Here is a 57,671-nt window from a genome sequence, read left to right on the forward strand (position 1 = left end):
CTCCAGTAGCCGACAAGGGCTAATGCGGCGGTCGAACCCAAAGGTATTGCAGGATGAATGCTGTCCTGGAAGCGGCCCCAGATGCGTTTCGCCCAAGAAGGCCGCGAAACCATCTTTTGCCAGGGTTTGGCGTGGAGTTCACGCTCGAACCGCTGCCAATAGGCGTCGTCAGGTCGTTCCTGTTGCTTGAGGCGCAGAAGCTCCTCAAGACTGATGTTTTCCGTTTCTTGCGAATCGGTCTTTTGCATAATTAAAAAGGTTCGGCTACAGCAGGTCCTATTCCAAATAGTCTTTTAAAGTCTCACGAAGTTGTTGCTTAGCGTAATGTAATCGTGAACGGACGGTGCCTTCAGAAGTTTTGGTGATTTCGGCAATTTCCTGATGGCTAAGTCCTTCGATTTCATAAAGCACAACTACGGTCCTGTGTTTAACAGACAACTTTTGCAGCGCATCGTTCAATTTTTCCTGAAGTTCGCGCATATAAGTTGGCTTGTCGGTCTTCGCCCGGGAGGCCAAGGACTCCAGTTTGACGTTCGACGAGCCCTCTTCATCCATCTGCTCAAAGCTAAAGAAACGCCGTTTGCGGTTTCGTTTGAGGTGAGTGATGGTGGTGTTAACTGCGATGCGGTAAAGCCAGGTGAAAAAAGAAGAATTGCCCTTAAATTTGCTAATCGAGCGAAAAGCTCGGATAAACGCTTCTTGCGTCAGGTCGTTGGCGTCGTCTCGATTGGAGGTCAAATTATAGACCACGGAGAAAAGGCGCTCGCGATATTTGACGATCAACTGGTCAAAAGCGGCCATTTCACCGGACTGCACGCGCTTGACGAGCAATGCATCATCTCCCACCGCAGAAGGGGCGGTGGTATGGTCGTGCGAAGTCACGACTGTAGATGAAGCTGTTGGTGCGTCAGCCATACTGCAAAAAGGTTATCATCAATCTATTGAAAGCATTCCATTTTGCAACAGAAATCGGTGGTGGCTGAAGCGGCGATAGTGCCCATAGATAACGTTCGCATGAAGGATGGAATCGCGGCGCGAGGACGCGCCAGCGCTACCTTTGGAGTGATCCTTTGCATGAAACCATGCGGGACTACGAATGAAATGTGTGCTCTATCAGAATGGGGTTACGGGGAGGGTGGTTTCTGCCGTTTGCTCATGTTCTTGAATGGAGTGCGTGTCGGGAAGGGGGCGGGAGATTCGATGCGCTCCAGAGAGGATTTTAATCGCTGCCCGAGGATACGCGACAAGTTCAGGAATAGCCGAGAGGATAGAAAAGGATTGTAGCGTTGTAGATTTTCCAACGCTTTCCAGTTCAGCACGAGCAGGCGGGTGTCTGTGTTTGCGGTGACATCGGCAGTTCGTTTGACGTCGGAGATGAGCGCGATTTCGCCAAAGATGTCGCCCAAGACCAGCTTGGTGATTACGACTTTGCGCCCTTCGATGGTTTTGCTAACTTCCAGTTCGCCGTCGATGATCACATAAAGCGAATTGCCGACATCGCCTTCGCGCACGATATACTCGCCGATTTGACGTTCCTCCAAATTGGCCAGCAAGATGAGCTTCTTGGCCTGCCATTTGGTGAGGCCTTCAAACATCGCAGAGCGCTCAATCAGTGCGTTGCGCAAATTGAAGCCCAGCACGTCCCACAGCGTAATGAGGCGGGTGGTGGACAACAGAACCGGCGTCAGGATGATGTCGGACAGCAGCGCCAGAATCATTACCAAGGCACTGAGTAGCCCAAACTGCATGACTGGTACGAAACTGGAGAAGCCAAGTATGACGAAGCCGCCGGCCAGCCCGAGAGAAGTCGTGATGACGGGAAATAGCTCCGCCCGCAGCGAAGCAAGGATCGCCTTGTGCTCGTCCTTGAGGATCTTGAGTTCCTTATTGTAGCGCACCATGAGGTGCAGGGTGTCGTCCACAGCGATACCAATGGTAATGGCCGCGACCATGCATGTGCCGACATTGAGCGTGACGCCAAACAGGGCCATAATCCCAAAAACGACGACGACTGGGAAAAGATTCGAAAGCACAGCCAAGCTGGCAGCGCGAGTGGACAAAAAGAGGACGCCCACGATGGCAAAAAGGAGGGCTGTCATGCTCGCCAAGGAAATGACTTGGCCGCCGATTATCTTGTCCACCGCTGCCGCAACCATGACGGATTTGCCGCTGACGCTGTAGCGAAGGTCACCGAATTTCCCCGTGTTCAGCTTTTGCTCAATGTCTGCGACCAAGGTGTTTAACTCGCTGCTATCGCTGATGTTGCTGCGGAGGACCACATTAGCATCGGAGAATTTGTCTGCCACGTATGGCTTGAGGTCGGAACGGTGGAAAAAGAGCAAGTATTGTGAGATAAGATTATCATTATCGGGCACGTGGCGGTCGGCTTCGTTTCCACCTTGCATGGCTTTGTTGACCAGAGCGATGTAGTCTGCGATGGAAGTCACCGTGTCGATGCGCTGGTCTTCGCGCATCCAGTTGGAGAAGGCTTCAATGTTTTGCAGGCTTTCGTGCTTCTTTAACGAGTTTTCCGAACCATAAAACGTGACGTAAATTACCTTGCTGCCACTGAGTCGGTTGGCCACTAGATTGAGCTGCTCGACGATGGGTGAATCTGGATGCAAAAAGCTGATCAAGTCGTTGCTGACCCGGATCTTAGGAATCATGAACAAACAGGGCAGGGCGATCAGTGAAAATACTAGGATGACGCGTCTTGGATTACGTAAGAGATTTTTTTCGAGCAGGTTGCTCACCTTTTGCGTGACCTTGCGGTGTCGGGCGTTTTCGTTGGCCGTGTGTTTCTGAGAACGAATAAACCGCCCGAATATTCGTAACCAAGCAGGTAGGAAAGTAATCGAAATGATGAAGCGCGAGAGCATGCCGAGCGCGGCAGTGGTCCCGAACTCCTGCATAATGGAAAGTGCGCTTAGGCCAGTGACTGCGAAGCCCAGAGTCGTCGTAAGGCCCGTGAGGAAGAGGGTCAGGCCGATACGGTGCGCAATCTGCATGACAGCGTCTGAGCCCAAGGAGCCTTCACCCTTGGCTTCGCTGTATTCGTTGAGGATGTGCACGTCCTCCGTCGCCCCGATAATGAGTATCAGCGCGGGGACGATGTAGTTGAGCATACTGATCGGGATGTCGAGAGCGACCATTAGCCCAAAGGTCCACGCGGTGCTGATAATCGCATTGATGACGGGGATGATCGCGGCTTGGAAACTGCCCATCATTAGGCCGATCAGGAGCACGAGAATCAGCCCGGCGGCTGGCAGGAGGATTTTCTGGTCGGCAATGATGTAGTCTGCCATCCAGACGTGGAGCGCGGGGCTGCCGACTTGGAATATACGCGTAAATTGTGTGGTGTAGTCGGTTGGCGCGGCAGTTTCTTCTTTGGCCTTTTTCTTGGCCTCCAAGGCTATTCGAACGGATTCCGGCAAGTGTTCGATGCTTTTTGCGTCTTGGGTTGGCTCGGGGGCGGGCGGGGCCTTGAGTCCTTCCAGAATTTCCTGAATATCATTATAAACGCGCTTATCGCTGTCCATCTGCTCCCCATCGGCGGTCCTGAGGTAAAGTGTTATCAGGGTCGCATTGCCATTGCGGGAAATGATCGAGCGCCGCATGAGCGGGTTATCGATGGCTTGCTGTTTCTTCTCGGCGAGGGCTTCGGGCGATTTGGGGATTTTCCGTAAGAGGGGAGACGTATCAATCCAGCCATTGACGGATCGGATGTCGTTCACGGTGAAAAGCGACTCTACGCGCTCAACTTCGGGGAGCTTATTGAGCTCTTTGCTGAGCTTTTGCAGCAGCGTCAGCTTTTCGTGGGTAAAGAGCTGCTCGTCTTCGATGTAAACCAATGCGAGTTGATCGGAGCCGAAGGCATCGGTAACACGTTGGTATTCCTTCTGAAGCGGGCTGTCCTCGGGGATCAGGGCATCAGTCGATACATTGACCTTGAGGTCGAATGCCTTCGAAATCGAAAATCCCGTGACAGCCAGCACAATGGCGATCACCAGAAAGGCATTATTGTAGCATAGCTTGAAGAGTCGTTGCACGGTCTGTAATCTTTCAGCGCGTTGGGCTGAAAGGCAGTTTCAATGGTGCTGCCATGTGTCTCTGCATGGCGCTCAAGAATAGTTCCTAGCTGTCTGTGTTGAATTGCTCAAGCAATGGCTCGTCCGTTTCTGGAGTCCAGGTATTGAGCGATTCCGGTTCAAAGATCAGTGGATCTACGGGCACATTGAGCCGGGACTTCATCAAAGTCATCACCGAGTAGGTGCCGCTGGTCTTGTTGTTCATCCGGATGCGTGCGGGGCGGTCAACTGAGCTGTCCTCAGTGACTTCGGCATACTGGTCGGCTTCGAGTACCTTGACTGGCTCTGTCTTGCCTTCTTCGTAGAATTCAACCTTGAGGACGTTGAAGTTATCGCGGTTGATGTAGAGCAGGCGGTTGGCGTAACCCGTAGCGGATTGAATGTCGACATTGGCGGGAGCGGCCATGACTACATAAACTTGGCTGCCGTTGACCTCGTCATCTTGAAGCCGATAGTAAGAATGCTCCTCAACATTTTCTCTGCGCAAGTCTTCGAAGGTGAAATCTGAGCCCATGAAATAGCCGCTGCGGTTCTCGCCCATGATCTTTCGGGCTTGACCCAGTGCGGGCATGTAGAACCATTGTTCGGGGTCATCTGATTGGGCATCCTTGGTCAGCAAGGTGATGCCTTTGACGTCAGATGGGGAAAGGAAGCGGATCATATAGTTGGCGTCGCCTTTGTCGTCTTGGCTGAAGACGCTGATCATTTCTCGCACCTGAGTGTTTCCTTCTTCGTCGACAACGACTAGCTTGATCAGCTCCAGTTCGGTTTTCGCTTTATGGCGATTCACCACCTCATCCATGATCTGCGCCCCAGTCTTAGAGGGAATTTTGACAAATCCGGTTAGGCACACCAACACACCAAGGATAAGCAGTAAACTGGAATAAGGATATGAGCGGTGACGAGACATGGTGGGCAATAATACTTAGTTCCCAAGCGAGCGCAAAAGAAAATATGCGCCGTTGAAAAAAAAGCCCTTAAATATTTTGGCTATTGATCCGACGGGTCAGTTAATTGGGCTTGCGGGTTGCAATACCCTCAAATTTGGCTCAGTTTTGCTCCATGCAGAAGATCGTAGCCATTCTATTACTCGCTTTGGCCCCGAGTTTGTCGTTAGCCCACGGAACAAACGATCTATCTCATGGGCATGCGCATTGGCTTTTCAGCCTGCATCATTTGCTCGGCCTGATCATCGCAACCGTGATAGCGGTCGCGGCTATTTGGTGGTTTACTCGGCCGAAGCCCAAGATGCGCGAAGCAAAAGTCAGAGTTCACAATCGTCGAGATCGTCGCGGCTAGGTTTCTATTGGTTATTTTTCCTAAGCCTGCCCAATGGCGCGGTTGAGTTTGCCTGACACAAAACCCTCGGCGTCGATTTCCATTTCGGAAAATCCAATCGCGGCAAAGCGTTCGCTGAGAATCGTTGCCTGTCGCTCTAGAGCGGCCACTTGCTCGTTCGGTGCCTCAATTCGGGCCTTTGTGCCGTAGTGACGCACGCGGTTGATCGGGAATCCCAGCTCCGTGACAATGGCCTCCGCTGTTTCAATTTGCCGAAGCTTTTCAAAGGTAATGCGCTCGCCGTAAGGCACGCGAGAGGCAAGACAGGGGCTTGCGGGCTTATCCCAGCAACTCAGCTCAAAATGGGCAGCCACGGCGCGAACGGCGTCCTTATCCAGCCCGCAATCGAGTAACGGCGAGCGGACTGCGAACTCAGCGGCGGCTTTCATCCCTGGGCGGTAGTCACCGGCGTCGTCGCGGTTGGCACCGTTGATAATCCACCAGTTCGGGTGGCGTGCCTGAATGCCTGCTAACTCATCATAGAGCGTGTGCTTGCAGAAGTAGCAGCGGTTGTCCGGGTTGTTGAAATAGTTCGGGTTTTCCAGCTCTCCAGTGATGATCACTTCCAGCGGGATGTCGTTGGCCCGCGCAAAATCGCGCGCTTGCTCCAGGTCCGAAAGCTTGAGTGCGGGTGAGGCTGACGTCACTGCCAAGCAACGCTCTTGGCCGAGAAAACGCCGCGCCAGAAAGGCCGCGAGTGAGCTGTCCACGCCGCCGGAAAACGCCACGAGCGCCCCCGGGCAGTCGGCAAACCAATCTTTAAGCGCGGCCAAGTGTTGCATCTTTCGGTCATCTTAGGTTCATTTGCCGCTGTGTCAACTGGCGCAGCCCGTTCGACGATCTATCCATTTTCTCCCATGCGTACCCTCTATTACCAATGCCCGGCCGGTATCAGCGGCGACATGAACCTCGGCGCGATGATCGCCCTCGGCGTTGATCCCGCTGTGTTGGAAGCCGAACTGCGAAAGCTCCCGCTCGACGGGTGGGCAATCCGTTTTTCGCCCGACGCCCGTAGCGGCATCACAGGCACACGCTGCGATGTGATTCTCTCCCATGAGCACGGCGATACGCACGAGCATGAGCATACGCACGATGATGACGCCGGGCATGTGCACACGCATTCCCACAGTCACAGCCATTCCCATGCGCATAGCCATGATGAGCACCATCATCAGGAGCACACGCATGAGCACAGCCATGAGTATGATGATGAACACGAGCATCACCACCGCACGTTTCGCGATATTCGCGCGATGATCGAAGGTTCTGCGTTGAAGGACCAAGTAAAGGACGACGCTATTGCGGTCTTTCAGGTCTTGGCTGAGGCCGAGGGCGGCGTTCATGGCCTGCCGCCGGAAGACGTGCATTTTCACGAAGTTGGCGCAGTGGATTCCATCATCGACATGGTTGGGGCCGCGATTTGCTGGGACTTGCTAGGGGTGGATCAAATTGTCTGCGGCACGCTGGAGCTTGGCGGCGGCACGGTGATGTGCGCTCACGGCCGGATGCCCGTTCCTGCGCCCGCCACGGCGAGGCTCGTTGCGGGGCTTCCAGTTTCATTGGGCGGCACGAATAAGGAGGCGACGACACCCACGGGCGCTGCTTTGCTCGTTGGTAAACGCTGCCAGTTTGGGGTTCAGGTCACGGGTGTTTCCACCGCAACGGGGGTTGGCGTTGGCCAACGGCAGGACCCCAATCTCGCCAATGTGGTTTACGTTTCGCTGATTGATTCGACTGCCACGGTGGCCGAGCCGAACGGTGATTCGCAGGATGTTGTCTGGGAACTCGCCGCGAACATCGACGACATGACGGGTGAGGCTGTCGCATTTCTATGCGAGCTGCTTCTGGAGGGCGGGGCGCTCGACGTCTGGCAAACATCAGCCGCGTTTAAAAAAGGTCGCGTCGGTGTGATCGTGCATGCGCTCGCACCCGCTGATTTGGTTACCGAAATTGAGGATGTTTTCTTTGACCACAGTTCCACGCTGGGCGTCCGCCGCCTGGTGTGGCAGCGCACCAAGCTTGAGCGTCAGCTCTTTGAGGTGGAGACGCAGTGGGGGTCGGTCCGGGTGAAGCAGGCGATGCGCGGCGGCAAGGTTGTCCGCCTCAAGCCTGAGTACGAGGATTGCCAACGGATTGCCCGCGAGCAGGGGCTTTCGTTGACGGAATTCTCGCAATTACTGGCTGGTGAGATTTTTGATTTTGGTGGAGACGAAGTAGAGGAGGGTGATGATGCCTGATGTCCGCGACATCCTGACCCGTGTACAAAGCGGCGAACTCACGCTCGACGAAGCTGCGGTGCAGCTTCAGGGCTTTGAGGACCTAGGTCATAGCCGGGTAGACCACGATCGCGCCAGCCGCAATGGCGCGCCAGAGGTCATTTTCGGCCAAGGCAAAACACCCACGCAGATGGTTGAGATCATGGGCAGCCTCGCAAGTCGTAGCAGCAATGTGCTGGCGACGCGGGTGCAGAATGCCGCTATTGAGCCGATCCTAGCCGCCTTTCCTGACGCCACGCACTACCCGGCTTCTCGCCTGATTGCTTTGCAACGCAACGTCCCGGCACCAGCGACGACGAACGTTGCCGTTGTCTGTGCTGGCACATCTGACCTGCCAGTGGCCGAGGAGGCGCGCATTACGGCGGAATTCCTAGGTAGCCCGACTGTCGCGGTTTATGATGCCGGAGTGGCGGGCCTGCATCGCCTGTTGGCCAGTATTGACACCATCCGCGCCTGTCGCGTGGTGATTGTCGTGGCGGGGATGGAAGGCGCGCTCCCGAGCGTGGTCGGGGGCCTCGTCGATGCACCCGTGATCGCGGTTCCCACCAGCGTTGGCTACGGGGCGAGTTTCGGCGGCGTAGCGGCCTTACTGGGTATGCTCAATAGCTGCGCCAGCGGCGTGAGCGTGGTCAATATCGACAACGGCTTTGGTGCGGGTTTCCTCGCTAACCGTATAAATCGTTTGTAGCCGCAACATTGGGTAAGGCCTTGTGTGATTTTTACCTATTGGTGGTAGCGCAGCCGCGTCTCGCGGCGCATGCGTGATGCTGGCCTTAACAGGATGGAACTGTGGCGCGAGATGCGCTCACGTTGCCTTGCAGAACGCAGAACTGTGCGGTGCTGGGTCGCGCTAAATACGTTGGCGGACGGCTTCGAAGAGGCAGACGCCGGTGGCGACAGAGAGATTGAGGCAGTCGACGGTGCCGAGCATGGGGATTTTTACGAGGTGGTCGCACATGCGGGCAGTCTTGCTGCGGATGCCAGCGGCTTCGGAGCCCATGATGAGGCAAAGCGGGCCCTTAAGGTCGACATCGTAAATGAGCTGGCTTTCCTCGTCGCCTGTGCCAACGAGCCAGATGCCGAGTTCTTTAAAGCGTTCGAGCGTGCGGCCCAGGTTGACGACCTGAACATAGGGGATCTGGTCTGCTGCGCCTACAGAAACGCGGCGCACGGTGTCGGTTAGGCCGACAGTTCGGTGCTGCGGGGCGATGACGGCGTGGGCTCCAGCTGCTTCGGCCGAGCGCATGCAAGCACCGAGATTATGCGGGTCCTGCACTTGATCGAGCGCGAGAATGAACGGGTCTTCATCCAATGCTTCGAGGCGGAGGATTAGCTCGTCTTCATCGATTCGGTCATGGACTTGCTTGTCGGCAACGTGGGCGTTGGCGCGTGCTCTGGCGTGTTTGGCTTTACGGCGTGGCATTGTGCTAATTCTGAAATTATATCTAACGTTGTTTTAAAACAGAAACTGGAACAGAAGCGAAGCACACAGTGCTCATTGTTCTTTCTGCCTTTCCCAAATTATCTGTTTTATTCGCGATTGGGTGGTGTGGCCGAAAGGGGCATCACTTGCCGCGGGTTGCGGCCTCGACAGAGCTCTTTAAACGGGTGGCAAGGGAAGCGGCGTTTACTTGGTTGTCGTAGTTTTTCTCGACCCAGGTACGGGCGGCGGCGCGGATGCGGTGGAAAGTTTCGTCGTCACTTTGTAGGGCCGTCAGGGCGCGCTTCCAGGCGTCATAGTCGTCATTGCGGGCCACAAAACCGGTCTCGCCGTGGTGGATGGCCTCGGTCGTGCCAGCAACCGGAGCCGTGACGACGGGTAGGCCCATGGCCATTGCTTCGGGGATGACATTGGGCAGGCCGTCGCGGTCACCATCGGGGGCGACAATGCCCGTGAAGATTAGGACGTCGGCCCAGTCGTATTGCTTTTTAACCTCGGTGAACGGGCGGCGGCCCATCAGGTCCACGCAGTCATGTAGGCCGAGTTCGGCATGACGCTGGCGCAGGCTGTCCTCAATGCGTCCTCCGCCAACAATGCGTGCCTCAAACTGGAAACCATCGTCAGCAAGCTGGCGGAGGATTTCTAATTGGCGGTGATAGCCTTTTTTCGGAACGAGTCGTCCAACGCTGAGGATGCGCAGTGGACGGCGTTCCGTGCGCGGAAGCTTACACGGCGGAAATTGATCGAGTCCGCGGCGAATGAGCAGCACTTTTTCCTTCTTCGCCCCTTTGGCAATGAGGTGCTTGCGGGCGGCGTCGGTGGTGGTGTGGACAATGAGTGCGGACTTGAGCTTGGGTGTGAGCAGCCAGTCGCCTTCACGTTTGAAGACATCATAGGCGTGCGCACCCATAGTGTACGGAATGCCAGTCAGCTTATTGAGTATCCAGCCAGCGGTTGCGGGCATCGTCGCCCAAACGCAATGGAAGACGTCGGGTTTTTCTTTTTTAAAATAATCGGCCAAGACGAGTGCGCAGCCGATGCCACGCAGTGTTTCGCCGAGATTAAGCAGCGAGGGCATGTCATACTTGAGCAGTCGTTCAAGGAGCTCACGAAGCACGTCTGGGCGCAGAATGAGGTATTTGGGGAACAGCCAGAGCAGTTTAAACAGTGCGCTATGCGAAAATTTCTTAATGGGCATGCCTTCCCATTGGGTGTCCCCAAGCCAGAGCGAATGGATTTCCACCTCTACGCCTTGAGACGCCATCACGCGGACCTCGCGCTGGAGGAAGGTCTCCGAGGTGACGGGGAAGGTGGTAAAGAGGTAGGCGATTTTCAGGTGAGGGGGGGGGGGGGCTCCGTTTTGCTTGCTTTGGGCTCCGGTGGGGTCGGGGCACGTCAAAGCCTCCGTGGTCGTGTTATCAGCGACAGGGTGGGTGATGGTTTCTACGGCAGTTCCACTCACGTTTGGCGAGTCCGACGATCCATTACGGCAGTTCGTGGAGGTTGGTGCATATCGCAACAAGGCATTGGCTCGGCGGCAAGCCGGAAACGCAGGAGAAAATCCAGCCCATTTTTCAGTTCACTGGTTAGATTCACCAATTTTTGACACCACTTCTTCGTTGGCATTTGCAATGAAGCCCGCATAATAAGCGCCTAATAGAACGGAAGCATCTTGTCGTTTCCGCGCAAATTAACTCCCAAATTCTCATGGCAAAAAAGAAAAAGAAATCCAGTGAAGGTAGTCTGGGCGGATCCATTGTTTTGGGCGCTGTGACGGCTTTAATCGGTTTGTTTTTGGGTATTTTGGCTTTGGCGCTCGATCCAGTGAGTGAAATGCGTGACCAACCTGCGGAAGACAAAATCGAGGCTAAGACCGTGTATTTCATTTTGGGTAAAGACCGCGGCGGTAATTACAAGGGCAAGGAACGTGCCTTCATGGAGCGTCAGACTGGTGCGCTACGACTGAGCGAAGAAGAGCTGAACCGCTGGGCTGTCGACACCTTTAAATTTTCCAAGCCCAAGAAGGGTGAAGAGGAAAACGTGGGAATGATTAACCTGAAGCCTTCGGCTCCGAACTTCCGCATTACTGACGGCATTTTTCAAATCGGTATGAGTGTGGAGGTGATCGCCTTTGGGCAGAAACACAAGATGCGATACCAAGCCAAGGGGGACTTTGTGCCGACTGCGGAGGGGTATGCCTTTGAGCCCTCGAGCAGCTATTTGGGGTCAGCGCATCTGCCATCTGTGGGAGTCGCGCCCTTCGTGGGCGATACACTTTTTGGGGTGTTCCAGAATGCTGAGCAATACGCCGCGCTTCACGAAGCTTGGATCAGTCTCACTAGCGTGACGATCGACGGCAATTCACTCGTGTTGGTCCGCCAGTAGCCTTTGCCGCATTTCATGGGTCAATTGCCACGCGCACTGCTTGTTGGATTTACTTTGGTACTGGCCTTGTTGCGCCCACTCGCGGCTCAGGACGTTCTGGAGCGGACTAGTCGGGACAATGTTTTCCAGATCATCGGGGTCGATTTCAATGGCACTCAAACGGTTGGAGCCATGGCCGATCAGATGGAGCGGCTTGGTTTGCGATATTATCCTGAGGCTCGAAATCTTCAAGCGCCGATCCGGGTGTCACTTCTGACTGAGCCCGACTTCGACGCGCCTTACTTCGTCAAGCAGCAGCCCAACGGTAACTATTTTATTTATATTGCCTGGAATGAGGACACTCGTTTTGGCGACGTGTGCCAAGCGCTTGCCAGTGGTTTCATTCGCCGGACAGCGGTTTGGCGTTATGGGCCATCTGCTGGTCCCTTGGCTCCGCACTGGCTGGAGCTTGCCTTTGGCCAGTTGCTGGAGGCCGCAATCCGGCCTGGTTACGCCGATGTCCAACGCGAACGCGCACTTATCCGCCCACCAATGGGGTTGGAAGAGCTTCTTACCGCACGTGGCCCCTTTGAGTTACAGCAGGAAAAAGTCGCCCTGAATGCCGTCTGGTTTTTTCGTTTATTGGAAAATCGCATTCCGGACCGCACGCACTTTCGACGGGTGCTGGCAGCATTCCTGAAGGATTTGAATCCGAACTACGTGATGGTCAAAGCCTTCCCTGGGCAGTTCGATGACCAAAAATCACTTGAGATGTGGTGGGCGGTTGGTTTCCAGTCGATGGCCCGCAGCCGTGAAACGCCGTTTTTTACAATGGAGCAATCCCGTGAGCTGGTGCGCAATTTGGCGATCGTCACGGTGTCGCTCAATGGTCAAGACCGCCGCATGGCCGGCCCCAGCCTTTGGGAGAACCGCGGTAGCCAGGAAGTCCAGAGTGCGATGGAGCTGCGCCACCGCGAAATCAAGCTGGAACTGCAGCGCGTGAACCCTGTCTATTATAACTCCATCCTCTCGTTAGGTTTGTTTTTCGAAACGGCAATGTCCGCTCAGACTGCTGGCCCCGTCAATGCTGCCAATGCACATTTTCTGACGGATTACCGAAGCGCGCAGGAGTTGGAGATGGAGATTAAGCGTCTTCTTCGATGGTAGGCTGTCAGGTTTCGTGGATGGCTGCGACTCAACTCAGATGAAAATGGATAAACCAAGCGTCAAAGCATTCACCTCATTTGTCCTTTCCGCCTTTATATTATTGGTTGCGGGATGTTCCGAAGGAACAGCCGAATCTAAAGCCGAAAAAACCATGAACGATTCTGAACCTGCTAATTTATCCGTCGCCACATTTGGCGCGGGCTGTTTTTGGTGCACTGAAGCTGTGATGCAGCGTCTGCCCGGCGTTCATCGCGTAGAGTCTGGCTACATGGGTGGGGTTGTGCCCAACCCGACTTATAAGGAAGTCAGCACGGGTACGACCGAGCATGCAGAAGTCATTCAGGTGCATTACGACCCGTCGGTCATCACCTATGATCAACTCTTGGCAATGTTCTGGAAACTGCATGATCCGACCCAGCTCAACCGACAGGGAGCGGATGTGGGCACGCAGTACCGTTCAGCGATTTTCTACCACTCCGATGAGCAGAAAGAAGCTGCGCTCAAGTCCAAGACTGCTGCGCAAAAAAAGTTCGAAGACATGATTGTTACCGAGATTACACCCGCGTCGGAGTTCTATGTCGCCGAGGATTACCATCAGGATTATTACGAGCAAAATAAGAATGCTGGATACTGCCGATTCGTCATTACGCCCAAGCTAGATAAGCTCGGATTGGAAAATTAATCGCTGTGTTTCATGGTGGAAAAAGCGGCGATTCGGGACGATTGATTGCAGTGCGAACTTGAAGATTGATGGTCTCTGACTATCGTCAATGCATGGGAAAATCTCCAGTTAAGGGTCGTGTTATTCTAACCTATGGGCGTAGTATTATCGCATTGGCGATTGCGCACTCATTGGGCAAGCGGGGAGTCGAAGTAATCGGTGGGGATGACGTGGAGCTAACCGTCTTACAGTTTTCCAAATACGTGCAGGACACCTTCCTCTACCGTCCTTGGCAAGAGGACCCCGAGGGCTTCATTGACGATCTGATCGAGCACATCAAAGAGCATCGGCCCACTGACGGTGTGCCCTATGTGTTGATCCCGTCCTTCCGCGATGCTACTACAATTGCGCGGCATCGTGAGCGTTTGGAAAAGCATATCATCGTGGCTGCGCCGAGCGTTGAATCCATCGATGCGGTGCTGTCCAAAGCCGCCTTTGCGCGCACCGCGGCGTCTAATGATTTACCAATTCCGCAGACGCTGACCGCGGAGTCGCTGGACGATTTGCAGACGGCGGAGAACTTTCCGGAACCTGCCATTGTTAAGCCGCCGGATAGCCATGGCGGACGGGGCATTCGGCTTTGTCAGAATCGCTCTGAAGCGTTGGCTTATTGCCAAGAGATTGTTGATTCGGGCGGTGAATTACCGGTCATCCAATCGGTCGCGCCAGGAGAAGATTTTTGCTTCGCCGCACTTTGTGATCACGGCGAGATCGTTGCCCACATGGCGTATCGCAACTTGCAGCAGTACCCGATTGAGGCAGGTCAAGGCGTCGTCCGTAAAACTGTTAGCGATAAAGCTTTCTTGCCTAGTGCGACGAAGCTGTTGCGCGTAGTCAATTGGCACGGTGTTGCGCAGATCGATTACCGTTGGGATGAGCAGGGGGACCCGGTGATGATCGAGGTTAACCCGCGCTTCTGGGCAGGGCTTGTGCATTCGATGGAGTCCGGGATCGACTTCCCTTGGCTGCTTTACCAGATAAGTCTCAGCGAGCCGATTGAACCCAGCGAGGCAGTGATCGATTTTACGACGAACACGCCCGGCTTGAGCTGGCTATCGGCCCTTCAGGAGAGCATTGATTCCAATGAAACTTTTGAGGAACTTGGCCAACATTGGGATGCCTTTAAAGACCAACTAGAAGGTCATAAATGGGAAAAAGCGTGGCGCTCGTTCGCTAACCTGATGACGACCGAAATCCACACGGAGCCGACCATGGAAAAATGGCGTGCACTCAACGAACTGAGTCGCAATGCACACAGCGATTTGCTGCTGGATGAAGATCCGCAAGCTGCACTCGGCATGTTATTTGTGGTCAGTTCTCTTGTTCGTCATGGCGAGCTCCCGCCCGAGTTTAAATCGTAATTCATGCGTCCACGTATCGGCATCACCAGCCCCACCAACGCACCGCCTTTCGCCCGTTTTTGTCTGACTCTTGCTGTGCGTTTGGCTGGCGGGGTTCCCGTAAAGCTTAGTGCGAAAAGGCCTTATCGCGAAATGGTAATCGATGGGCTGATCTTGGGTGGCGGAGCGGATGTCTTCCCCGAGCTCTATCAGTCCGAGGCTCGAAAGGATCGACGCTACGACCGCCAACGTGATGAGCTTGAAGTGTATTGGCTCAAGCTCGCTCAGGAAAAAAAACTCCCGGTGCTGGCGATTTGCCGTGGCGCTCAGATGATGAACGTCGTCCACGGCGGCACGCTACACATGGAAGTGAGCACCGCGTTTGATGACGCACATTACCCGAGTGGCCTTTTTGCGGCGACGTTCTTCCGCAAGCCGATTTACCTGCGAAAAGGCAGTCATTTTCATCGGCTCATGCGGGACGAGAAACTCATGGTCAACTCGATCCATAAGCAGGCAATTGCCAATCTTGGCCGTGGCTTAATCGCCGTTGCTGAGGAGCCTAATGGCGTTATCCAAGCGATCGAGGACCCGACTCAGGCATTCTATTTAGGCGTGCAATTTCACCCGGAATTCCTCCTTTACCAACGGCGTTATCGTCAGCTTTTTTGTGCGCTGATAGAGGCGGCGATAGTCCCATGATGGGCGAGAATTAGGCCGCTGTATATTGCATGTTTTCAGCGGTTGTGGCCATGCATTTTGCATGCTTTTGTCAATGCTTGGATGTTGTGAGGGATCAATCATTCCTCCCGAAGGACTTGTGTTGGCAAGGTTTGTCAGGTTATTAGGACGTGGGGATTGAGTAGGTGGCATGAAACCCGCATTAGAGAGGCATGAAACGATTTACCCGGATATTTCTGCGCGGCTTACTCGCTATTCTGCCAATTTTTTTAACGCTGTATTTGGTCGTTTGGAGTTTCATGTTTTTGGAATCCTCACTTAGTGGCCTACTGCAGTACGTATTGCCGGAATCGATGTATTTCCCCGGCTTGGGGCTGCTGGTTTTGTTTAGCGGGGTGTTTCTCACTGGGCTTGCTTTGTCGGAAATTCACTTAAAACAGACTTTTCAGTTTCTGGAGAAACGCTTCAGCCGTCTACCAGTGATCAAATCAATCTACGGCATCTGCAAAGATTTCCTTGGCTACTTCGCAAACCATCGTCGTCGGAAGGAGTTTAATCAGGTTGTTACCGTGAAAATGCCGCTCTGGGACTTTAAGCTGGTTGGTTTCATTACCGATGAAGATCTGGCACGACACAATGAACGCTTAGGCGAGGAAAACTGGGTCGCCGTTTATTTGCCGATGGGCTATCAGATTGGTGGTTATACGCTACTGATGGACCGTCGACACGTGGAGCCGATCGATATGTCCTTCGAGGACGCTATGCGCTTTATCCTAACGGCAGGTGTTGCGAGTCGTCATGAAGGTGGCACTGCGCCCCCGTTTGTACCTGAGTCAGCGGGCGAGGAAAGAGACTCGGCCAAGGCAGAGGGCGTCGCATAGCCTCAACTACGAGTCACAAAAATTTGGTGTTCGTTGTCGAAGACTACGGTAAGGTTGTCTGATCAGGCCACTTCGATTAACCTCGACGGTTCCGGCCGACATTGATGATTCTTGGGCATGCTCGTAAAGACAGGCAGTGGCCAAAGTAATCTGTTCGATATTTTGTCCCACGTAGACACCGCTTCGGAGCGTAAAAGCGCCCTTGATCGGCTAGTGGTGATTAATTGGGAGTCGTTTCCGCCCTATGCTTGAGGATCACTTGGGTTACGGCGATGAGAAGAAGGGTGGACGACCGCCGTGGTGTCCGGTGTTGCTGCTCAAGGTGCTGATCTTGCAACGCTTCTTCGACTTGCCCGACGAGGAAACGGAGTTCCAGATTTTGGACCGCTTCAGCTTTCTTCGTTTCCTCGGGCTGCGTCCGGGTGATGTCGCTTCGAAACCGCCTTAACCAACCTCACTTACAATCTCGAGCGCTTCGCCATGTTCCATGGCAAGGCGTGAGCCTGCACATGTGTCAAAAAATACCCAGCAATCCACTCCAGAAACAATATCGGGGAGCCTGCACCCACCTCTCAGGTCGATATGCAGACGCCAAAAATCAACGATGATGTTGAACTGCTAGAAATTGCCTGCTGATCGAAGTGGCCTAATCACCGCGAGTGTGATGAAGCCTAAGATGAGCGCGTATGTGCCCGGCTCTGGAATTTGGGTTCCGGTTAGGGTGACATTATCCCAACCGAAGACGCGTGAAGTGCTATCTGAAATGCCGAATAGCGCGAATGAAAGACTCGTTATGGAATCATCTATTGGAACGGAAACTTGGATCCAGTCTTGAGCATAGCTGCCGCTGCCGCCAACCGCGAGATTGGTGCTTTGAATCAAGCTTGATGTGCCATTTAGGGTGCTCGTGTTAGCATCGGAACTCACGTTGGTCTGAGGTGTGAAGCTTGCTACGCTACCGTCTGTCGTTCCGGCGAGGTAATAACCAAGTTCTGTGAGGTTGCCTTGGGCAGACCAATAAAAGCTGACAGCGACATTAGTGTAACCGGTGAGGTCAATGCTGTCGAAAGTAGTCCATCCTCGAGCGTTTCCATCAAAAATCGAGCCATGATCGGCGTCGCTGCCCCCGAAGAATCGGATGCCGTCTTCAGGGCCAGAGATGACGGTTAAACCACTTAGCGATGTGGTCGGCCCCCAGCCTCTGGTTGTTCCATCGAATGTTGTTTCAGCTCCAGGCGCTGGATTTACTATCGTGGGTGAAATGGAATAGCCCCAGTCGTCACCGGGTGCGCTTGTGCCGAGTCCTTCGAAACTATTGGTGGCGATGTCAGCAGCTTGCAGGATGACGGAACTCATGCTCAGTGCCGCAAGAGATATTAGGGGTTTTGTGATTTTCATCTTAATATGAGTTTTGGGTATGGGGTTGGCTGTGTAGGCCATTTAGTCTGAGATGATATTACGTAAACGCAATGAAAAATTGTATGTATATATGTTTTTAAGAAGTTCTTAGGCCGATTGGTCGTTCACCTTAGGGTTGTTCAGAAACAATTAGGCCCGTCAGGTAGGCATATTCACCGACGTTGAATTCTGGATCGGCTTCCTGTGGGAAACTCAGTTCTAGTGTCGCGATGCCTTCGGCATTTGGTCGCACATTGGCGAAAATGAGCACCTCACTCGTATTGCCAGTGTTTCCGTGGTTCCCTCCCGCAGCGAGAAATTTCGTTTCGGTCATGGCACCGGTGACTGTATAGCGCCCCCAGCGTTTACCGCTGGCGGCACGGGATGCCCAGATATTGAACTGATAGGTTTTGTCGGTGTCGAGCTTCAGTTGCACTGCTGCAGTTGGATTGCCTTTCTCGCGGTTAATGAAGAGCGATGCGCTTTTCGCGCCTTCGAAAGCTGTCGCAATACCGGTGAGTGGGGCGTTAACGACGTTTGGATTTTCGTAAGATTCGAAGTCGTCGATCACCATCAGGCTCGACGAGGTGGGTTGGCCTGAGGCATCGACTAGGCGTATCGGGGTTGCCATCTTTCCTCCGCTGACTTTGTTCCAGCCTGGTTCGGCTGAGCCGCCAAAGTTCACCCGGATATTAGAGGGCGTGCTTTGAATGGTGGTCGGAGCTGCTGTGGCTGCTGTGGCAGGTGTGGCCTGTTGCTTTGTGAGTGGTGTATCGGAGGCGTACTCTTCTGCATTATAAGCTTGTACTGTTGCCCAAGCAGTTTCTTGCAATTGCTGCGCTAGGGATGGGCTGAAGAATGTGAGGTGGTCGCCCTTGGTAACCCAATTCCGCCCTTCAATGATATTGGGCATGCCGACAGGGGATTTGCCGGTGAGCGTAGCATAAATTACGCAGGCCGCGAGGTAGGAGCCTTCGGAGGTTGGGTGGCTGCGGTCGTGTATATGGAGAGGAATGTCGGGATGCTGCTCGATCCAACTTTCAAAAGCTAGTCCAACGGGGGCGACTTTGATGTTGTTGCGTTTGCCTAATGAGCTGTATGCCTCGGTAATGATTGCTTGGTCCTGAGGCAGATGCTGGCGGGCCCAGGTCATATAAAGAACGGGTTCGGCTCCAGTTTTTTTAACGAGATCAATTAAGCGTTGGCCATAATCGTCAAATTCCGCGCGGCTATCAAGTGAGCTACGGCTGTGGTTTTGAAGCACTACATAGTTCCAGTCCGCTTCTTTTTCTATTCTGCGTTCGGCTTGTCCTCCATCCCAGTGTTTCTTCCAGGAGAATCCCCCTTGTGTTTCTCTTTTAAATAGAGCGTCTTCGCCGGCTGCCTCAAACATGGCTTCAACTTGCTTATTCAAGGCGTTGTAGTCGCAGTAGCTGTTGCCCACAAAAAGGGCTTTGATCTCTTTGGCATTGAGAGATGAGGTAGCTGTCAAAATTGCGATCAAGATCGCAAAATGGCGTATGATGGATGGTATGATGTGAATTTTTTTCTTCATATCTGATAAGCCCTTAGCTTTCTCAAGGTGGGGTTCTCTTAGTTTAATGTATTGGGATGTGGGCTGTTGATATGGCCCTAGGTAATACGTAATAGTGGTGCTGTCAAGGTGTATTGTTTGTGTTTGGACTGCTCATTCCTAACTGGATCGTTCAGTTGTTGTTGCTGATTTTTCTGGTGCCAAATTTATGCCGCGTCATCGAAAAAGGGGATTTGGCGCACTTTTATAGTTTGTATATACCTTCTGGTCTTATGGTTAGCCGTTTTGGGTTCACGCACATCTCTGTTCCCTATTTCAGGCATTGAGGTGTGCTTTTTCTGATAAATGCGTATCTCGTACGGGAGCTGTAACGTAATACTAAATTTTTAGATTTGTTAGACTTTTAGCGGCCCATTTAAAGGTGATTTTGGGCTGACTTCCTTATTTTAAAGTAGTTAATGGAATCTAAACTTCATTTACTAGGTGGTAGGATTTAGAGAATACGTAATAGTTTAGGGTTTGACATCTGCCTTGGTTTGGGTGTTGATGGCGGCCAATCTCGGGCGAATCGTTGCAATATCGTATATTAGACTTCTAGGCCACGAATGATCCTCATGATGTGCTCTAGGAACGGATCCCCCCAACCCCATAAAACAAAACTACTAAAACGATGAAAATCCCTAAACATCTATTAGCTCTTGCGGCATTGAGTATTACAAGTGTGATGCTACAAGCCGTTGAAATAGCCTCAAATAGTTTCGAAGATATCGGCGCGACTGCACCCGGTGACGACTGGGGCTATTCCATCGCACCGACTGTGGTCAATCCAGCAATTGGTGCCGAAACCACTCTGGATGCAACCCTTAGGGGGTGGGGACCGACGACATCGATAAATGGCTTAACCACCATCTCGGGACCTGAAGACGGCGGCCGATTCTTTGGAGGTAGCGACGCTGACTACAGCCAAGTTTTTAATGGATTGACACGAGGATGGATCATTTTCGACAGCATTGACCTCACTGGCTATACTGATGTCACTGTCAGCTTTTACTGGTCTGCTCAAGGCAATCTCCAAGAACTTGGTTATTACTTTTCCGGAACGACAGACGGGAGCATCGCGGATTTCGCACCAGTGACTGCTCCGGGTACTAATGCGGACCAGAGCACGTGTCTAGGCACGACCCAGTTGATCGAAAGCACCAATTTATCGGTCGGCGGCAGCGGCAGCTATGCGCAAGACTGGATCCAAGTTTCCGTTCCAATAGATGATTCCATAACGAGCCTGTCTTTCGCACTCTTTGGCAACGCAAACAGCACCTCGCGCGTCTTTGGTTGGGATAATGTCATTGTAACCGGAACGCCGATTCCCGAACCGGAGCCGGATACGACGTCAAATCGTTATGCCACGTCGACCGATGCCGCCTACTGGCCAACGGTCAATGAGGGCGACTACCTGATCTTTGAAGCCAATGCGAGGGATAACGGTATCTATGTCCATGCCGAAGATGTAGCTGACGTGGGAATTGGTAACAAGATTCTGATTTGGAGGGGGCAATACAGCCGCATTACGATTGATGGCACCCTGACTTCCAGTACCGCGGAACAGCCTACGATTATCACGAACCTTGGGGGGCAAGTTGAGTGGGGCCAGAATGAGACCACCACGCAGTATCGCTCGCTGGATCTGGGTGGATTTGCACACTTGCACCTCACTGGTAAATACGATCCAGTGCTACAAACTGGAGATCCCAACTTTTTAGGCCATGATGGCGGCGACGCTTTAGGCTCTGGTGAGTACTATGAAAAATATGGACTCTGGGGACATCAAAAGTGGTCAGCTGAGCGCATTCGCGGCAGTCATGCGAATGTGGTTCGAATCTCAGGTTTTTTGACCTGTAAAGTTGACTACGTTGCCGCATGGGGCGGAGGATTTGCAGGATTTAATATCAAGACCGACTACCCCACCGTTCCACAGCGCGTTGAAATCGATGTGCAGGATAATTTCGCCGGGTTTATTGATGGTGAGGGATTTTATATTTCTTTCTCCACAAATGCAGTTGGGCAGGATCTGACTAAGCTCACGATGCGCAATAATATTATCGCATTCTCGGGTACTGAAGCGCTGCAGACCGATAACCTCACTGAAGGCTCGGTCATTGAAAATAACGTCATCATCGGCTCAGCGATGGCATTTCGCGACCCGTTCCAAAGCTACACCCAGCAAGGCCTGCATCAATTCTCATTCGTCGAGGGAGGTATCGCGGTTCGTGATAATATTATGGCTGGTGCGATGGGTAACTTTCAGCAGGTTCGGTATAAGGATCCGGGTGTCGGGCGCGCTTTTCCTGCCGCGAATAAAAAAATCGTTATCGACAACAACTACATCGGCCTGGGGCGGTATAAAGTAAACTTTGTCTTCGAGGGAGACGGAATCACGCCTTACGAGTTCATCAATAATTTATATGGACCGTTGAGTGTTCCGCATACAAACGACGCATATACGAATCTCGATCAGCCGCTTGCCCATCATACTTTCGGAAACGCGACAAACCCAATCCTGCTGGAAGGGAATGTTTACGACCCGAAGCTAACCGCCTACGAGGTGACTGCCGGTGACGGATCCAACATTACCTATGTAAATAATACTTACGTGGAGACTCCAATCCTGAAGTTTGTCGACCTTGGATTCGAAGATGGTGTCGATTTCAGGCGCTTTACCCGCTGGTCGCCGACTTACGGCACAGACACCTCGGGCGGGCGTAGTGGCCAGTACATTACCTACGAAGCGGGCGATGTTGTTATCTGGTACGATCAGGACGACTCGAATTCTGAACTTGGTTTGACCAAGATGTATCAATGCCTCGAAACCTACACTGGCAGCGCCGGGAATGAGTTTGAGCCTGGGAACGCGCCCTCCAAATGGCAACAGCTGACTTGGAGTGGCAATCGATTGCCGCCTTTGGATGTACGATTGGTGTCAGATACCTTTTACAACTATCGGGGGATGGGCCTGACGTATAATCCGTCCAACCAAAACAATCCCGACTATGAGGCTCCGGTCATCACTCTTGTCGACGGAGATATCAGTATCCTGAAGGGGACTGCGTTCGTGGATCCAGGATTCTCCGCGAACGATAACCGAGATGGTGATCTTACTTCTCAAGTCGTTACCGAATGGATTTCCGATCCGATTGATGTTAACCAAGTGGGCGAATATGAGTTGTTCTATAGTGTTTTCGATTCCGCGGGAATACCTGCTGGATACACTTCTCGAATCATTACGGTTTCGGATCCAAATATTACCTACGGCACGATCACCAAGGTGAATTTCCACCGCAATGGTCCTGTCAATCTTCCGGACTGGACTGATCTCGCTAACGACGGCGTCGGTCTTCAATACCACAATTTGCCCACGTATACGGATCTTTATGATACGATCGGAGTAGATACGGGATGGGATATGTTAATCGAAAACATAAATCACGGTTACTCTGAGCACGCGCGAATCTATTCTAATTCGGCCGGCCGGGAGATTGGGGATTTTCCTGCATCAGTGACGCGGCAAGGCATCATGCTGAGAAATCCCTATGAAAACCCTTGTGTGTTCGTGTTAACCGGATTGGATCCGAACAAGTACTATGAGGCAAAGTTTACGGGATACAGAGAAGGTGTTCCCGGCGAACTTGAAGCAACCTTATATGACGGTGGGACCGGTATTGGAGACACCATTTATATCGAAGACAACGATGGTGAAGTCGGATTTATACCCAACGGAAAACCGGATGCTAATGGTCGGTTAGACCTAGTGTTTTATACGGACACTCCTTCCGGCACGCCAAACATTGGTGGTCTGATTCTCCAGGAGAAATCCGGCTATGGCTATGCACCCACGTATCCTTAAAATCCTTACGGTTGCGCCTATTCCATAGAATCCGAATTCAAGTTTACCGGGAGCATTTGCTCCCGGTATATTTTTTTGTTAGAATTCGCAGCGCAATCGGATCAACTCACGCCTTCTTTCTCAAGGGACGTAGCAGTGAAGCACCTGAAGTCCGCCGAGGCGCTCGCCTGAGGATCATTTCTTAAGCAGTACATCCCGACCAGCAGGCCAGTGAAGCCGCCAATGACTTCACTCCCAAGTAGACGCGATGTGCCGCGTCCGATTTCAGTCCAAACGCCCTCTTGAGTTTCGATCGAAAAGACAAATTCGGCGTAACTGTAAGACCAGAACATGCTGCTCCGGTTCAGGGCGACCCGGAGAGGATACTCGTCCTGCTTCTCTAGGGGAACAGTCTGTGTTGTTTCCATATCGAGGACGCGCCGGGTGAAGGTGGCCCGGGCTGCGCCATCTTCCTCCTGGATGCCGAGTGAATAGTAACCAAAGGTTTCCATGAAGACCGCGATGCCAGCCTTCGCCCCTGGAGCGAGACGGCTTAAGCGCGTTTCATAACAGCGGTTATGACCATCAAGCCTGGTGCCAACAAAGGCGTGAATTGTTTTCTCGGATAAACTGGCGCTCTTTGCATGAAGTGTTAATTTGCCATCCCCACATGTGCTATAGATGGAGCGATAGGCGGCGTTGAGCGTGACCCACCGATGGTGCAGCTCGTCGCTGCTAAACTCGTCGGACCAGAGCGTGGAGCCGTCCTTTAAGTCGGCGTCAGTCTCTGCGGCCAAAGTAATTGGCTTTCCATTGTTTACGATAGGCCAACCTTCGTCCGACCACTCGACTGAGGCAATAAATGTCTCCCGACCGGTGATGTGAACTGGCGGGTGGCCCAAGGGGCGAACGCCAAGAAACACGATCCACCATTGTCCGTCCTTTCCTTCAAAGAGATCCGCATGGCCAGTGTTTTGGATCGGCGATTGGATGCCGCTGTGGCACAGAATAGGATTGTGCGGGCAGCTAGTCCACGGACCCCAAGGGGTCTCGGATCGACTGATTGTCACCCTGTGGCCAGCTTCAGTTCCGCCCTCAGCGAGGAGCAGGTACCAATATTGACCTTTGTTGAATAGATGGGGGCCTTCTACCGCTTTCCATCCGCAGCCTTCGGAAAGGTGTTGTCGTGGTGACAGGCCTTTTCCTGTCGCTAAATCAATTTCAAATTGTGTAATGCCCAGTTGGTCGCCACGACTTTCGTCCCAAGTGACTTGGTAAAGCACTCGGCCATCATCAAGAAAGGTAATGGATGGATCGATCCCGCCCTGGTATGCGTCCTCGATCCAGACTGGGGCGGACCATTCGCCTGCGGGGTCGGTAGCTGAGACAATAAAGTTGCCACCCTGGAGAAAATTCGTCGTCACCAAGTAGAAGCGCTCACCGTCGTGCCTGAGAGTGGGGGCAAAAATGCCGCGACCGATCACGGGTTGATCTGCAGCCAAGGGGAGTTGCTCTGGGCGGGAAAGTATGTGGCGAAGGAAACGCCAGTTAATAAGATCTTCGCTGACGTAGAGCGGAATTCCAGGGAAAAATCCGAAAGAGCTGGTGGCTAGGTAATAGTGGTCTCCCACTCGGCATACCGTTGGATCAGGATGCATGCCTGATAATACCAATCTGGTGTCAGCGTCTGACGGGCGGCTATTTTGGTTGATGAGCTTTTGGTTCATAAAGAGAATTTGTGCTAAGTGGAGGCAGGTGCCGGGGGGGGGGGGGGGAGGGGGATCGGATGCTTGCTTTAGATCGTAAATTCACTAATCTCGGAAAGAGTTTTTCTTGGTAGAATATCAAGGATATTAGTACCTGTGTTCACTTATTACACAACGCACTTGGGTAGACTCAATTCCGTCATTAGGCGCACACCCGGATCGGCCTGCATAAGTCGAGGGAGGGCATTGACAAGAGCTGCAACGGTCGCGAGGTCGCCGGCGATGCCGCCATGCACGGTGGCTTCGATGGGAGGTTCGGAATCCAGGCGAAGGTAGTCATGGGGATCCTTGGCACCTTGGTACATTTTCAGGTCTAGGTGGATTTCGTGCCCCTCCGGTGAGGAGGCATGCACGATTTGGTGGAGTCCGGCTGTTTGACCGACTTCAATGGTGAAATGATCAGTCTCGATTTGTTCGGAGGCGACGACCGCTTCAATCGAGTCTGAGATGGGCCCGACCGTCCATCCGAGGGCATGGGCTATGAGCATGAGCGATTCATGGAAACCAGCATGGCCAGCCAGTCCTTTTTTTTCGAGCTCAATAAAGGCTTCGGGAGGGAGACCACTGCCGACTTTTTTTTGCAAGGGCTGGCGGCGGGTAGAGGCATCGACAACACGTTCTCCGTAGACTGCTCGAACATCGGCGCAGATCCCAGTAAGGCAAATTGGCAGTACGTCGAGGACGAAGCCGGGGTTGACTCCTGTGCCGAGAATACGTCCTCCGGTCTTGTGACAGTGGGTATCGGCGAGGGCCGTTTCCTCCGGAGCTCGGAGTGCTGGAAAGAGCAACTCCTCGCAGGAGGAAACAATAGCGCAGCCCGCTTCGATCATCGGCTTCATTTGTTCAAGGGAAGTATTTGCCCGGGAACCTACCGTGTGCAGCACCGCGTCCACCGGCGTTTCATGGGCGAGCGCTTCAAAACTTTCATATATTTGGGCGGATCCAAAGCTGGAACTGCCGACGACGTCGTTCAGGCTGTGGCCGACCAAAGCCTCACGTATATCTATGCCCCCAACTACTTCGAATCTGTTCTTGCGGGAAAGGAGCGAAAGGCAGGCTATTCCAATGGGGCCTAGTCCGAATTGGGCAATTCTTATTTTTTTGTTCATTTTCATACTATTGCCCTGTCTTCTATTTAATGCTTACTTGGATCTGTGTGCATGATCTCGAGCCTCTGATTTAGTTGGAGTTCGAGGCGGGAAATGTCGTTCGCAAAGACGTCTTCGTCGGCGTGGTTAATCATTTCGGAGGGATCCTCCTTTTCTAGGTAGAGTTCCTTCCCCGCTTCTCCATAGCACCAACTGGTGAATCGCCACTCGGGGGTGCGGATTGAGAAGTTCCTTGAGTCGCTATCTCCAACTGCGGAAATAGCGGCTTCCCGTCCTACCCACGCAGGGGCGTCAACGGCACGAGCAAAACTCTCGCCAGAGGTCCAGACTGGTTCAGGAAGCCCGACCAAATCAGAGAGGGTGCGGTATATATCGACTAGCTCCACCGTTGTGGATGACCGCTGTCCGTTACCCTTGGCCCTGGGGTCGTAAACCATAAGCGGTATGTGATTCGCCTGGTCGAAAAGGGTTTTCTTTTGCCAGTGTCCGTGTTCTCCAAGATGGAAGCCGTGGTCTGAGATGAAGACAACGATGGTATTGTCCGCAATTCCCAGATCGTCAATGGCTTGAAGGACTCGACCGACGTTAGCGTCGAGATATGAAACAGTTGCATAGTAGGCATGAATGACCTCCCGGGCGAGCGGATCTGGGATGTCTATTTGTCCCGGCATCCACGGCTTGTCCACCCGAATGCTCTCAACTGCGGGCCCGGGCAGATGTGTCAAGTAGTCCTCAGGTACCTTGGGTGGTTCAAAGTCCGATGAGTCGTAGAGGTCGAAATATTTTTTTGGGGCGACGAAGGGTGTGTGCGGCTTATAGAATCCTACGCCTAGAAAGAAGGGTGTCTCTTCGGCGATAAACTGTTCCATCAACTTAATCGATTCCGATGCCACTTTTCCGTCAGTGTGTTCCTCATCAGTTTTAACTGGGTCGGCAAACCAACTCAATTGGGCTCCAAGTCCGTCATTGTTTTTTATTTCCTCTCGTAAATGGGATATGCGAATGATGTCGTCTTCAATGGTCTTATCATAGCCGATGGGATCGATCGCAATATGCCAAGATTCCGGGTCGTCATGGTCGGCCCGCCCGATGCCATCAGGGTTATCGGCATGGTAGATTTTTCCTACTCGAGCCGCTACGTAGCCATGATTCATGAAATGCTGAGAAAGTGTAATGATATTCACATGGCGTTCGCGCAATTTATCGCGCAGTCCGATGAGCCCGGTGTCCTCAGCATAGCGTCCGCTCATCATACTGTTGCGCGAAGGACCACAAAGTGGGTAGTTTGCATAGGCTCGGTCGAAGATAACACCTTTTTGGGCGAGCCGATCCAAGTTTGGAGTCTGGATCCGATTATTACCATAGCAACCGATATTTATAAAAAGATCGTCGGCCACAATGAAGACTACATTGGGCTGCATATTTGCAGAGGCCAGAATGATAGAGGCGGCAAAAAGTGATAATATTGCACAGAGCGTAGGAAAGATCTTTTGCATGGTAAAAAGCTGGTACAGGCGCGGGTAGGTATTACGTAATAGCTTAAAGTTGGTTGGCAACAAAAAACGATCCAATTCATCGACCGCATAGTATTACTCCAATCATGCTAAGATTTTTCGGCAAGAGCCATTGGAGTAATCTCAAGCTTCATGCTAGCGGTAGCGCTAGGATTTTCCTTTTTTGATTCGGTGGTTGTTCTATTGGATACAGATTGCTAGGATTACTCGTCCGTAGGCCAATAATACAGCGAGAGTAGAGCCCGGTCTCCCCAACGTATTGAGGAGTGGTCTTTTCGGAGTCCTGCTACCATAATGAGCCCAACGAGCAGGATGAGCCCAGCGATGCTCCCGAACAGTGGATTTATCACTGTGTGTATCGTTGTTTCCAGTTTTGTGGCCAGAGTGGGCATCGCATAGTCAAGCCAGTTGAGGAATTGCATGCCGCCACTCGCATTGAGGAATCCATTTAATAGTCCGAATTCGGGATCGTAGAAACTCTTCCAAATTAACAGCCAAACCATCTGTGGCACGATCATCGGAACGACAAAGCAGACCTGAAAAATGTAGCGAATACGGTCATGGAAAAGCCGATGTAACGAGATAGCAGCAAAGATACCTGGCCATCGTTTAATTAGATTCGCAATGAGTAGGATGCCTACCAATTTGAATGATTCCCAGAATTGCGGATCAGCAAAGGCTTCAATGAAATTTTGGAAGCCGACATACTCCTGGACCGTCGGGGGTACCAGCGAAAAAGTGACATGACAAGCACATCGATCTTTGGGTAATAGCTGAATATTGCTAGCGAAAGAATCGTTGGCAGGCAAAGCGCATATAATTTGGCTTTAGGAAACCAGCGCTTAATTCTAGTGGGCTTCTTTGATTCAGTATTTCAATCTGAAAATTACTGCATCGGGGGCACAATTAATTGTTGTTAGTCGGGTAACTCTCATTGGGGTAAGTGTCTTTCCAGAGCCACTCCAGTTGCACGCCCTCGTCCTCATTCAGTGATTTGTATACCAGAGATTGCAGCTTGGTTTCCGACTTTTGGTCATCATTGAGGTATGCCCTGTATTCCAATGTAGATACCATCCTATCTAAGGCCCGCGATTGGTCTTTGATTGCCGTCAACTTGCTGATCCAATATCCTCTCATTCCACGTATCGGATCGTTCAGGATGGCTACCATACGGGATTTGAAATCTTCATATGTGATGTCGCCTGCCATCGCCAATAAAGATTGGCTGACCCATTCGCGTCGCATTGCCGCAGTGGCACCGCCAAAAGAAATGGACATGGATCTGGGGAAGCCTTCTGACTGTGGGATGAATGCCTTCATCTTCTCGATGGTTTCAGCGCCACCTGTAGCTGGTAGCCATCCGGAACGGCGATTCAGTTCCTCGTTGATGGGCTGAGAGGTGACAAACTGAAGAAAGTCAACTGCCCAATCAAAGTTTTTGGAGGTGTTGTTCACGCTCAATGCAACTCCTGACAGAAAGCTGGCTTCAGAGGTTTGATATGGAAGCAGTTTCGCCCAACGTTCACCCTCTGCTGGGATCGGTGCTCGTCGTATGATTGGCTCAAAGCGATCATCGGGGTCATCGCGATTTTGTGCACCCATAAATATACTGGCAGCGTCCCAACCACCAGACGATATCATAGCGGCCTTTCCCAAGATGAATCGTCGCATGGCTTGCTCACGATCTAGCCCTAGAAAACCTTCGGGGTAAAAACTGGTGAGTAGCTGTGTTAGATTTATATATTCCCGAATGGGCTCATCGTCAAAGGACCATCGTTCAGTTGACCAGCCGTAGGCAGTCTCAAAGCCGTCCACGCCGCTACCAATTGGCCCTTCAATGCCTTCACTGAAATTAGACAGAAAGATCGGCTCGTATGCGAAACAAAGATTATTCCCACCATAATTTCCTACTGATATAGGAACCAGGTAGGGGTCATTTATCGCCTTGCCGTATACTTTGACTGCACTGCAATAGAGGATGAATTGGCCGAGTGTTTCGGGCGGAATACGAGGAAGCGCTAGCCATTCACGCAAACGCTGGTTGTCGGGGAGGTAGCCTTTTACTTTATCACCGGATCGATCTATCCACAGCTTTGTTAACCAATCAGGCTGAGGGCTTTGTTGAATCTGTTCCTTAATGAATGCCTTAACCAATTTTAAAATATGATCGTTATAATAGATGCGCCCGTTGCCAAGCGTGCTTACTGGAATTCCGTAGTAACCATCCAAGATTTCATCATATCCGCCCCGCATACCGTCTACGGCCGTATCTTGCCAAGAAGAAGCGCTTAGATACTCGGCTAACGCAGGATCGAGACCATCAGCTAGAAACTTCTGGGCATTGTATGGATTTGGCTGGCTGATATACGAATCCATTGCGGAGTAGAAACGTGCCGTATTACCACTGGCAATTACTTGAGAATTACGAGCGGCGATGTCCGGTGCAGTTCCACTGATAAGATGCACATTCATGAACTGGTTGTAAATTCGCTGATTAATCGGAACTTGCTCAACGCGTATGCCTGCCTCTTGGACTTTTGGGAGCTTCATGTATTCGCTCATTGCCCAGTCTAATGCTTCACGGTATCCGGGTTCCAGTTGCCAGTGAGCAATTCGTATAACTTTGCTATCCGCGTCCTCGCCATCGCCTCCCGTTAATGAGATGCGCAAGAATCGGCCCGCACTAAGCAGATAAGCGAAAACTAGCAGCGAAATTGCGACATAGTTTAGGCGATTTTTCATTGCCCGACTCCTTCTAAGAACGCATTTCTCATTTCAGGAAGGGGCACGCTATCATCTGGATTCGCTTCATTATATCGGCGGATATTATTTAGTGCGAACCAGCCGTATTGGCTGCGTGGATACTCCTCGACTAACTTGGTGGAATACACGGTAGAAAGAAGGGCTTGATCTGATCGCTTGGCGAACTCTGCCATCCGCCAAATGTAAATATGCTCTTTTGTTTTGTTAGCGAAGCCTTCTTCCAGGGCGATTTGATAGTAATTCAAAGCGTTCTTGGGATCATTTAAGCGTTCGTAGTAAATGTCCCCAAGATACTGGGCTACGACGCTTCGCCAATTGGAATTGGGATAGCTTTCCAAATGGTTACCGAGTATGCTGATAGCTCGTGTTAGTCCTTCTTGGGTTAGCGTTTGAACGTAAGTTTGCGCCAGCCTAAGCGTCGCCTCAGATACAAGATCATTACTGGACTCAGAGGACAAAACTTCACGATACAGTGACTGGGCTTTGGGAAGATCTACTTCGTCAGTTCTGTAATCAGATACTTCGTAGATTCGACCTAGACTGATCTTTGCCAGCGCAATAATTTGAGCATCCGAAGCATGATCAATTACCTGTTGGAAAAAAGAGCTTGCCAGTTCAATGTTATGAGCCGATGGAGGGCTGCTGTGCCAAGCGGCAATGGCGGCAGCAAAGGTGATTCTATCCCAACTATCTGAACCTTTATCTAAATTGGGTTGAACTTTACTCAGCTTGTTTCCCGCTAGGTTGTAGTCGTAATATTTGAGAGCTTCCAACCCCTCATCGACCAATTTCTGATTTTCACTATGCTTACTGTGCTCACCTTGATCGCAGCCAACCAGTATGCCTAGATATGCGGCAGCCAAGAATGCCAAGCCTGTCTTTAAATGCTTCACGATAAATACAGAAATACGAGTTTGGTAAATTAGCCTGATTCAGGCAGAGGTTTATAAATGGGCCATTGAATATAAGGTAGGGGCGTGGTGAGCTTTTGGAGGAAATGGGGTTTGGGTTTTATTAGTCATGAATTTGAATCTTTTGGGGGAATATTACGTAATAGCAACTTAAAAAATCCCCCCTGTTTGTTGATAATTGGAATCTGAAGCTAAATTCCTTGGTATTCCCTCCTAGAATATCGCTCCTGGTCGAGCAGCTTTTGAAGATTAAAGCCCTGGAGATCGCCTTGGAAAAAACGTCTGAGCCTGGAGCGCCAGCGCAGCGTTGCCACCAAGGCGATTGCTGCGCTGCAGTGTTCCAGGAGACAAGTCTGTGGCTGGTTGGGCAACCTGCGTTTCCAGAATGGCTTTCACTTGGCTGGGGAGCACATTTTAGTAGCGATAGCTGTTGCCGGTAAAGAGCAAATCGATCCATCGGCTCGAACTAGAATAGCCCTGCGATAAGGAATACAGCATTCAATGCGGCAATTGCCTGATGCGCTAGAGTACGGTTTCGATAGCTTGGCCTTTTAAACATAAATGGATTGAGTGTGTGCCGTTTAATGGAGGCAGTCTCAATTACTTGACGAATTGACCAGATCAGGAATGAGGCGTATTTCAATGTTTCCTCGGGTTGGATCGTCACTTGGAAGGATGAAAACGAGGTAGCGGAAGTCTTCGGAGAAAGTCCAACTGGAGGCGTAAAGACGTTTGGCCTGGCCTTTTTCACTTTCAGCAAGTTGCACAGTGACTTCAAAATCTTTTGGATTCTTTACTTGTGCATAAGCGGTAGATTTGGGGGACAGCAAAAACCTTTGATCATCAATGACGCCACCAATCTGTTTTTCGGTAAAGTTGAAGATTCGGTAGCTACCAGCTGGAGAACTTTCTACGCTGTCATTCACTGCATTGACGCGATAATTTGGATCTTTCGCATCTGCTTTAGAGAAAATGAGCAGAGGATTTTCGGGAGCTTGAACTGCGTCAAAAGAGGCAATAGGGATTCGAACGCTTGGTGTATCGCCCTGTTTTACTTCCTTGTAGAAAGTGATCGGATTGGTTCCTTTGTAGTTTACCCAATCAGTTCTGGAATTTGAGTAAATATTTAAGCGAGTGCCGCCCTGAGCTTCCATGTAAACACCCGAGTTAAGCGGATAATTTAAGGCCAAGGCGCGAAAGCGCAGTTGGATGTCTGGACCGTCATATTGGGCGAGCAGGCTACTACTGGGGATCAGCAACAGCGTGAATAAAAGGTGAAAGAGTCTTAAGGATTTCATATCTCATCTTGGCTGAGCCAACGTGCGGATACGATGACAAATCGGCGTCCAAATTCCTGGTTAATAGGGTCGTTGAGTTGGGATATTTCAGTGTCGGCGCTGTCGTTGTCTGCATTCACAAACTCTGGTAACCGACGCACGACTGCCTCGAGCACTGCTTCCGCATCAATTTTTTTGGTAAGTGGATTTATAGTGCTGCCGTAAGAGCGGATGACGAAAGTATCGGAGCGGGCAGTAAGGTAGGGCACCAGTGGTGTCAGCACATCGGCTTGTGTCAAATACTGTGGTAGGCCTACACCACTGAAGGCGGTTACGTGCTCTTTCTGGAAGTACTTACCTGGATCCGTGTAGGCTTCTACATAGAGATTATCGTCGTTAATATCGAGCGAATCGATAGCCGCTTGGATTGTTCCGGCTTTGCCGTTTTCGGTGTCTTCAATTTTACGGTTCACGAAGTGGCTGATTGATAGGAAGGGGCCGCGCTCTTTGATTTCGTTCACGATTGCCTGGGCAAGATCGCGGCGTTGTGTTTCGCTGAGACCTTTGGGCCCACGCCAGGCCTGAGAGCTGAGGCCGTTGGGGAGCGTCGTCCGCGGAAAAATGGTTTCGTCTGCGTTTGAGGCATCGGCGTAGCCCGAGATCGGATCCAGATATTTGTAGTCAACACCCAGAGTCGAGGCCAGAAAAGCGTCCCAGGCGTCGACAGAAAGGCTGTTGACATTAAAGCCGCCGGCGACGCCGAAGTAGCGAGCCGTCTTTGAGAAACCATCGATGGCATTCAAGTTCTCAACGAGTTGGCTCGATGCGGTTCCGGCGCTATCTGCTAAAGCTTCAGGTGGTCCAATATAGCGGAAGCTTTCATTGCTTAAACTGATTTCCTTCCCTTGACTTGCGGCATCATCAATCAGGTTGACGAGGGTCGTTTCAAGGTCGGTCGTCTCGGGGACATCTCCGCTGAGATCCATCTCAGGAGTGAGTGTTGAGAAAAAATAATCATCGAAGAGTGCATCATTTGCCAGATAGGAGAGATCATACTGGGTATAGCGTGCACCATTTTCCCCGACGATTTCATCCAAGTCGAAGCTGCCACCAGCCCAGGCATTTGCAATTGCCTGCCCTGGCATGTATGCGGAATCAGCGATACGGGCATGCTGTAGTGATCCGAGGGAACGCATGGGGTAGGTGGGTATCTCAGAAACCACTACATGTGATTCTGATGCGGAGGAGTAGCCTTCGCCAAAAAAGCCTCTATCATCCAGAGACTGGATGTCGGTGTAGTTGCTTATCGGTCCCATTTGCATAGAAAACGTCGTCAAGAAACCACCATGGGAGAATTGACCATCCACATTGCCGGAGAACGGAGACATTGTGCCGATGAATTCGCTCGGGGAGGGGACTAGCTTCGGGTCGGGCATGACAGGGTTTTGGAAAGTGCCGATGTAGAGAAAGGGCATTTTCCGGTTGGGATAGGAGCCAATTATGTTGGGGCGTACACTGAGCGGAAAAGGGCCTGAGTCGCCATTCTCACCGTAAAGCAAGTAGTGGAGGGCTGCGTTCGATTTATCGTCTATCGGCCCATTAAGTGGAATGAATAAATTCTGTATGTAAGTATCTGTCTCGATTAGGCTGCCACCTGAGTTCAACGCACTTTCAGGCACATAAGCAGTCGTAGTGGTCATGGTTTGCCAGGTTTTCGAGCGGAGATCACCGTCATTAACCTTAGTGAAGTTTTGCCAGGGATAGAAATTCAACTCCATGAGCTCTGAACTGGAGGCTTTGATTTGGTGAATGATCCCATTGCTATAGGGCGCATTGGAGTCATTTCCGCGCCTACCCAGTAGAATGCCACCTTTTTTGTGCAAACCTGATGATAGCTTGATAGCTCGGGTCTTGAGGGAATTGCCTTCCTTGTTGACGAGGAGTAGCTCGTTGACTGGCGTCGGCTGATTGTTTGGGTCTGAAAAGTATCGGATTTCCCCGGGTTCTAATATGATGTTGCTCCCATCGCCGATGACCAGATTGACCTTTCCAAAGAAGCCGGGTTCCATGATATTCCGGAGGGCGGAAAATTCCGCGGTCATTTGAGGGATGCTTAGATTGGACTTTTCAAATGGTGGTAAATGTTGCTTGGCGCTGGTCAAGGATGTGGGTGCCAATGAAAAGAGGAATCCAAAGAGCCCGTCAGAAACAATCTTTATGCCGCCGTTAAATTCGACCGCGACATTGTAGGGATTCCAAAGGCATACGATTGGTTCGACAACTACACTTATCGCATTAGTGATTCCCCCGGTTAGTTCGAAGGCACCCCCTACCGGCGCTTCGCCTCCTGCGGTTAATGCTTGGCCCTCTTCTACGTAGCGCCATTCGGGCACATTCTGGTCTTCGTAGAGGGAAAAGACGTAAATGACTCGGTTAACAAGTGGCATCACCTCATGCTCTGTCAGACGCGTTACCGGTTCGATCTCATTCAGAGATTTTGTTTTGACTGATGTGTTAACGAAATTGTTTTGTGCGCCTTTGGGGTGATTGTGTATGTCTCCTCCCCAGTCCGCTTCCATTGTGTGGAAGTATCCTTTTTGCCCTCCTTTGGGCGAGAGGTCCAGCGCGTTGGGGCCGAATGGGCGCATTTTGATTTGTGGCACCGTGCTATTGTTTGTGACTTTCTTGTAGAGTCGGTAGAAGTCGCGAAGCTTGTGCCAAGTTGGACCACGAACGAATGCATTTGGCCCATGTTGCGGAACTGCTTCTGTATATAGGTAACTGACTTGGTCTTGGTTAACTGGATCGATGTAGTTTACGCCATCGGTTGGAGGAAGATTTTCCCAGTCACTGAATGCTGATTCGGTGCTTTCGCCGGTGTAGGGGGTGCGAGCAAAATCGGCATCACTCAGCTCAAATAATAGGCTCAGGTCTTTTTTGAGCCCACCTTGGCGAGTGTTGGTTTGCAGAGTCAAAGAGTTAAAGGTTACATCGTGGTAATGCTGCTTCACCGCTTGTCCCCAAGGGCTGGTTCCGCCGCTAGTGTTGGGGTCTGATAGCATCAATTCCTCTGCACTGTAAGTGCGTGAAATTTTCTTGGCTAAGGCCGTGTCGGTGTCGACATCCAGGGTCTCCATCCCGGTAATCGCCTTGGCATTATTGCGGGTCGGGCTGCTAAGCTCGAAGCGTGTTTCCATAATCGGGGAGGTCCCTGGAAAGGCAGATTCACCCCGCTCTGCCCGGTTGGTTCGCTGTATATTTGCTTTCCGGCCCTCATCGGCGATCCAATAGGCGTATTCGCCGCTAATGCCGACAGGAACTTTTGGAACGGCAACAAAGTCTTCATACGTATTCTCGTCCACAGTTCCCTTGCCAACTAGCAATGCATGAGTGTCCGGTGTTTTGAGAGTCCCGTCGGCATTTAGCGGATTACTAAAGCTCGGAAGATTGTTTGCATCGCTACTTTGATCGAAGCCGGAAACCAGCCAACCGATATTCTCACCGTAGGTCGGATTGTCCGAGCCGTCGGCGTTGAATTGCTTCGCGTCCCAAACGCCTGTCCATTGACTGATTGTAGCGCTCTCCGGCAGTGTCTCATTCTTGTCCATGATCAGTGGCGAGGCGCTGATGCGTTGGTCGGGTCCCATCGCTGACTGTAGTTTTCCCATTGCGACCTCAACCCCCAATAACGCATTTTGACGGGCAAGCAGTAAATGCTTTTGGGATGTGGTGGCGGAGAGCTCGACGCGAACCAGAGCCGCCAGGCTCAGGCCTAAAAGAATTAAAAATGACATCAAGGCCAGGGAGATAATCAAAGCGAAGCCATTCCTTTCTTTGGCTGATTCAAAGAATTTCATCCGCAATGAAGTCCTGATGCTGTTTAGGGGGGGCATATGAAGGGGATAGGTTTCTGGGGTGGACCGATGGTCTCGACGAACCCTGCCGAGCGCATCTGTTAGAATCGGCGCGTGAGATAGAACTGCTCTAACAATGTCCGACTATTACGTAAAAGCAAGTTCTTAAATTGAAACTTATGGCAGTGAGAATCTCATCAGCCGGGATTCCGAAGTCGCGAAATGCCTGACTGTATATTGGACTGATTTGCTCAGTAGGCCTTGTTTATCTCTGGGGGGCAGATCAGAAAAGATAGTTCGCAGCGCTGTGGTCCGTTTTCTAGGCGGACGAGGATACTATTGTAGCCCTGCTTGAAATAAACCTTATTGAAGTGTTCTCCAAGTGCCCAGCGGCTCTGGCCGCTATCTTGCCAGACGGGAAAGCCGTTGATCCAGACCTTTGCGGAATCGTCCGATCCGATTGCAATTAACATATCTCGTGCTTCCTCGAAGTAAATATCTGTATGAAGATAATAGGTCGCATTGGAGACCTCGTCGGGAACCATTGTGCGGATGGAGTCCGACTGGATAAAATTCCATCGGAGGGTGCGCGGCTCGTTCAAGGTATAACCGCGAATGATGCCCTGTTCGGAATCCTGCCGGGCGTGTTGCGGGGTATAGACCTTGCCTGTGTAGGCACCATCAAAGTTTATCTCACTTTCAGGTGGGAGGGGGATATCGAAGCTCCGTAAATCCCCATCGTTGTCCCATGGGCCAATCACATACCAGGTATCCAGATAGAGCCAGCCCTGTCGTGAGCTAGAGGCCGAAAAACGGCGACCTGGAAGTGCATTCGCGGTAATATTGATTCCGTCCAAATTGACTACTTGTTTGCTGTCTGGGGAGAAGTCGTTGGCGCTCTCCGGCGATCCTTCAATATTGCGGTATTCCTGCCCTTCAGGTCCGCTGGAATCTGAACCGGATTGACTCATCGCCATCCGCATCAGGGCGGAAACATCTTGGACCTCACCGGGTTGAGACTCGCTACTTGCCTTGTGTAAACGGTTTTGCAGTGCCTGGTTGAGAGAGGTGGACGGGGACATCGTTGCGGAGTCGCGGGATTGGTTACTGTTCAGCTGCTGCGCCATTTGATTGGCTCGCTGGTTGAGCTGGGAAACCTGCCGGGCTGCCTCATTGACCGCTTCTTTGCGCTGGTCGAGTTCGCCCAATGTTGTTGGTGTATCTGGCGCTCGAAGTGCGGGTATGTCGCTCATTTGCGATTCACTGGGAATGAGTTTCGTGCGTGCGGACTCGATGTCCGTGCCTTGGCGCATAGCGAGTTCGGCAGCCCGCGACCCATCGATGCTTTCGTTTATCAGTTGTTCGAGTTGTTGGGCTGCGTCATGCAGTTCAGCGATGGATTTATTATCCGTCTGTTCGAGCGTTTCGGCGATGGGCTCGGGGAGTGTCGCCTGGGCGTTTTCATTGGTCTTTGCGTTCTGTTCGGCGGTGATTTGATCGGGTGCATCGATCAGTTCGTTTGCCTTGTTCAAGGAATCTCTGGCAGCCCAGAGAATTTGACGGCGTCTGGCGTCGAAGGCCTTGTTTTGTGGCAGTTCGACGGCACTTGTCTTTTCGACCAGTGATTTGGCTGCGTCCATAACCTCGTCGAGCGTATCCTTATTGTAGCCCTCATCTAATTGCTCCAGTAATTCTTCGAATTTTTTTCGGTCTTTTTGTAGCGATTCGGCAAAGCCCTCGGGCACTTGTTTGCCGAGGTCTTTATCCGCCTCGAGCCATTCGAGGTCGTCAATTTTTTCAAGAGTGCGCTCCATGTCGCGGCGAAGCGGTTCCAGTTGCTTGTTGAGTCGTTCTGCGAGACTGCGATTTTCCACGTGCTCGAGTTTTTGCAGCCGCTCTGCTTCTAATTTTTCATAGACCTCTCTAACATTTTGCAATTGTCGGGTTATTTCCTGGCGCTCTTTTTTTTCAATCTCCTCAGTGAGTTCGCGAGCATGTGCTTCGCTCAGTTGTCGTTCAGCTCGCTCCTTTTTCTGCTGCTCGCGGATTGCCTCTGCGCGCTCACGGACCTCTTGGGTGCGGGTCTCCGCCTCTTCCCGGCTAAATTCAAGCTGATTGTAGCGCAAAGAGGGAATCAGGTAGATCATTGCCAATCCACCAAATACCATAAGAGTAGCCGTGAGCCAGCACCACTTTCGGATCCGGCTCAGGCTATTTGCGGTTATATTTTTCATCGTAAGTGCGTATGACGACGTTCTGAAGTCCGCGGAACTGACAGATATCCATAACCTGGACGACGGAATTGAAGGGCGCTTGGGCGTCTGCATCCAGACGTATCTGTCGATCGGGTTCACTGGCCGACAAGTCGCGAAGCTCTTGGTGAAGTAGGTTGACCGAGGCGGGGCGTCCTTCGTAAAAGAACTCACCTGTTTGCGAAATGCCTACCACTACTGCTTTGTCATCGGCAGGCTTTTTGATTGCTGAAATCGACTCAGGTGGGGTGATCTCGATGTCTTTGTCCTCCTTCTTCATCATAGTCGCGACAAGGAAGAAAATCAGCAACAGAAAGACCGCATCGATCATCGGTGCCATGCTGACTTCGATTTTGTTGTTATTTGCCTGGCTTAAGCGCATTGTTCTAAAAAGTCTCTGGCAGGGTTCTTACAGATACATTGTGAAAACCCTGGAGCTGTGCTATATCTAGGACATCGATCACCTTTTGGGTGGGGGTATCCCGTGCAACGGAAATTTCGAGTGGATGTGTCGATCTATTTTTGGCATCCAGCGACTGAAGGAATATCGCGAAATCTTCAACCGGGGTATATTCGTAATCGAAAGAATTTCTCGGGCCAATACGCCGATTGCTTGTCATGACCTGGCCCTCGCGGTCAATGGCAAGCTTCACTGTGGTGTCTGAGGCTTGCTGCGAGAGGGCGGAGGTTTGATCGGGCAGTTCGACGGGGATGAGCATTTCAAAGCGCTTGAACATACCGGTCACAAGAAAAAATATGATAAGCAAAAAGACGCAGTCGATTAAGGGGGTGATGGGCACCTCCTCAACCTCATCTTCACTTTTATATCGGAGCCGCATTTCAGAGCTTTAGCTGACGGCTGCTTCTGTGGCTTCCTGCTCAGGCGTTTCTGCCAAAGGCGATGGAGCGGACTCCTCTGGTTGAGCCTCCGGCCTATCGGTTCCCAAGAACCAACTGAGGTAAAGGGCTTCCATGTTCGCCTCCAAGCTCTTGGATATTTTTTGTAGTTTGCGCTTGAAAGTGTGGTGGAGGAAAAGCGCTGGCAGGGCGATGATCAGACCGACCGCTGTTGTGATGAGCGCTTTAGCAATGGAGCCAGCCAACATGGAGGCTCCTCCCTCGTCACCATAGAGCGCAACCAACTGGAATGATTCAATCATGCCGATCATGGTACCGAGCAGACCCAGGAGCGGAGCAGCTGCAGCAATCAGCGAAAGCGAAGCCAGTTTTTCGTATTCAGTTTCGATTTCGCGCTGGGCGATATCCTGCATGTTATCGGAGATATTTGGTGAGGAGGTGCCGTGGTGAAGGGCGAAAGCGATCACGCGAGCCAAGGTGTGGTTCTCCTTCTGGCAGCGGGACTCCATTGTTGAATAGTCTTCGTTCGAGGCGAGCCTCAGCATGGTCTGCGTAAATCCGACTGGCGAGAAGCGCTTGAGCCGAAGTGCGTACATGCGCTCCAAGCTAATAGCAATCAGCGCAATTACCAAGAGGCCTTGAACAATAACAACGATGCCTCCTTGCTGGAGTTGTTCGAACCAATCCACCTGTACGGTTTCAGGGCCGACGATTTGTGCGATAAAAGTGAGCATAATGAATATTTTGTAACTTACACAATAAGGTTAATCTTCGAATATGAGCATGCCCCAGGATTCCCAGCCCTTACCGGGTCCTGCGGGCCACGTCGCCACCGTTTTCGGACTAAGCGCTCTTGAGATTTTAGCGTTAATGGTCATGCGCCAAATTTCGTTGGCCTCGGGGGAGGCCTCCAAGACCTCGTCGGGGATGAATATTTCGAGAGTCATCATCCCGCCTTCGTAAATGACGGCATTCTTGGTTCGTATGTCGTCTTTCAGGTGATTCCTGGAACCGTCTGGCATCTGCTTGTTCCACTCCCCGGCGAATAGCCGCCAAGGCTGGTTCTTTCCGTCCTGGGTTGGCACGAAGTATAGCAGATGCGGGCGCACGGCTCCTGGCTCAGTCTTCACATCGGCGGCGTTGAGGTTCATTTCGAGCCCTGTCCATTCCCAGAAATCCTCAGGCTTCGCCGGTGGCTTGAGGCCCATCCCGACCGGAATTTGTGCGGCGACATAAAGTCCTTCGGACGACCATGCGAGCCGCATCTTGGGGTCGAAGCCGGTTTCCAGCCCTTTCAATAAAAGTGAGTGTCGGGTTAGGATGCCATTGTCTTTGGGCCAGTCGTCCAGACTTCCGTCTATCTGGATATTTCCGGCTTTGGGCACTTGCAATATGCGAGGGCGAATCCATGTCACCTGGGTCCCGCCATTGCTTAACTTTGAAGTGAGTTGTATTGGACCTTGGTCCTCTGAGGTGGCGGTGAATTCGAGCGTTTTGGTTTGATCACTTTCAAGTTCCAGGCTGTCCGGTGTCATGGTGCCAAGCTCTTCAGGTGTGGAGAAAGTGGCTTCGACGGCTTTCGGAATCAGTAAAGTCGCCTCGATGGACGAAGGCTTCCCTGGTGTGTAAGGCATCGTCCGTATACTCACAGCAGGGCGCACGACCAAGCGTAGGGTGAAACGCTTTTCCCAACCCTTATCTGAAGCCACTGCCTGAATGGAGTAGATCGCGGCGGGCAGAGTCGGATTGGCGCTTAAGTCGCATACCCAAGTGTTATCTTCGTAGGTCCATTCACCCACCTGAACTCCTGATGGAAGGTCGGCAAAACGAAGTTTGATATCCCCACCGGCACGGACTTCAACAGTGGCATCATCACCTTGATAGATGTTAATTGTGCTCGTGCTGAGCAACTGAACCTGGCGCTGAGATTCCCATTCATCGGGGAGGGCGGAGAGGTAGAAATAGGCGGGGTCGTCGCTTAGGCGACGGTCGCGGAGTGGATTCCCGTAGAGGTCGAAAGACTCTTTGGCGTTTTCCAATTCGGAGGGCAGGGGGAACTCGGTTCCTACTGCCCAAGCGGCAACCAGCCACCCACCTTCTGGGCGCTCGAACAGGAGACACCAGCGTTCATGACCGATGTCAACTGAGCCAGCATACCGAGCACGGGCAATGAATTTCGAGATGCCAGCCATGGCCGCACCAACTGGAAGCGCCACCGTGGGTTTGGTCTCCATATCGATCAATCCTGTCCCGCTAAAGCGTCCCTGGCCGCCAAGGTTGCGGTCCCAGAACCAAAATACCTTGTCGGTTCCTGCCCAGGCAGCGAGCAGGTAAATGCGGTGGAGGTAAGCCGCCTGGTATCGATAGCCTACCTCTGGCCCGCCTTCCGCCGACCAAGCTATTTCCGACAGCCATGTCTCTTTACCGTGGTCTTTGGCGAGTTGATTCATCTCCCGCATGATATCAAGAAACGAGACGGTCTGCGGCCGGTCTTCGGCCCCGGTGTTGATATCCCGCTCTGCAATCTCGGGAGCAACGGTGCCCGTATAATAGTGGTAGTTGACAACGGAATAATAATCTCCGACCTGTTCTAGTAGGTAGCGCGCCCGGACGGGGTGGATGCCCGCCTCGCCGTCCAGGACGACCTTCGCGCCGTTTCCTGCGTCTTGGAGGCCTGCGTACGCCATGCGAATGTATTTCACGTAGCTTTCGAGGTATTTCTGATAGTCTTCTGTCGTCTCGTCCCGGTGTTGAAGGTTGGATTCATTGTCCAACTCCCAATAGAGGATGTCGGGAAAGCCCTTGCTCAGCCGTTCGTAAGATTCTTGAATAACATCGCCCCAGGGGATGAAAAAACGATTATCCTTCGTCCGGAAGGCTCGCTGCATCACTGGGAGCACTTCGATACCTGCCGCTTGAATTGCCTCGAGTTTCTTGCCGAAGTCTGTGTGATTGGCGGCTTTGGGGATATGTTTTCCCTGGCGCAGCCAGCCCCAGCTATAATCGCGAGCCCAGTGTACGCCGAAGGCCTTCAATGTCTGCCAGTGAGCCCCGTCGTGGGTGTTAATACCGATAGGTGACGCGATTCGCTCGGCCTTCGTTAGCTCGGGCAGGGGCACCGGCTTGACTAACCACAATCGTTGGGTGGCGATGGGCTGCTTTGTCTCGGACTCGAAGACCTCCACCCGATACTCCGTCGCGCCATAGTATTCAACTGGCACTACTGCCTTGTGAGTCCAGACCTGCTTCAGGTCGGCAGGCAAAGTCGCACCCTTCGTTTCAATGCCGTAGCGATCGGTGAAATACTGGCGCACCTCGTAGGCGCCGTCTTTGGAATCCCCCTGCTGCAACTTAATGGTCACCTCACTCGAAGCTCCATCCATGATGACGGCGTCCGGAGCTTCCGGTAGTAGGGACAGTTCCACTCCCGGCAGGGAGCTAGAACTGAATGAGAACAAGGTGCTAACAATAAGCAACAACATTGGACGGGGTATGATTGTCATGGTGCTGAATTAAAGTATTACGTATGCGTAAAGCCAAGGATAAACTTTCCGAAATTGGTTCCACGGGTGAACCCTTTATAGTCTATTTTCAGTGGTACATCGGAAAAGGTACTTTCAATTGGTGCTCAACAAATCGATGTGAAGGTGTTTTTGTCGTCTCAGAATTCACTGTGGAATATATGCTTTTATCTTGATTTTACGTAATACCATAAGTTAGTCTTCCAGTACAATCCCAATAAATTGCCGTAAAAACGGTGATCCCCAAATCGATAATCAAACCTAACCCACCCATATCCATGCATATGAAATTACTCCCATCATCCCCGCGCCTCCAAACCCGAACCTTTGGCCTTGTTGCATGTCTGCTTGGCATTGCATCGGTCAGCCATGCGGCGACCATTTTCGAGCAAAACTTCAACTCCAGCAACACGGTCAGTGATTACGTTCTCCCCGGCGGCACCGCATCGGGCAGCCTTTTCACGGATATTTCCGGTCCTGCCGGCATGACTCAGTCCATCACTAATGGGGCGCTGTTGCTCTCCAATGTAAGCGGCTCAGGAAACGACTCGCAGGGCTTTCGCTACACCGGTGGCTTCACGGGCGGCACGCCCAGCTTCCTGATGGTAGAGTATGACTTTGATTTGACGACATCATCCAATTCTACCGGGCAAACTAATTTTGTTTTTGGTAATAATGACGAGGTCAGCCGTCCATATGGTCAAGGTAGTATTTCTACCACGAATAGTTTCGGTTATGTAGCCGTTAAGGGTGGCAACACGGCGGGTACCATACAGATATCCGTCAACACGACTTCTGGTTTCCAAATTCCAGCTTTCACACCCGAAGGTACGTTAACCTTTCGTCTGTATTTGAACGATACAGGAGGTAATGTGAATTATGTCGGCCCAAATGGCGGTAACTACACCTCGAACAGCGAAACCATTTCCGTCTGGTATGAGGACGGAGGCACTTGGAATGATTATAATCTTAACGTGGCGGCCAACTCGGGAGATCTCTATGGATTCCGCTTCATTCATAAGAACACAGCCGAAAGCGTAGCAATTGACAACATTGCGATTTACGACTCTACAGTGATACCAGAGCCTTCCCAAGTCGCTCTTGCAATGGGGAGTTTCCTGCTGGTTGGCGCGATGATCTACCGCCGCCGCAAGGCTTAATTCCGGTTGCTTCGGCCTCGCTAAAGAATCGTAGAGGCCTACTTCTTTTACGCGACCGGCGGGTGAAACCTGCCGGTTGTTTTTTTTGATTTCATCATGTAATATTTTGCATGAAACGCTTCGCATTGAACTGACTGAATATATGAGCTACTCACCCGTTCAATATCCTCTACCTACATTCGCACGATACCGGGCGGTCCATTTAGCCACATGGAAGCCCGGTACGGACGCCGCATTTGCAAGCTCTGGCGGAGAGCGGATGCCTCTTCCGACAGGCCTACTGCACCGCACTGCCTGCTCGCCGAGTCGTGCGGGTCTGCTGTCAGGTGAGACTTCCCACCAGGCTGGGATGGTGGCACTGGCACATCGGGGCGGCCGGCTCGTTCACCCCGTCATCTCGCGAGTTTCCTGGCCGGACATGGTTATGAAACCGTGCTGGCGGGCTTCGAGCATGTCGGCCTTCCCGAGATTTGTGGCTACACGAAAGTTTCAGATGTCGATCGCAACACCGGGCAGGATATCGTTGATTACGCGACGGATTTCCTACGCACGGTTGAAGGGGAAAAGCCCTTTTTCCTCGATGTCGGCTTTATGGAGACACATCGTACCGAGTGGGTCTCACATGGCTTCAATCAGGAGCGATATTCACCGCACGACGGCGATGGTAGCCCCAATTATGTCTGCCCGCCGCCTAGTTTACCCGACGCTCCGGAAGCTCGCCGTGATTGGTTTTATTTTCAACACGCCGTGGAGCGTCTCGACGGATATTACGGTCAGGTAATCGCCTCCCTCACTGCCTCAGGCCTTGTGGAGAACACACTCGTTCTTGCCACGACCGACCAATGGCATCGCTTTTCCGCTTCATGAGTGCAGTCTGACGTCGCTCGGAACTGGTGTGTATTTTAATCCTCCGTTTGCCTGGTGGCCTCAATGCCGGGCTTGCTAGGGTCTCCCATCTGGATTTCTATCCAACGGTATGCGATCTGCTGAAACTTGAGGCCCCCGAATGGCTGCAGGGTAATTCCCTGCTTCCTCTAATGCTCGGGGAAGTCGACAGCGTTCGAGACGCGGTTTTCTCAGAAGTGACCTTTCATGCGGCTTTCGAACTGAAGCGCTCAGTCCGCACGCAGGATTGAAACTACATCCGTAATTTCGCCGTGCCTCATCCCACTATTTTGCCTAACTGCGACGACGACCACAGCAAACGTTTTTTACTGACAAAAGGATGGGGGGGCGGATCACACCAGCCGAAGAACTGTATAACCTGAATTTCGATCCTCATGAACAGGCCAATCTAGCGGGCGACCCTGCTTATGGCAAAATACTTGAAGAACTACGGGCACGCCTTCTGACATGGATGTGAAATACCAGCGATCCACTGCTCAATCCCGATCCGACGTCGCTTCCTTTGTCACTGACCATCAATACCTGGGACCAACAGCAACTTGGAGGAGGCGAAACAGCATTCATTTGGGACAGTGGCGATTGAGCACGCACCGAGCATTCGGTTTAGTGGAAAGCGTCGCTAGTTTTTGATTTCGATGATTGAGATCCACGCGACATCGACGTCGTGGTCGAACTGTATGGTGAGTGGAGTGCCTCGGGAGGTGACGCGCCCTTCGAAGTTTGGCTTGGCACCCTGGGGAGCGCTCAAAGTAAGTTTGAGCGGGCCACCTGCGCCTCCGTCGACGATTGCATTGATGTCGGATGTGCCAGAGCGGGCGTATCCGCATATCTCATAGTCGCCGGGTTCGACGTCGATTTTAAATTCAGTATTCCGCTTGAAGCGTGTGATGTCGCGGGTCAAAGGTGCTAGGCGGTCGTAGTCTCGGTCTCCGTCTGAGGCAGCCGAGGTAGTGAAGCCGTAGCCCATTTGCGATGAGTATCGGTCGCCTTTAGTCACGGTGGTAAAGGGGCGCATCAGGCCGTGGCCTTGGAGCAGGCCGCCGTATTCATGCGTGCCGAAGTCAAAGAGATACATTTTCAAGGTTTTTGATTCTTCAAGTGAACGTATCGCCTGGTTCTTCATCTCAAGTGCTTTGTCTTTCAGGGCAAATACCTCGCTGATGTCACCGATATCAGAAATATAAACTGGGAAGTCGCCTAACGCCCACTCACCGTTGAGTTCTGCCCGACGTTTATTCCCAAAGGCATCCGTGATTGTTACGGTTCCAAGGTTAAGATTGACGCTATCTCCGCCTTCGACTGCCCAGGCCGTTAGCATTGGGCCGTTTCTTGTTTTCCATAGGATAAGGCGGATATTTTTATTGGGGTGGGGCAATACCAGGCAGTCACGCGTACCGACACCATCGAGTTCCCGGATCAGCGTTGCCATAGTCAGCCAGGAAGGACGGATGTTCTCGTCGTTGTCGATCAACCCGGCACCAGCATGCTGTGAGGGCGTTGAGCCCTTCTCGCGGTACCAGAAAATGCGGTCTACGCCGTTGGCAAAGGCGAGCAAATATACACGGGGTAATTTAGCGCAGTGCATGCGCAGGGTGCTGCCAATTTTACCTCCGACATCGTACCCTGTTTCGGTGATCCAAATTTCGGCTTCGGGCTTGAATTGGTTGCGCCAGGCATCGAGGTCGATCAGGTTTTCCTCGAAGGTGCGGGCACCATCGACAGCGACGCCGGTGCGATTTGCGTTGGGATCCAAAGTGGCGGTCTCAGGCAGGGATTTACCACTATAGTAGTGGACGTTGATTATATCGGTGAAATCGAGTGGGTGTTTCCCGTCGGGATAAGTATAGGTGCGGAGCTGGTCGACTAGCTCCGGTGCCAGACCGGCGTAGCTGGAGTGTGAGATCAGTACATCTGGGTCAGCAGCTTTGCCGGCTTCTGCTGCAGGGCGAAACATTTCAAAATACTGTTCCATGCTGCCGACCCAGAAACCCCAATTGGGGTTGGTCAAGTTTACCTCGTTCCACAGTTCCAGCATCGCTAGTTGATCTAGACCAGATTTCTTATTCTTGGATTTAAGAGCTGAGTTTGGATGATTTACATCGCCATACCGTGCGATGGTCTGAAAGACAGCGTCGGCGTAGTAGGCATTGTCGGTGGGGGGATAAACCAGTTTGCGCGGCTTTTTAATATCTTCGGGCGCGGAGGAGGCCCACCAGGGAGTCTGGAAAAAGTAGCCTGCCATCTTGAAGCCGGCCGCCTTGTAAGCTGCCAAGATTTCGTCCATTTTAACATTCCAGGGAGCGACGCTGCCATCGAAGGCATACTCGTCTTTGCTTGGGTTAACAAATGCCCACTTGAGGTTTTCGAAGCGAATCCATCCGACCCCTAGCCGACGCAGATTGTCTATGTATTTCGGGTTCGATGAATTCATGCCAAAGCGTGAATCCTCTGGTAATTCTGGCAATGACTCATGCATTACGATTTGATGGTCATAAAGCAATTGAGTTGCACCACCGAGATTCACGCTGAGTGCGACGAAATAGTATCCGACTGGAATGCCTTGCTCGGTGCTTATCTCAAAGGTCTTCTTGCCATTAGCAGGCACCTCAATTTTCATGGAGGCACTGTCAGCTTCGGGGCCAATCTCAGGGAGGGAAAGCTCGCCCAAGGAGGGCGCTGGAGCGCTTTCTTCGGAGAACTCCGAGTCGACCTGAACCGAGAGCGATATTGTGCCGGAGAGGCTACGGTTGCTTTGATTGTGGACGGTGACTTCGCGTATTATCGGTTGGCCGGGATCCGTTGTGTTCACACCGTTTTGCGTCGCAGCGAAAGGGATGCCAACGGAGCCGGGCATGGTGTCGGCTTGTAGCAGGGAAACGCTGATAATTAGGGAGAGGGCAGTGACGAGAAGTTTTGAGGCCATATATGAGAAGTTCTCCTAAGCCTTTAGGCGGGGATGTTTTTTAGAATGTGATTTCCAATAGGTTGTTATTTTCGCTTAATTGCTCGGCCTTGATTGGTACGCTATTGATCGAATTACCATTTAAAAAGCGGGAGCCTATACCGGTACGTTTCCACTCTATCTGGATTTGTTTGTTACGGTAGTTTCGCGACATGCTGGCCCGATCCCAATCGGAGGGGAGTTTCGCACGCACATCTAGTCCATCTATTCCCGCGACGACTCCCAGAATGCTTTCTATTGCCGTTCGGAATGCCCAACCTGCGGTCCCGGTACGCCAGGAAAAGTAGGATCGCCCAGAAGAATCTTTGCCAGCTTCTGGGGCATAGTAGGAGTTGGTTAGGGAAAATGGTTCCTGATGGGAGTGAGAGGGCGGGTTTTGGGGGTTAATGGGCAGAATCCGTTTGAGGGTGTCCAGTGCATCGTCCACCCGTCCGCTCTGTCCCAGTGCATAAGCCATAAACATACTTCCATGGCAGTAATTGCCTCCGTTCTCAAGATGGCCCGGCGGGGTGCTGCTGAGTAGGCCTATGCTAGGATCGAAACGGGTATAGGGTGGGTTTAGCAGGCGGAAACCATGGTCGACCTGTAAATAACGATAGGTGGCCTCCAGTACGGAGGGAATCTGTTCCTCGGTCGCAATCCCACTGATCATGCTCCAAGCTTGGGGGAGCAGGTAAATGGAGCCTTCGGCACAGTCAGGTGTCCCGACTGGATGACCCGCGTCGGTGAAAGCGCGTGAGTACCATTGCCCATTCCAGGCCTCCCTGCGCAGATCATCGGTTACTGTGCGATACCGCTGTTCGAAGCTTTGTGCATCATTGGCCTTGCCGACTTTGGCGGCGATTTCAGCCAAGAGGCGGAGCGATTGCGCCAAAGCCATGGTAGTCCAGACGCTTTGGCCTTTGCCATCTTTGCCGATACCTGTCAGACGGTCGTTCCAGTCCCCATAAGGCATCAGGCAGAGTTTGCGATCTCCGCGATTATTCCAAAGGTAGTCAGCACCTCGCTTGAGGTGCTCGTAAACGGAGCTTGCTTCTTCGGATTCAAAAAACGGTGCCCTTTCTTCGAGCAATTCAAAGTCCCCGGTTTCTGCGAGATAGGCGTGCGTGGCAAAGATCAGCCAAGCTCCGCCGTCATTATACTGGTCACGGTCGACAGGGCCCCACTTCCGGACGGTGCGCCCGTCGTCATACTGGTAAGGAAGGCAGTCCAGAATCATCTTCCGCGAGCGTTGTGGGTCGAGAAGGGTGAAGGCCCAGGCATCCTGGTTACTGTCACGGAAACCTTTGGCCCAACCCCGATTCCAATAAGCGCTGTAGGTCAGCTGATGTTTGATCCAGGTATTTGTGTATAAGTCGAATACGGGGTCAGGAGTGCTGACGGTTAGTTTGCCGTAAAGGTCGTCAAACCATTTGCTCTGCTGGTCTTTGGAACGGCGAACTTGCTCACTTCTGAAACGGGGTTCGTCAACACCAGTCGCATTAAAGCGAAGTCCAAGGGCGATGAGTAGGTCTTTTGACTCGCCGGGACACAGCGTGTGCTCTGAGTAACCACAAAGGATGGGTGCTTCAATTGCACTGTCGGCTTCAGGCCAATTGCATATTAGCGCGTCGGGCCGGGTGAGATTACCGTAGGTACCAGTGAAATCTAGCCGTGTAAATAGAGCCCCTCCGAAGACATCACTGGATTCGAGGAATGCCGTTCGGGTTTTCCCGGTTAGTGGCTCTAGGCTGTGCAATTCGAGACAGTGACCGTCCCGCGATCGAGCCGAACTAAAGGGATTGGCAGTTTGGAATTTCGCGGAGCCTTGATTGAGGGCGAGATCAGTGTAAAAGATGACGCGCCAAGTCGCAGTGCTTTGTCCCGTGTTATGGAGGCTTGTTTCAAAGTATTCTACTGGGTTCTCTGTATCCACAGTATGCGTAATCGTCAGTCGCAAACCATACTGTTCGATTTCTGTAATGCTGTAGTTTAGTCCATATCGATACTTAAAGTTATTGAAGTCTCGATTACAAATTGGGCTGTAACCCGGGGAAAAGAGCTGCCCGGTGTCGACATTTTGAAGATAGAAGTATTTGTGGCCAGACCAGTTGAGGAGAATCGTCTCCCCTGAATCTTCTCGTTTGTAACTGATCCCTCCGGTAGTCTGATTTGGATGGGTATTGTAGTGGGTGTTCCAGAGTATGTTCTTCCATGGGCGTGGCGAAAAAGGGCTGAGAAGGACATATTCCCTGTTCTTCTGGTCGAAATACCCCCACGGGGTGGTTTCTATCCGTGAGTTTTGCTGCGGATTGACGACAGGGCCTTTGGATGTGGTTGAATGCATATTGAGTGCTTTACGTTGAACATATACTACGTAATAGCAATGGAAAAATAAGAATTCCGATGAATTGGCAACGTTTCAGCTTAACCTTTTAGAAAGGGAGGGTTAGCCTCTGTAGTAATTCTAAACTTGTGTAGGAACGGAGGTTAAATTAGTGTGCTTGATTATTGATTTCACTTTTATCGTAGTATCAAAAATATGACAACAGAAGTAAAAAACGGAAAGAACCGGGCGCAACGCCCGACCTTCCGGGACTTGGTGAAACTGACCGGCTATTCGCAAGGTGCGATATCGCGTGCCTTCAACGGACAGCCGGGTATCGGCGAAGCAACGCGCGAGAAGATATTAAAGGCGGCCCGTGAGATCGGCTACTATCCGAATCCGGCAGCGAGAAATTTTAAACGTGGCTACACCTCTAGAATCGGAATCGTCCTGCCCAATCTGGGAAACACGAACTACTCTGAGTTATACGAGCAGTTGGATTTGGTTAATGCGAAGGGGGGGTACAGCTCAATTCTTGCGATTACTCACGACTCAGAGACTGTGGAGGCAGATACCTTGTTGCACTGGTCTGCTGGAGAAACCGATGGTTTGATTATCAATCCAATCGTGAGTGGAAAGAACGTAGATTTGTACCGGAAACTAAAATCGTGGGGTTTCCCGATTGTCTTACTTTATAGGCTTTTTGGCAGCGAATTCGATGGCGTTTACATCGATTACAAGGCTTGTTTGCGCCAAGCTCTTATTTACCTGCAAGATGTGGGGCACCGCAAGGTTGCTTATGTGGGTTTTTCGAATCTTAGGAAGCCAGTGGGAAAACTGTGGCTTCTCCTAGAGCTATTAAAGGAATTGGAAATGGAATTTGATGAGACAGGGTCGGTCTTTGATATTGCTGGTGACGAGGCCGGTATTCGGGCATTCAGCCAATGGAACCTTCAGGGGCGCCGTCCGACCGCAGTTGTTACCTACAGCGACCAAACGGCGATTTCACTCTATTCGGATGCGGTTAGCATGGGTTTGGAAATTCCCCGCGATATCTCTATATTCGGAAGTGATGATGTTGCCGGTGCCAAGGCAGTGGGCCTATCGACCATTCGAGTGGACCGTTCTCTAATGGCTCGTGTAATCGTGGATATTCTCCATGCTCGGATGCGTGATTTCGATGCGCCCACACGGATTCAAACTTTGCCTTGTGAACTAGTATTAAGACGGTCTATGGGGCCAGTCCCGAAATCGAAGAAATAGGTATTTCTAAAGGCAAAGTCGAAACTCGGAAGCATCTGGGTGGAGTAGCCAGGCTGGCACCGCTGACCACGGGTGGCAATAGCTGTCCAGCTCATCGCCGCCAAAACATTCCCACCAGCAAGTGACTTCTGGGTTAGAATTCATTCCGCCCCAGGCTTCTTTTACCAATTCGATTATTTGACTTCCGTGTCCGCTCTGTTTGAGCGCTTCCGCATAGTAGATCCAAAAATAGGGGGTACATTTACAGAGCTTCGGATCGTGTCGAGCTTCGATCAACTGACGTATCATTTCATGGGCCTCGTCACCAGTGGTCATTTTTGAAAGAACGGCGAGTATTTGAGACTGTTCGCTCCAGCCTTTCCGCTTTCCGTTCTCATCCACACAATCCGAAAAATAGCCGGTTTTTGTGTGATGGAAATATTTACGCGATTGCTCGCGTAGCCGTTCAACCGAAAGCTTTTCAAGGTTCAGGCTGTGCGTGTATTCACAGGCCTCGGCGCAGGCTAGAAAGGCGTGCACGGCAATAATAAGGAAGGCATTAAGGCCCTGCTGAATCCAAGAGCGCTCCATACCGGGTTCGTTTTGCATGTGCCAGCCCATACCAGGATGGTCAATGAAGACCAATTGACCATGGTCTTCTTCCGGCCCGTGGCCAAATGACTTGGGATTCGTTTCTACAAGACCACTTGAACCTATACGGTCTTCAAACCACTTCAATACTCGCTCACCACTTTCGAGGGTGGCTTTCACCCGAGAGTTGTTTCCTGGAAGCGCACGACGGTAGACATCAATGCCCCATACATAAATCAGGCAATAATCGAGTAGGAATACCGGAGGTTGAGCACCTCTGAATACAGCGGGGGTAATGAGTCCACTGGTTTCATGCTGGCTGGCGGCTATCGCGTCGAAAAAGTGGTGGAGGTGTCCGGGAGACTGGTAGAGCTTGTTCAACCAAAGTGAGTGCCAGAGACCGTCGCCGATATACAGCGCCTGCTCTCGGGTCGGGCAATCGATCGCGGTCTCTTGCGTCCCGACTTCAATAGTGTGTAGGCTTGTTTCCCAGAGGCTTTGCTCTTCGTAATCCTTCGGAGTGAATTCACAGGCCCGAACAAGATCCGCTTGGCGTCGCCAAGCACCGCAGCGGCGTAAGTGCAATGGATGCTTGTCAGGGCGGAGGACTATGAGGAGGTAGCGAAAGCCGTTGTAGTTGAGTGTACGAAAGCTCGATACACGGCCGGAACTTGGAGGAAACCATCTTCCTGAGTAATCCGCATCCTTGACATAGGCACGTGGGCGACCGGCTCGTAAACGTTCTGATCCATAGTGGTCGACGCAGCCGTCTTTGCCCTCGATATCGAATTCCGTCTGAGCGGCGACTTCGTGCCCCAGATCAAAAAGTAAGGCTAGTCCTTTTCCTGAGGCTTCGGCGGTGATTCCCTTCCCAGCAGACCAAGCTTCGCAAACCTTGGTCAATTGCTGAGTTGAAAGCATATCCCATGGCTCCTCGTCGAGGACTTGGCCCAACTTTACCGCACCATCAAATGGGAAATCCGCGTGATTGGAAACGTACGCGGCTGCAATCAGGTTTTCAGCCGGTTGGAACCATTCCCGGAGCGGGGGGACCTCTCTTGGGGCCAGTGTAGCATGCGTGTAAGTCAGTTCGATTGGAGTCTCCCAGTCGGCGTCATTATACTCCGGAGCCTGCCAGTTTTCCGGATGTCGATTTGCGTCGAACTGATCCACCCAGGCAGTTGCCCAGCTCCGGCGGCAGTCCGTGGGAATCCAACCGCCCTGGTGCAGGCAGCGCCAATTTTCTATGGGTAAGTCAATGGTTCTATCCGTTTCCCCGGTTCGGTTTACGAGTTGGCACCATAGGCCGGGCTTTGCGCTTGAATGGCTTTGTGTGTCGACACCGTAGTAATGTACGATGACTGCGATACAGATGGAGGGGCCAGGACAATCCAGGTGGTAGGTGTCGACGATACTCTGATTTTTGGGAGCAGGGCAGGGCCCCTGAGACAAATAGCAACCATTTACCCACAAATAGTAGCGAGTATTGGCAGCGATTTGAAGATCGACGCTCTTGAGGCTTTCTGGGACCTGTAGTTGGGTACGAAAAAGAAGGGTTTGGTTTTTATGAGTTTCTCGTGCCCAGATCCATGTCGGCTCTGTCGGCAGCATACTTTTCGCGTCGATATTCATTTAATAATGTCTGGGTTTGGATCGTGAGTAATTCTCAAAAATGAATCGTTACAATGATTGAGATTGGCATCATTGTTGGCGTGGCCTATTGCGCTTCAACTTCGAGCACGTAAAACCGTCGTGGTGTCAGAGGCCGAGTGTCCACTATTTTAATGCTATCCGCTTCTGTATCCGTTTGGATGCTAATACCGGTTTCGATGGTGAAGCTAGGCGCGCCTGCTGATTTTTCTGCGAGCAAGGTCCACTGTTCCGGATCGAGCGTTTCATTCGATAGTATGCGGTATGTAATGTCTGGGCGTGATAACGCGGGCAGATTAAGTTGCATGTCATCGTTGGCGTTGCTCTTTGTCAGGGTGGGAAGTCGCTCATGGGCGTGCTCGTCAGGCTCGGCTCCGAGTGCGTAAGCCAGGATGTTTTGAATGCCGTCGGCGTTCTCGTCTTCACTCGGAGCAGTAGAAAATCCGTTCGCCCATTCCGTATAGTTTGCCGGTCCTGAATTTACCTCTCTCTGCAAAGTCATGGCGTTCAACTGACCGTACCGCGACCCACTGTTGGGCGTTGGGAAAACTTTCAGAACAAAGCGGCCGTTTTCGTCGGCGACCACATTTTCAAGTGCTGCTACATTGTTGGCGTTGTTGGCTGCTTCGAGATCGACGAATTGGTCATCGACTTTGTAGCGGCTCATGCGCCCTCGTCCTTGGTCATCATTGTTGTAAGAGGCAAAGAACGTGAGAGTATAGCTAGCCCCTGGCGCTAGCCCGCTGAAGAGCAGTGCACCAGCATTAGATTCGGTAGCGTCACGCGAACTGAGCCAACTATCGCGGGCTATTGCTTCGTCAAACAGACCTCCCGTGTAAATGCCCTCGTTATGGTTGCGTGAGCCAAACGCGTCAAGAAGGCGAACCATGACCTTGGTTCGTCGGCCAGTGTCAGTCGTGGCAAAGGGAAAGGTGACTTCCAAGGTCTTTTCGAGCCAGCCTTTCGTGCTGTTCCACCAGCGTCCGGAGCTGTCTGCTTCCTGGAGGAATTCCCTGCTGCCAAAGTCTAGAAGAATGGTTTCTCCCTCCTGTAGCGGGTCTGGATTAATCGTATGGTTGAGCAGCCAGTCGTACATCGGAGACTCGTTGTAGGCCCGGCTCCAGATGCCGTGTCCGCCCGTAGGATACTCGGAGTAGCGCAAGCCGTTCTCCTCGTAGAAGGTGGAACCATCCGTGTAGTATGGGCTGCCATCGCTATAGTATTCGTAGTTGACGTCATCATCGAGTGGAAACTGAAGGGCGGGCTTGTTGCCGTCCGCCGCCCGGATGTCGCGGGTCATATTGCGTGAGGTGCCGACGGACGTGGAGCTGTCATTTCTGGCATGGTAGATCCAGATTGGGTCGCCAACCAGTCGATCGTAAAAAACGCCGGGGCCAGGAGATCCGTTGATGACTGTAGAAGCCGCGATGATTCCGTCGTAGAGGGAGGCTGCGGTATAGGCACCCTGACCTCCATTGGAGAGGCCAGTGACGTAAATGCGTGAGGGGTCTATATTATAATCTTCGAGCAGGCTAGCCACCATGCGCATGGCATCGGTCACGGAGGTTGGATTCCAACTGACCTGATAGTTGTTCTGGGGAGCGTAGATGAAAAATCCCCAGGATTTCGCGTTGCTCAGCAGATTATCGATGTTTCCATTAACCTGGCTCGTGTTGTTTTCGCCACCTTCGCCAAAGCCATGAAAAAATAAGACGAGTGGAAACGCGGCACTGCCGTCGTAGCTATCGGGAACGAAAAGTCTACCCGGCGTTTCTACGGACCCATCGCTTCCCACATCATAATTGTACTCCAGAAATTCGTTGGGATCAGCCGCTTTCAAACTACTGACTGCGAGGATAAATAGACTGAATCGAAATATGCGGACGCTTAGGGAATAAAATCGAGTTGAGATCATTGTTTGGGGCTGAGATGTATGGTTTTATCTGTATTCGATGGGGTAAAAGTCCTTCGGCCCGGTTTGCTTGTAATTTAAGCAAGCGGATTAAGAGCTGGGCATTTGAAAGTTGAGTGCCTCCATGACAGCATCGTCACCTATGAGCGCATTTTCTGGCCGTGGGTACTCGTCATTGAAAACACGCAGTTCCTCAGGCGGTAGAATGGTAACAAAGCTTTCATCATAACCGCCATCTGGTGTGTACGGAATCGACTTCCAGTTGAGTTTGAAGTGGTGAGCGAAGAAATTATAGACGGCGCAACGTTTGGAATACCCATAGTCGTGTGCCTCAGTCGGAAAGTGTGCGTTCTCGATGTTTGGCTCGGCGTCATAGAGAGCGTACACTTTTTGAATATAAGGAAATTCGATATTTGGCGTATTCCTCGTCCAGTCAGCGCCATCGGAAACAATCAACTGAGGGCGCGGTGCAGCAAGGGCGGCAAACTCGACGTTGCTTGTCTGGTGATGATCGCTCTTATGGATGGGCATGCCACTCTCGCAACCGCAGCCTCCAAAGAAATGTGCCGAAACTTGAACCACGGGGGCGGATGCCGTTATGCGCTCGTCAATCGCGGTGAGCAGGAATGTCTGCGTGCCGCCGCCAGATGCGCCGGTAATGCCGATCCGCGTCGGATCGACGTCGGAGCGTGAAAGCAGGTAGTCCAGAACGCATTTGCTGTTCCATGTCTGGAGCAGTGCCGCTATCGGGATGCTGTGGGTTACTTGGGTAGAATCGCCATGCCCCAGCATATCATAGGCGAAGACGATGGTACCAAGCCGGGCCATCGATGCGCAGCGCAACTGCATTTGGTCGGTCAGTCTTTTATGGGGCTTATGGCCGTGCGGGCTTAATATGGCAGGGTGGGCATCTGCTGAAGTGGTTGGTAAGTATAAGTTTCCGGTTACGTAAAATCCGGGAAAACTCTCTATCGCAATATTCTCAACGACGTAGCCGTCCATTTGCCGTCGGCTGTGGATTATCGGGTTAAGACACTGCTGGGCCTGCGGCATATGGTCCCAGGCGAGGCCTTCGAGAATTCCTTTGTGAATCATCTCTGCGCGCCTTTCCCATGAAATCAGTTCGTTCCAGGTGGAGGCAAACTGCTTCAAATGTTTATTGGCTTCGGAAGGCGTCCAGTAATCGCCCTGACACAGTAAATGCCTTGAAATGGGTAAATTCATCAAACTTGGGTTTTTGGTGTATTCTGTTTGCGGCTCTAGGCTCGGAATTTGTTTTTCAGTGCCGGTCGCAACAACGGAAATGCAGAGAAATGGGAAAATTAAGAGACGACGAAATCGCGGAGTACATTTTTTCATAGAAAGGTGGTCTTTGCCTACCGCGTCCTTGTTTTCTGGATGAAACCGGGTGCAAGTGATATCAAGCATTTGGCAACTATTACGTAAAAGCAACGCTGCCAGTCAATGCTTTTCCATTTATTGGATGCAGATAACTTGGCTCAGGCATTTCTTAGGTGGGATCGCTCCTCGATGTCGCGCTATGTCGCCCTATTGGTTATGGCGATATTTCCGATTAAATTTCAGGCAGATTCCAACTTCTAGGGAATAAGAGTGCGGAGGAAAGGCATGTCCTCAAGCATTGCGATTTACCACAATCAAAATGCCGAAGAAAACCTACCGTCGTCTCCGCAAAGCGGATTGTAATATAATCTATCGCATGCGTAAAGTCGGAAACAGTCAGCGTGAGATCGCCTACGTGCTTGGCTGTGCGCAATCGACAGTCAGCAAGGAACTGCGTCGCAACCGTGGATTGACTGCTTACCGACCGAAACAGGCGCAGCAGAAGTCCGATTACCGGCAATGGCGAAAACGGTCTCGTGAACCCGTTTTTGTCGGCGAGTTGGAGACCAGTGTGCGCTAACGCCTGACCCGCAAACACAGCCCGGTACAAATCAGTGGGGCCTTGCGTCGTGAAGGTCGCCGGGCTCCTAGGCGCACGAGCATCTACA

43 protein-coding genes and 1 pseudogene (1 of these 44 running past the window's edge) are annotated in these 57,671 nt (G+C 51.9%); 17 read left to right on the forward strand and 27 right to left on the reverse strand.

The window, feature by feature from the left end:
- The 5 genes and pseudogenes from IE065_RS09675 to larE form a co-directional block, all read right to left on the reverse strand.
- Positions 1-248, reverse strand: a pseudogene (locus tag IE065_RS09675) (hypothetical protein); the annotation flags it as partial.
- Positions 249-276: 28 nt separating this feature from the next.
- Entirely contained in the window at positions 277-915 is a 639-nt protein-coding gene (locus tag IE065_RS09680) for an RNA polymerase sigma factor (protein WP_189514446.1), read from the reverse strand.
- A 209-nt stretch (positions 916-1,124) separates the two neighbouring features.
- Entirely contained in the window at positions 1,125-4,049 is a 2,925-nt protein-coding gene (locus tag IE065_RS09685; protein WP_189514448.1) for an MMPL family transporter, read from the reverse strand.
- Between the two features lie 85 nt (positions 4,050-4,134).
- On the reverse strand, positions 4,135-4,998 hold the full coding sequence (locus IE065_RS09690; RefSeq protein WP_189514450.1) for an outer membrane lipoprotein-sorting protein: 864 nt from the start codon (positions 4,996-4,998) through the stop codon (positions 4,135-4,137).
- Positions 4,999-5,407: 409 nt separating this feature from the next.
- On the reverse strand, positions 5,408-6,208 hold the full coding sequence (larE, locus tag IE065_RS09695) for an ATP-dependent sacrificial sulfur transferase LarE (protein WP_189514452.1): 801 nt from the start codon (positions 6,206-6,208) through the stop codon (positions 5,408-5,410).
- 75 nt (positions 6,209-6,283) lie between these two features.
- Between larE and larC the strand changes: the two genes are divergently transcribed.
- Both larC and larB read left to right on the forward strand, forming a co-directional pair.
- Positions 6,284-7,663 carry a nickel pincer cofactor biosynthesis protein LarC gene (gene larC, locus IE065_RS09700; RefSeq protein WP_189514454.1) on the forward strand — a complete coding sequence of 460 codons (1,380 nt, stop codon included), beginning with the start codon at positions 6,284-6,286 and terminating at the stop codon, positions 7,661-7,663.
- Positions 7,656-8,390: a nickel pincer cofactor biosynthesis protein LarB gene (larB, locus tag IE065_RS09705; RefSeq protein ID WP_189514551.1), complete on the forward strand. Its 735-nt coding sequence runs from the start codon at positions 7,656-7,658 to the stop codon at positions 8,388-8,390. The genes larC and larB overlap by 8 nt, the downstream gene beginning before the upstream one ends.
- Positions 8,391-8,552: 162 nt before the next feature.
- Here larB and rlmB read toward each other — a convergent pair whose 3' ends face one another.
- Positions 8,553-9,125: a 23S rRNA (guanosine(2251)-2'-O)-methyltransferase RlmB gene (rlmB, locus tag IE065_RS09710; protein ID WP_189514456.1), complete on the reverse strand. Its 573-nt coding sequence runs from the start codon at positions 9,123-9,125 to the stop codon at positions 8,553-8,555.
- 142 nt (positions 9,126-9,267) lie between these two features.
- The gene (locus IE065_RS09715; protein ID WP_189514458.1) at positions 9,268-10,605 is read right to left on the reverse strand and encodes a glycosyltransferase; all 1,338 of its coding nucleotides are present in this window, start codon (positions 10,603-10,605) and stop codon (positions 9,268-9,270) included.
- A gap of 245 nt (positions 10,606-10,850) precedes the next feature.
- Between IE065_RS09715 and IE065_RS09720 the strand changes: the two genes are divergently transcribed.
- The 8 genes from IE065_RS09720 to IE065_RS09750 all read left to right on the forward strand — a co-directional run bounded on the left by IE065_RS09720 (position 10,851) and on the right by IE065_RS09750 (position 16,745).
- Positions 10,851-11,528: a hypothetical protein gene (locus IE065_RS09720; protein ID WP_189514460.1), complete on the forward strand. Its 678-nt coding sequence runs from the start codon at positions 10,851-10,853 to the stop codon at positions 11,526-11,528.
- A 15-nt stretch (positions 11,529-11,543) separates the two neighbouring features.
- Positions 11,544-12,674 carry a hypothetical protein gene (locus IE065_RS09725; protein WP_189514462.1) on the forward strand — a complete coding sequence of 377 codons (1,131 nt, stop codon included), beginning with the start codon at positions 11,544-11,546 and terminating at the stop codon, positions 12,672-12,674.
- A 151-nt stretch (positions 12,675-12,825) separates the two neighbouring features.
- The gene (gene msrA / locus IE065_RS09730) at positions 12,826-13,356 is read left to right on the forward strand and encodes a peptide-methionine (S)-S-oxide reductase MsrA (RefSeq protein WP_200163298.1); all 531 of its coding nucleotides are present in this window, start codon (positions 12,826-12,828) and stop codon (positions 13,354-13,356) included.
- 92 nt (positions 13,357-13,448) lie between these two features.
- Positions 13,449-14,756: a carboxylate--amine ligase gene (locus IE065_RS09735; protein WP_189514466.1), complete on the forward strand. Its 1,308-nt coding sequence runs from the start codon at positions 13,449-13,451 to the stop codon at positions 14,754-14,756.
- Positions 14,757-14,759: 3 nt separating this feature from the next.
- Positions 14,760-15,437: a gamma-glutamyl-gamma-aminobutyrate hydrolase family protein gene (locus IE065_RS09740; RefSeq protein ID WP_189514468.1), complete on the forward strand. Its 678-nt coding sequence runs from the start codon at positions 14,760-14,762 to the stop codon at positions 15,435-15,437.
- Between the two features lie 191 nt (positions 15,438-15,628).
- A complete protein-coding gene (locus IE065_RS09745; RefSeq protein ID WP_189514470.1) occupies positions 15,629-16,297 on the forward strand; it encodes a DUF502 domain-containing protein in 669 nt (222 codons plus the stop codon).
- 117 nt (positions 16,298-16,414) lie between these two features.
- Positions 16,415-16,549, forward strand: a complete 135-nt coding sequence (locus tag IE065_RS18205) for a hypothetical protein (RefSeq protein ID WP_268244957.1) — start codon at positions 16,415-16,417, stop codon at positions 16,547-16,549.
- Positions 16,542-16,745, forward strand: a complete 204-nt coding sequence (locus IE065_RS09750) for a transposase (RefSeq protein ID WP_189514472.1) — start codon at positions 16,542-16,544, stop codon at positions 16,743-16,745. The genes IE065_RS18205 and IE065_RS09750 overlap by 8 nt, the downstream gene beginning before the upstream one ends.
- A 170-nt stretch (positions 16,746-16,915) precedes the next feature.
- Here IE065_RS09750 and IE065_RS09755 read toward each other — a convergent pair whose 3' ends face one another.
- Both IE065_RS09755 and IE065_RS09760 read right to left on the reverse strand, forming a co-directional pair.
- Positions 16,916-17,695 (reverse strand): hypothetical protein, encoded by a 780-nt coding sequence (locus IE065_RS09755; protein WP_189514474.1) that lies wholly within the window; start codon positions 17,693-17,695, stop codon positions 16,916-16,918.
- 130 nt (positions 17,696-17,825) lie between these two features.
- On the reverse strand, positions 17,826-19,250 hold the full coding sequence (locus IE065_RS09760) for a hypothetical protein (RefSeq protein ID WP_189514477.1): 1,425 nt from the start codon (positions 19,248-19,250) through the stop codon (positions 17,826-17,828).
- Between the two features lie 649 nt (positions 19,251-19,899).
- Between IE065_RS09760 and IE065_RS09765 the strand changes: the two genes are divergently transcribed.
- Complete coding sequence (locus IE065_RS09765) at positions 19,900-23,130, forward strand: immunoglobulin-like domain-containing protein (RefSeq protein ID WP_189514478.1); 3,231 nt, start codon at positions 19,900-19,902, stop codon at positions 23,128-23,130.
- Between the two features lie 101 nt (positions 23,131-23,231).
- On the opposite strand, the gene IE065_RS09770 is transcribed toward IE065_RS09765, so the two are convergent.
- From IE065_RS09770 to IE065_RS09830, 13 genes are all read right to left on the reverse strand, one after another.
- Positions 23,232-24,836: a glycoside hydrolase family 43 protein gene (locus IE065_RS09770; RefSeq protein ID WP_189514480.1), complete on the reverse strand. Its 1,605-nt coding sequence runs from the start codon at positions 24,834-24,836 to the stop codon at positions 23,232-23,234.
- Positions 24,837-24,982: 146 nt separating this feature from the next.
- Positions 24,983-25,984, reverse strand: coding sequence for an NAD(P)H-dependent amine dehydrogenase family protein (locus IE065_RS09775; protein ID WP_189514482.1), 1,002 nt, complete (start codon positions 25,982-25,984; stop codon positions 24,983-24,985).
- A gap of 26 nt (positions 25,985-26,010) precedes the next feature.
- The gene (locus tag IE065_RS09780; protein ID WP_189514484.1) at positions 26,011-27,480 is read right to left on the reverse strand and encodes a sulfatase; all 1,470 of its coding nucleotides are present in this window, start codon (positions 27,478-27,480) and stop codon (positions 26,011-26,013) included.
- 221 nt (positions 27,481-27,701) lie between these two features.
- The gene (locus IE065_RS09785) at positions 27,702-28,142 is read right to left on the reverse strand and encodes a sugar ABC transporter permease (protein WP_200163368.1); all 441 of its coding nucleotides are present in this window, start codon (positions 28,140-28,142) and stop codon (positions 27,702-27,704) included.
- A 262-nt stretch (positions 28,143-28,404) separates the two neighbouring features.
- Positions 28,405-30,240, reverse strand: coding sequence for an ABC transporter substrate-binding protein (locus IE065_RS09790; RefSeq protein WP_189514488.1), 1,836 nt, complete (start codon positions 30,238-30,240; stop codon positions 28,405-28,407).
- Positions 30,237-31,154: a tetratricopeptide repeat protein gene (locus IE065_RS09795; protein WP_189514490.1), complete on the reverse strand. Its 918-nt coding sequence runs from the start codon at positions 31,152-31,154 to the stop codon at positions 30,237-30,239. The genes IE065_RS09790 and IE065_RS09795 overlap by 4 nt, the downstream gene beginning before the upstream one ends.
- A 614-nt stretch (positions 31,155-31,768) precedes the next feature.
- Positions 31,769-32,470 carry a hypothetical protein gene (locus tag IE065_RS09800; protein ID WP_189514492.1) on the reverse strand — a complete coding sequence of 234 codons (702 nt, stop codon included), beginning with the start codon at positions 32,468-32,470 and terminating at the stop codon, positions 31,769-31,771.
- Positions 32,467-36,243 carry a hypothetical protein gene (locus tag IE065_RS09805; RefSeq protein WP_189514494.1) on the reverse strand — a complete coding sequence of 1,259 codons (3,777 nt, stop codon included), beginning with the start codon at positions 36,241-36,243 and terminating at the stop codon, positions 32,467-32,469. Before IE065_RS09805 ends, IE065_RS09800 begins: the two co-directional genes overlap by 4 nt.
- A gap of 311 nt (positions 36,244-36,554) precedes the next feature.
- The gene (locus IE065_RS09810; RefSeq protein ID WP_189514496.1) at positions 36,555-38,537 is read right to left on the reverse strand and encodes a hypothetical protein; all 1,983 of its coding nucleotides are present in this window, start codon (positions 38,535-38,537) and stop codon (positions 36,555-36,557) included.
- Positions 38,515-38,937, reverse strand: coding sequence for an ExbD/TolR family protein (locus IE065_RS09815; RefSeq protein WP_189514498.1), 423 nt, complete (start codon positions 38,935-38,937; stop codon positions 38,515-38,517). The genes IE065_RS09810 and IE065_RS09815 overlap by 23 nt, the downstream gene beginning before the upstream one ends.
- Positions 38,938-38,941: 4 nt before the next feature.
- A complete protein-coding gene (locus IE065_RS09820; protein WP_234043829.1) occupies positions 38,942-39,394 on the reverse strand; it encodes an ExbD/TolR family protein in 453 nt (150 codons plus the stop codon).
- Positions 39,395-39,403: 9 nt separating this feature from the next.
- On the reverse strand, positions 39,404-40,147 hold the full coding sequence (locus IE065_RS09825; protein WP_189514502.1) for a MotA/TolQ/ExbB proton channel family protein: 744 nt from the start codon (positions 40,145-40,147) through the stop codon (positions 39,404-39,406).
- Between the two features lie 30 nt (positions 40,148-40,177).
- Complete coding sequence (locus IE065_RS09830; RefSeq protein ID WP_189514504.1) at positions 40,178-42,916, reverse strand: hypothetical protein; 2,739 nt, start codon at positions 42,914-42,916, stop codon at positions 40,178-40,180.
- 296 nt (positions 42,917-43,212) lie between these two features.
- On the opposite strand from IE065_RS09830, the gene IE065_RS09835 reads away from it, so the two are divergent.
- The 3 genes from IE065_RS09835 to IE065_RS09845 all read left to right on the forward strand — a co-directional run bounded on the left by IE065_RS09835 (position 43,213) and on the right by IE065_RS09845 (position 45,230).
- On the forward strand, positions 43,213-44,094 hold the full coding sequence (locus IE065_RS09835) for a hypothetical protein (protein ID WP_189514506.1): 882 nt from the start codon (positions 43,213-43,215) through the stop codon (positions 44,092-44,094).
- A gap of 432 nt (positions 44,095-44,526) precedes the next feature.
- Positions 44,527-44,961: a sulfatase-like hydrolase/transferase gene (locus tag IE065_RS09840; protein ID WP_229792088.1), complete on the forward strand. Its 435-nt coding sequence runs from the start codon at positions 44,527-44,529 to the stop codon at positions 44,959-44,961.
- Between the two features lie 26 nt (positions 44,962-44,987).
- On the forward strand, positions 44,988-45,230 hold the full coding sequence (locus IE065_RS09845; protein WP_189514508.1) for an alkaline phosphatase family protein: 243 nt from the start codon (positions 44,988-44,990) through the stop codon (positions 45,228-45,230).
- Positions 45,231-45,619: 389 nt separating this feature from the next.
- On the opposite strand, the gene IE065_RS09850 is transcribed toward IE065_RS09845, so the two are convergent.
- Positions 45,620-47,923, reverse strand: a complete 2,304-nt coding sequence (locus IE065_RS09850) for a glycoside hydrolase family protein (protein ID WP_189514510.1) — start codon at positions 47,921-47,923, stop codon at positions 45,620-45,622.
- A gap of 40 nt (positions 47,924-47,963) precedes the next feature.
- The gene (locus tag IE065_RS09855; RefSeq protein ID WP_189514511.1) at positions 47,964-50,288 is read right to left on the reverse strand and encodes a GH36-type glycosyl hydrolase domain-containing protein; all 2,325 of its coding nucleotides are present in this window, start codon (positions 50,286-50,288) and stop codon (positions 47,964-47,966) included.
- Between the two features lie 195 nt (positions 50,289-50,483).
- Between IE065_RS09855 and IE065_RS09860 the strand changes: the two genes are divergently transcribed.
- Positions 50,484-51,530, forward strand: coding sequence for a LacI family DNA-binding transcriptional regulator (locus IE065_RS09860; RefSeq protein WP_189514514.1), 1,047 nt, complete (start codon positions 50,484-50,486; stop codon positions 51,528-51,530).
- Between the two features lie 6 nt (positions 51,531-51,536).
- Here the strand turns inward: IE065_RS09860 and IE065_RS09865 are convergent, their stop codons facing one another.
- The 3 genes from IE065_RS09865 to IE065_RS09875 form a co-directional block, all read right to left on the reverse strand.
- On the reverse strand, positions 51,537-53,732 hold the full coding sequence (locus IE065_RS09865) for a hypothetical protein (protein WP_189514516.1): 2,196 nt from the start codon (positions 53,730-53,732) through the stop codon (positions 51,537-51,539).
- A gap of 85 nt (positions 53,733-53,817) precedes the next feature.
- A complete protein-coding gene (locus tag IE065_RS09870; RefSeq protein ID WP_189514518.1) occupies positions 53,818-55,665 on the reverse strand; it encodes a carboxylesterase family protein in 1,848 nt (615 codons plus the stop codon).
- Positions 55,666-55,752: 87 nt separating this feature from the next.
- The gene (locus IE065_RS09875; RefSeq protein ID WP_189514520.1) at positions 55,753-57,090 is read right to left on the reverse strand and encodes an alpha/beta hydrolase family protein; all 1,338 of its coding nucleotides are present in this window, start codon (positions 57,088-57,090) and stop codon (positions 55,753-55,755) included.
- Positions 57,091-57,322: 232 nt separating this feature from the next.
- Here IE065_RS09875 and IE065_RS09880 point away from each other — a divergent pair, with 232 nt between their 5' ends.
- Positions 57,323-57,583, forward strand: a complete 261-nt coding sequence (locus tag IE065_RS09880; protein WP_189514522.1) for a helix-turn-helix domain-containing protein — start codon at positions 57,323-57,325, stop codon at positions 57,581-57,583.
- A gap of 42 nt (positions 57,584-57,625) precedes the next feature.
- Positions 57,626-57,671: the 5' portion of a hypothetical protein gene (locus IE065_RS09885; RefSeq protein ID WP_189514524.1), read on the forward strand. Its footprint extends 320 nt past the window's final position; the window shows 46 of its 366 coding nt (coding positions 1-46); its start codon is at positions 57,626-57,628; its stop codon lies beyond the right edge, outside the window.

This window comes from Cerasicoccus arenae (genome assembly GCF_014651635.1).
Taxonomy (GTDB): domain Bacteria; phylum Verrucomicrobiota; class Verrucomicrobiia; order Opitutales; family Cerasicoccaceae; genus Cerasicoccus; species Cerasicoccus arenae.

Bases quoted from the DNA above. Each gene is read 5' to 3' on its own strand.
- IE065_RS09680 (WP_189514446.1), bottom strand. From the start codon at position 915: ATGGCTGACGCACCAACAGCTTCATCTACAGTCGTGACTTCGCACGAC.
- IE065_RS09690 (WP_189514450.1), bottom strand. From the start codon at position 4,998: ATGTCTCGTCACCGCTCATATCCTTATTCCAGTTTACTGCTTATCCTT.
- larE (WP_189514452.1), bottom strand. From the start codon at position 6,208: ATGCAACACTTGGCCGCGCTTAAAGATTGGTTTGCCGACTGCCCGGGG.
- larC (WP_189514454.1), top strand. From the start codon at position 6,284: ATGCGTACCCTCTATTACCAATGCCCGGCCGGTATCAGCGGCGACATG.
- larB (WP_189514551.1), top strand. From the start codon at position 7,656: ATGCCTGATGTCCGCGACATCCTGACCCGTGTACAAAGCGGCGAACTC.
- rlmB (WP_189514456.1), bottom strand. From the start codon at position 9,125: ATGCCACGCCGTAAAGCCAAACACGCCAGAGCACGCGCCAACGCCCAC.
- IE065_RS09720 (WP_189514460.1), top strand. From the start codon at position 10,851: ATGGCAAAAAAGAAAAAGAAATCCAGTGAAGGTAGTCTGGGCGGATCC.
- IE065_RS09725 (WP_189514462.1), top strand. From the start codon at position 11,544: ATGGGTCAATTGCCACGCGCACTGCTTGTTGGATTTACTTTGGTACTG.
- msrA (WP_200163298.1), top strand. From the start codon at position 12,826: ATGAACGATTCTGAACCTGCTAATTTATCCGTCGCCACATTTGGCGCG.
- IE065_RS09735 (WP_189514466.1), top strand. From the start codon at position 13,449: ATGGGAAAATCTCCAGTTAAGGGTCGTGTTATTCTAACCTATGGGCGT.
- IE065_RS09740 (WP_189514468.1), top strand. From the start codon at position 14,760: ATGCGTCCACGTATCGGCATCACCAGCCCCACCAACGCACCGCCTTTC.
- IE065_RS09745 (WP_189514470.1), top strand. From the start codon at position 15,629: ATGAAACGATTTACCCGGATATTTCTGCGCGGCTTACTCGCTATTCTG.
- IE065_RS18205 (WP_268244957.1), top strand. From the start codon at position 16,415: ATGCTCGTAAAGACAGGCAGTGGCCAAAGTAATCTGTTCGATATTTTG.
- IE065_RS09750 (WP_189514472.1), top strand. From the start codon at position 16,542: ATGCTTGAGGATCACTTGGGTTACGGCGATGAGAAGAAGGGTGGACGA.
- IE065_RS09755 (WP_189514474.1), bottom strand. From the start codon at position 17,695: ATGAAAATCACAAAACCCCTAATATCTCTTGCGGCACTGAGCATGAGT.
- IE065_RS09760 (WP_189514477.1), bottom strand. From the start codon at position 19,250: ATGAAGAAAAAAATTCACATCATACCATCCATCATACGCCATTTTGCG.
- IE065_RS09765 (WP_189514478.1), top strand. From the start codon at position 19,900: ATGAAAATCCCTAAACATCTATTAGCTCTTGCGGCATTGAGTATTACA.
- IE065_RS09770 (WP_189514480.1), bottom strand. From the start codon at position 24,836: ATGAACCAAAAGCTCATCAACCAAAATAGCCGCCCGTCAGACGCTGAC.
- IE065_RS09775 (WP_189514482.1), bottom strand. From the start codon at position 25,984: ATGAACAAAAAAATAAGAATTGCCCAATTCGGACTAGGCCCCATTGGA.
- IE065_RS09780 (WP_189514484.1), bottom strand. From the start codon at position 27,480: ATGCAAAAGATCTTTCCTACGCTCTGTGCAATATTATCACTTTTTGCC.
- IE065_RS09790 (WP_189514488.1), bottom strand. From the start codon at position 30,240: ATGAAAAATCGCCTAAACTATGTCGCAATTTCGCTGCTAGTTTTCGCT.
- IE065_RS09800 (WP_189514492.1), bottom strand. From the start codon at position 32,470: ATGAAATCCTTAAGACTCTTTCACCTTTTATTCACGCTGTTGCTGATC.
- IE065_RS09805 (WP_189514494.1), bottom strand. From the start codon at position 36,243: ATGTCATTTTTAATTCTTTTAGGCCTGAGCCTGGCGGCTCTGGTTCGC.
- IE065_RS09810 (WP_189514496.1), bottom strand. From the start codon at position 38,537: ATGAAAAATATAACCGCAAATAGCCTGAGCCGGATCCGAAAGTGGTGC.
- IE065_RS09815 (WP_189514498.1), bottom strand. From the start codon at position 38,937: ATGCGCTTAAGCCAGGCAAATAACAACAAAATCGAAGTCAGCATGGCA.
- IE065_RS09820 (WP_234043829.1), bottom strand. From the start codon at position 39,394: ATGCGGCTCCGATATAAAAGTGAAGATGAGGTTGAGGAGGTGCCCATC.
- IE065_RS09825 (WP_189514502.1), bottom strand. From the start codon at position 40,147: ATGCTCACTTTTATCGCACAAATCGTCGGCCCTGAAACCGTACAGGTG.
- IE065_RS09830 (WP_189514504.1), bottom strand. From the start codon at position 42,916: ATGACAATCATACCCCGTCCAATGTTGTTGCTTATTGTTAGCACCTTG.
- IE065_RS09835 (WP_189514506.1), top strand. From the start codon at position 43,213: ATGCATATGAAATTACTCCCATCATCCCCGCGCCTCCAAACCCGAACC.
- IE065_RS09850 (WP_189514510.1), bottom strand. From the start codon at position 47,923: ATGGCCTCAAAACTTCTCGTCACTGCCCTCTCCCTAATTATCAGCGTT.
- IE065_RS09855 (WP_189514511.1), bottom strand. From the start codon at position 50,288: ATGCATTCAACCACATCCAAAGGCCCTGTCGTCAATCCGCAGCAAAAC.
- IE065_RS09860 (WP_189514514.1), top strand. From the start codon at position 50,484: ATGACAACAGAAGTAAAAAACGGAAAGAACCGGGCGCAACGCCCGACC.
- IE065_RS09865 (WP_189514516.1), bottom strand. From the start codon at position 53,732: ATGAATATCGACGCGAAAAGTATGCTGCCGACAGAGCCGACATGGATC.
- IE065_RS09870 (WP_189514518.1), bottom strand. From the start codon at position 55,665: ATGATCTCAACTCGATTTTATTCCCTAAGCGTCCGCATATTTCGATTC.
- IE065_RS09875 (WP_189514520.1), bottom strand. From the start codon at position 57,090: ATGCTTGATATCACTTGCACCCGGTTTCATCCAGAAAACAAGGACGCG.
- IE065_RS09880 (WP_189514522.1), top strand. From the start codon at position 57,323: ATGCCGAAGAAAACCTACCGTCGTCTCCGCAAAGCGGATTGTAATATA.